The organism is Rhodoferax saidenbachensis (assembly GCF_031457975.1).
GTDB classification, from domain to species: domain Bacteria; phylum Pseudomonadota; class Gammaproteobacteria; order Burkholderiales; family Burkholderiaceae_C; genus Allorhodoferax; species Allorhodoferax saidenbachensis_A.
The window spans coordinates 224,563-280,007 of the sequence record NZ_JAVDXO010000003.1 but is presented as its reverse complement, the minus strand read 5'-3'; the positions used below and the strand labels follow the sequence as shown (position 1 = coordinate 280,007).

General features: G+C 61.5%; 59 protein-coding genes, 1 pseudogene and 1 riboswitch (2 of these 61 only partly in view). Of the genes and pseudogenes, 31 read left to right on the top strand and 29 right to left on the bottom strand.

What is annotated here, in order from left to right:
• The 3 genes from gcvP to J2X15_RS09335 form a co-directional block, all read left to right on the top strand.
• Positions 1–635: the 3' portion of an aminomethyl-transferring glycine dehydrogenase gene (gcvP, locus tag J2X15_RS09345; protein WP_310341853.1), read on the top strand. 2,257 nt of this gene lie to the left of the window's left edge; the window shows 635 of its 2,892 coding nt (coding positions 2,258–2,892); its start codon lies beyond the left edge, outside the window; the stop codon is at positions 633–635.
• A 58-nt stretch (positions 636–693) separates the two neighbouring features.
• Positions 694–787: riboswitch (glycine riboswitch) on the top strand.
• A gap of 170 nt (positions 788–957) precedes the next feature.
• Positions 958–2,238 (top strand): D-amino acid dehydrogenase, encoded by a 1,281-nt coding sequence (locus tag J2X15_RS09340; protein ID WP_310341850.1) that lies wholly within the window; start codon positions 958–960, stop codon positions 2,236–2,238.
• A complete protein-coding gene (locus tag J2X15_RS09335; protein WP_310341847.1) occupies positions 2,219–3,607 on the top strand; it encodes an L-serine ammonia-lyase in 1,389 nt (462 codons plus the stop codon). The genes J2X15_RS09340 and J2X15_RS09335 overlap by 20 nt, the downstream gene beginning before the upstream one ends.
• A gap of 14 nt (positions 3,608–3,621) precedes the next feature.
• Here the strand turns inward: J2X15_RS09335 and J2X15_RS09330 are convergent, their stop codons facing one another.
• Positions 3,622–5,472 carry a M48 family metallopeptidase gene (locus J2X15_RS09330; protein ID WP_310341844.1) on the bottom strand — a complete coding sequence of 617 codons (1,851 nt, stop codon included), beginning with the start codon at positions 5,470–5,472 and terminating at the stop codon, positions 3,622–3,624.
• Between the two features lie 154 nt (positions 5,473–5,626).
• On the opposite strand from J2X15_RS09330, the gene J2X15_RS09325 reads away from it, so the two are divergent.
• Positions 5,627–7,243: a diguanylate cyclase domain-containing protein gene (locus tag J2X15_RS09325; protein WP_310341841.1), complete on the top strand. Its 1,617-nt coding sequence runs from the start codon at positions 5,627–5,629 to the stop codon at positions 7,241–7,243.
• A 108-nt stretch (positions 7,244–7,351) separates the two neighbouring features.
• Here J2X15_RS09325 and J2X15_RS09320 read toward each other — a convergent pair whose 3' ends face one another.
• Entirely contained in the window at positions 7,352–8,485 is a 1,134-nt protein-coding gene (locus tag J2X15_RS09320) for a methyl-accepting chemotaxis protein (RefSeq protein ID WP_310341838.1), read from the bottom strand.
• Between the two features lie 203 nt (positions 8,486–8,688).
• Entirely contained in the window at positions 8,689–9,468 is a 780-nt protein-coding gene (locus tag J2X15_RS09315) for a DODA-type extradiol aromatic ring-opening family dioxygenase (protein WP_310341836.1), read from the bottom strand.
• Between the two features lie 141 nt (positions 9,469–9,609).
• Between J2X15_RS09315 and J2X15_RS09310 the strand changes: the two genes are divergently transcribed.
• Positions 9,610–10,695 carry a calcium:cation antiporter gene (locus tag J2X15_RS09310; RefSeq protein WP_310341834.1) on the top strand — a complete coding sequence of 362 codons (1,086 nt, stop codon included), beginning with the start codon at positions 9,610–9,612 and terminating at the stop codon, positions 10,693–10,695.
• Positions 10,696–10,708: 13 nt separating this feature from the next.
• Positions 10,709–11,608, top strand: a complete 900-nt coding sequence (locus J2X15_RS09305; protein WP_310341831.1) for a LysR family transcriptional regulator — start codon at positions 10,709–10,711, stop codon at positions 11,606–11,608.
• A 1-nt stretch (position 11,609) separates the two neighbouring features.
• On the opposite strand, the gene J2X15_RS09300 is transcribed toward J2X15_RS09305, so the two are convergent.
• Complete coding sequence (locus tag J2X15_RS09300) at positions 11,610–12,221, bottom strand: NUDIX domain-containing protein (protein WP_310341829.1); 612 nt, start codon at positions 12,219–12,221, stop codon at positions 11,610–11,612.
• A gap of 63 nt (positions 12,222–12,284) precedes the next feature.
• Between J2X15_RS09300 and J2X15_RS09295 the strand changes: the two genes are divergently transcribed.
• Entirely contained in the window at positions 12,285–13,043 is a 759-nt protein-coding gene (locus J2X15_RS09295; RefSeq protein ID WP_310341827.1) for a DeoR/GlpR family DNA-binding transcription regulator, read from the top strand.
• A 12-nt stretch (positions 13,044–13,055) separates the two neighbouring features.
• Here J2X15_RS09295 and aroQ read toward each other — a convergent pair whose 3' ends face one another.
• Genes aroQ through aroC form a run of 3 tightly spaced genes read right to left on the bottom strand, consistent with a single transcriptional unit; the run spans position 13,056 to position 15,854 of the window.
• Positions 13,056–13,508 carry a type II 3-dehydroquinate dehydratase gene (gene aroQ / locus J2X15_RS09290; RefSeq protein WP_310341826.1) on the bottom strand — a complete coding sequence of 151 codons (453 nt, stop codon included), beginning with the start codon at positions 13,506–13,508 and terminating at the stop codon, positions 13,056–13,058.
• A 28-nt stretch (positions 13,509–13,536) separates the two neighbouring features.
• A complete protein-coding gene (locus J2X15_RS09285) occupies positions 13,537–14,754 on the bottom strand; it encodes an MFS transporter (RefSeq protein WP_310341824.1) in 1,218 nt (405 codons plus the stop codon).
• 5 nt (positions 14,755–14,759) lie between these two features.
• Positions 14,760–15,854 (bottom strand): chorismate synthase, encoded by a 1,095-nt coding sequence (gene aroC / locus J2X15_RS09280; RefSeq protein ID WP_310341822.1) that lies wholly within the window; start codon positions 15,852–15,854, stop codon positions 14,760–14,762.
• A gap of 126 nt (positions 15,855–15,980) precedes the next feature.
• On the opposite strand from aroC, the gene J2X15_RS09275 reads away from it, so the two are divergent.
• Positions 15,981–16,403 carry a cupin domain-containing protein gene (locus tag J2X15_RS09275; protein ID WP_310341820.1) on the top strand — a complete coding sequence of 141 codons (423 nt, stop codon included), beginning with the start codon at positions 15,981–15,983 and terminating at the stop codon, positions 16,401–16,403.
• A 6-nt stretch (positions 16,404–16,409) separates the two neighbouring features.
• Here J2X15_RS09275 and J2X15_RS09270 read toward each other — a convergent pair whose 3' ends face one another.
• Positions 16,410–17,066 carry a glutathione S-transferase gene (locus tag J2X15_RS09270; protein ID WP_310341818.1) on the bottom strand — a complete coding sequence of 219 codons (657 nt, stop codon included), beginning with the start codon at positions 17,064–17,066 and terminating at the stop codon, positions 16,410–16,412.
• Between the two features lie 146 nt (positions 17,067–17,212).
• On the opposite strand from J2X15_RS09270, the gene J2X15_RS09265 reads away from it, so the two are divergent.
• On the top strand, positions 17,213–18,430 hold the full coding sequence (locus J2X15_RS09265; protein ID WP_310341815.1) for a polyhydroxyalkanoate depolymerase: 1,218 nt from the start codon (positions 17,213–17,215) through the stop codon (positions 18,428–18,430).
• 22 nt (positions 18,431–18,452) lie between these two features.
• On the opposite strand, the gene J2X15_RS09260 is transcribed toward J2X15_RS09265, so the two are convergent.
• Positions 18,453–18,917 carry a CBS domain-containing protein gene (locus J2X15_RS09260; RefSeq protein ID WP_310341813.1) on the bottom strand — a complete coding sequence of 155 codons (465 nt, stop codon included), beginning with the start codon at positions 18,915–18,917 and terminating at the stop codon, positions 18,453–18,455.
• 90 nt (positions 18,918–19,007) lie between these two features.
• Between J2X15_RS09260 and J2X15_RS09255 the strand changes: the two genes are divergently transcribed.
• The 3 genes and pseudogenes from J2X15_RS09255 to J2X15_RS09245 all read left to right on the top strand — a co-directional run.
• Positions 19,008–20,321, top strand: coding sequence for an O-acetylhomoserine aminocarboxypropyltransferase (locus tag J2X15_RS09255; protein ID WP_310341810.1), 1,314 nt, complete (start codon positions 19,008–19,010; stop codon positions 20,319–20,321).
• A 2-nt stretch (positions 20,322–20,323) separates the two neighbouring features.
• The gene (locus J2X15_RS09250) at positions 20,324–21,145 is read left to right on the top strand and encodes an alpha/beta fold hydrolase (RefSeq protein WP_310341807.1); all 822 of its coding nucleotides are present in this window, start codon (positions 20,324–20,326) and stop codon (positions 21,143–21,145) included.
• 3 nt (positions 21,146–21,148) lie between these two features.
• Positions 21,149–21,391: pseudogene (locus tag J2X15_RS09245) on the top strand (Mpo1-like protein); the annotation flags it as partial.
• Positions 21,392–21,416: 25 nt separating this feature from the next.
• On the opposite strand, the gene J2X15_RS09240 reads toward J2X15_RS09245, so the two are convergent.
• The 7 genes from J2X15_RS09240 to J2X15_RS09210 form a co-directional block, all read right to left on the bottom strand.
• The gene (locus tag J2X15_RS09240) at positions 21,417–21,818 is read right to left on the bottom strand and encodes a hypothetical protein (protein WP_310341806.1); all 402 of its coding nucleotides are present in this window, start codon (positions 21,816–21,818) and stop codon (positions 21,417–21,419) included.
• Between the two features lie 963 nt (positions 21,819–22,781).
• Positions 22,782–23,057, bottom strand: coding sequence for a hypothetical protein (locus J2X15_RS09235; protein ID WP_310341803.1), 276 nt, complete (start codon positions 23,055–23,057; stop codon positions 22,782–22,784).
• A 249-nt stretch (positions 23,058–23,306) separates the two neighbouring features.
• On the bottom strand, positions 23,307–23,771 hold the full coding sequence (locus tag J2X15_RS09230) for a hypothetical protein (protein ID WP_310341800.1): 465 nt from the start codon (positions 23,769–23,771) through the stop codon (positions 23,307–23,309).
• Positions 23,772–24,034: 263 nt separating this feature from the next.
• Positions 24,035–24,322, bottom strand: coding sequence for a barstar family protein (locus tag J2X15_RS09225; RefSeq protein ID WP_310341799.1), 288 nt, complete (start codon positions 24,320–24,322; stop codon positions 24,035–24,037).
• 268 nt (positions 24,323–24,590) lie between these two features.
• A complete protein-coding gene (locus tag J2X15_RS09220; RefSeq protein ID WP_310341798.1) occupies positions 24,591–25,004 on the bottom strand; it encodes a hypothetical protein in 414 nt (137 codons plus the stop codon).
• 98 nt (positions 25,005–25,102) lie between these two features.
• Positions 25,103–26,326 (bottom strand): YhjD/YihY/BrkB family envelope integrity protein, encoded by a 1,224-nt coding sequence (locus J2X15_RS09215; protein WP_310341797.1) that lies wholly within the window; start codon positions 26,324–26,326, stop codon positions 25,103–25,105.
• Between the two features lie 16 nt (positions 26,327–26,342).
• Positions 26,343–27,143, bottom strand: a complete 801-nt coding sequence (locus tag J2X15_RS09210) for a substrate-binding periplasmic protein (protein WP_310341794.1) — start codon at positions 27,141–27,143, stop codon at positions 26,343–26,345.
• Positions 27,144–27,255: 112 nt separating this feature from the next.
• Between J2X15_RS09210 and J2X15_RS09205 the strand changes: the two genes are divergently transcribed.
• From J2X15_RS09205 to J2X15_RS09180, 6 genes are read left to right on the top strand one after another with little or no spacing between them, the layout of a single operon-like run.
• Entirely contained in the window at positions 27,256–27,669 is a 414-nt protein-coding gene (locus J2X15_RS09205) for a DUF2069 domain-containing protein (RefSeq protein ID WP_310341792.1), read from the top strand.
• Positions 27,666–29,096, top strand: coding sequence for an FAD-binding oxidoreductase (locus tag J2X15_RS09200; RefSeq protein ID WP_310341791.1), 1,431 nt, complete (start codon positions 27,666–27,668; stop codon positions 29,094–29,096). Before J2X15_RS09205 ends, J2X15_RS09200 begins: the two co-directional genes overlap by 4 nt.
• A 20-nt stretch (positions 29,097–29,116) precedes the next feature.
• On the top strand, positions 29,117–30,277 hold the full coding sequence (locus J2X15_RS09195) for an MFS transporter (RefSeq protein WP_310341790.1): 1,161 nt from the start codon (positions 29,117–29,119) through the stop codon (positions 30,275–30,277).
• A 25-nt stretch (positions 30,278–30,302) separates the two neighbouring features.
• Positions 30,303–31,151 (top strand): thymidylate synthase, encoded by an 849-nt coding sequence (locus J2X15_RS09190; RefSeq protein WP_310341787.1) that lies wholly within the window; start codon positions 30,303–30,305, stop codon positions 31,149–31,151.
• A gap of 3 nt (positions 31,152–31,154) precedes the next feature.
• On the top strand, positions 31,155–31,664 hold the full coding sequence (locus J2X15_RS09185; RefSeq protein WP_310341786.1) for a dihydrofolate reductase: 510 nt from the start codon (positions 31,155–31,157) through the stop codon (positions 31,662–31,664).
• A gap of 11 nt (positions 31,665–31,675) precedes the next feature.
• Complete coding sequence (locus J2X15_RS09180; RefSeq protein ID WP_310341785.1) at positions 31,676–32,275, top strand: DUF4337 domain-containing protein; 600 nt, start codon at positions 31,676–31,678, stop codon at positions 32,273–32,275.
• A gap of 33 nt (positions 32,276–32,308) precedes the next feature.
• On the opposite strand, the gene J2X15_RS09175 is transcribed toward J2X15_RS09180, so the two are convergent.
• On the bottom strand, positions 32,309–32,521 hold the full coding sequence (locus J2X15_RS09175) for a glycine zipper 2TM domain-containing protein (RefSeq protein WP_310341782.1): 213 nt from the start codon (positions 32,519–32,521) through the stop codon (positions 32,309–32,311).
• A gap of 194 nt (positions 32,522–32,715) precedes the next feature.
• Here J2X15_RS09175 and J2X15_RS09170 point away from each other — a divergent pair, with 194 nt between their 5' ends.
• Complete coding sequence (locus tag J2X15_RS09170) at positions 32,716–33,126, top strand: response regulator transcription factor (RefSeq protein WP_310341779.1); 411 nt, start codon at positions 32,716–32,718, stop codon at positions 33,124–33,126.
• Positions 33,127–33,131: 5 nt separating this feature from the next.
• On the opposite strand, the gene J2X15_RS09165 is transcribed toward J2X15_RS09170, so the two are convergent.
• Positions 33,132–33,767 (bottom strand): response regulator, encoded by a 636-nt coding sequence (locus tag J2X15_RS09165; RefSeq protein WP_310341776.1) that lies wholly within the window; start codon positions 33,765–33,767, stop codon positions 33,132–33,134.
• 56 nt (positions 33,768–33,823) lie between these two features.
• Between J2X15_RS09165 and J2X15_RS09160 the strand changes: the two genes are divergently transcribed.
• From J2X15_RS09160 to J2X15_RS09130, 7 genes are all read left to right on the top strand, one after another.
• Entirely contained in the window at positions 33,824–35,185 is a 1,362-nt protein-coding gene (locus J2X15_RS09160; RefSeq protein ID WP_310341774.1) for a CHASE3 domain-containing protein, read from the top strand.
• Between the two features lie 187 nt (positions 35,186–35,372).
• Positions 35,373–35,537, top strand: a complete 165-nt coding sequence (locus J2X15_RS09155) for a DUF1328 domain-containing protein (protein WP_310342125.1) — start codon at positions 35,373–35,375, stop codon at positions 35,535–35,537.
• Between the two features lie 3 nt (positions 35,538–35,540).
• Positions 35,541–35,921: a hypothetical protein gene (locus tag J2X15_RS09150; protein WP_310341773.1), complete on the top strand. Its 381-nt coding sequence runs from the start codon at positions 35,541–35,543 to the stop codon at positions 35,919–35,921.
• Entirely contained in the window at positions 35,918–36,274 is a 357-nt protein-coding gene (locus J2X15_RS09145; protein ID WP_310341772.1) for a hypothetical protein, read from the top strand. The genes J2X15_RS09150 and J2X15_RS09145 overlap by 4 nt, the downstream gene beginning before the upstream one ends.
• Before the next feature lie 84 nt (positions 36,275–36,358).
• Entirely contained in the window at positions 36,359–36,673 is a 315-nt protein-coding gene (locus tag J2X15_RS09140) for a BON domain-containing protein (RefSeq protein WP_310341771.1), read from the top strand.
• A gap of 52 nt (positions 36,674–36,725) precedes the next feature.
• The gene (locus tag J2X15_RS09135; RefSeq protein WP_310341768.1) at positions 36,726–36,950 is read left to right on the top strand and encodes a CsbD family protein; all 225 of its coding nucleotides are present in this window, start codon (positions 36,726–36,728) and stop codon (positions 36,948–36,950) included.
• Positions 36,951–37,031: 81 nt separating this feature from the next.
• Positions 37,032–40,448 (top strand): EAL domain-containing protein, encoded by a 3,417-nt coding sequence (locus J2X15_RS09130; RefSeq protein WP_310341766.1) that lies wholly within the window; start codon positions 37,032–37,034, stop codon positions 40,446–40,448.
• A 25-nt stretch (positions 40,449–40,473) separates the two neighbouring features.
• Here J2X15_RS09130 and J2X15_RS09125 read toward each other — a convergent pair whose 3' ends face one another.
• Positions 40,474–41,433: a zf-TFIIB domain-containing protein gene (locus J2X15_RS09125; RefSeq protein ID WP_310341763.1), complete on the bottom strand. Its 960-nt coding sequence runs from the start codon at positions 41,431–41,433 to the stop codon at positions 40,474–40,476.
• A 127-nt stretch (positions 41,434–41,560) separates the two neighbouring features.
• On the opposite strand from J2X15_RS09125, the gene J2X15_RS09120 reads away from it, so the two are divergent.
• A complete protein-coding gene (locus J2X15_RS09120; protein ID WP_310341760.1) occupies positions 41,561–42,331 on the top strand; it encodes an exodeoxyribonuclease III in 771 nt (256 codons plus the stop codon).
• A gap of 96 nt (positions 42,332–42,427) precedes the next feature.
• Here J2X15_RS09120 and ntrC read toward each other — a convergent pair whose 3' ends face one another.
• The 7 genes from ntrC to J2X15_RS09085 all read right to left on the bottom strand — a co-directional run bounded on the left by ntrC (position 42,428) and on the right by J2X15_RS09085 (position 49,968).
• Positions 42,428–43,981 (bottom strand): nitrogen regulation protein NR(I), encoded by a 1,554-nt coding sequence (gene ntrC, locus J2X15_RS09115; protein ID WP_310341757.1) that lies wholly within the window; start codon positions 43,979–43,981, stop codon positions 42,428–42,430.
• A gap of 28 nt (positions 43,982–44,009) precedes the next feature.
• The gene (gene glnL, locus J2X15_RS09110; protein ID WP_310341755.1) at positions 44,010–45,086 is read right to left on the bottom strand and encodes a nitrogen regulation protein NR(II); all 1,077 of its coding nucleotides are present in this window, start codon (positions 45,084–45,086) and stop codon (positions 44,010–44,012) included.
• 51 nt (positions 45,087–45,137) lie between these two features.
• A complete protein-coding gene (locus J2X15_RS09105) occupies positions 45,138–45,635 on the bottom strand; it encodes a hypothetical protein (RefSeq protein ID WP_310341754.1) in 498 nt (165 codons plus the stop codon).
• A gap of 182 nt (positions 45,636–45,817) precedes the next feature.
• Positions 45,818–47,233, bottom strand: a complete 1,416-nt coding sequence (gene glnA, locus J2X15_RS09100) for a type I glutamate--ammonia ligase (RefSeq protein ID WP_310341753.1) — start codon at positions 47,231–47,233, stop codon at positions 45,818–45,820.
• 224 nt (positions 47,234–47,457) lie between these two features.
• Positions 47,458–48,342, bottom strand: a complete 885-nt coding sequence (locus J2X15_RS09095) for a competence/damage-inducible protein A (protein WP_310341752.1) — start codon at positions 48,340–48,342, stop codon at positions 47,458–47,460.
• Complete coding sequence (locus J2X15_RS09090) at positions 48,339–49,214, bottom strand: EI24 domain-containing protein (protein WP_310341750.1); 876 nt, start codon at positions 49,212–49,214, stop codon at positions 48,339–48,341. Before J2X15_RS09090 ends, J2X15_RS09095 begins: the two co-directional genes overlap by 4 nt.
• A 4-nt stretch (positions 49,215–49,218) precedes the next feature.
• Positions 49,219–49,968: a 16S rRNA pseudouridine(516) synthase gene (locus J2X15_RS09085; protein WP_310341748.1), complete on the bottom strand. Its 750-nt coding sequence runs from the start codon at positions 49,966–49,968 to the stop codon at positions 49,219–49,221.
• Between the two features lie 69 nt (positions 49,969–50,037).
• Here J2X15_RS09085 and J2X15_RS09080 point away from each other — a divergent pair, with 69 nt between their 5' ends.
• A complete protein-coding gene (locus tag J2X15_RS09080; RefSeq protein WP_310341746.1) occupies positions 50,038–51,567 on the top strand; it encodes a DUF3369 domain-containing protein in 1,530 nt (509 codons plus the stop codon).
• A 77-nt stretch (positions 51,568–51,644) separates the two neighbouring features.
• Complete coding sequence (locus J2X15_RS09075; protein ID WP_310341744.1) at positions 51,645–52,352, top strand: DUF2726 domain-containing protein; 708 nt, start codon at positions 51,645–51,647, stop codon at positions 52,350–52,352.
• Positions 52,353–52,370: 18 nt separating this feature from the next.
• Here J2X15_RS09075 and J2X15_RS09070 read toward each other — a convergent pair whose 3' ends face one another.
• Together J2X15_RS09070 and J2X15_RS09065 are read right to left on the bottom strand one after the other, a co-directional pair.
• A complete protein-coding gene (locus J2X15_RS09070; RefSeq protein WP_310341742.1) occupies positions 52,371–53,042 on the bottom strand; it encodes a transaldolase family protein in 672 nt (223 codons plus the stop codon).
• Positions 53,043–53,079: 37 nt separating this feature from the next.
• Positions 53,080–53,517 (bottom strand): RbsD/FucU family protein, encoded by a 438-nt coding sequence (locus tag J2X15_RS09065; RefSeq protein WP_310341740.1) that lies wholly within the window; start codon positions 53,515–53,517, stop codon positions 53,080–53,082.
• A gap of 311 nt (positions 53,518–53,828) precedes the next feature.
• Here J2X15_RS09065 and J2X15_RS09060 point away from each other — a divergent pair, with 311 nt between their 5' ends.
• Positions 53,829–54,749 (top strand): PfkB family carbohydrate kinase, encoded by a 921-nt coding sequence (locus J2X15_RS09060; RefSeq protein WP_310341739.1) that lies wholly within the window; start codon positions 53,829–53,831, stop codon positions 54,747–54,749.
• A 47-nt stretch (positions 54,750–54,796) separates the two neighbouring features.
• Positions 54,797–55,201: an alternative ribosome rescue aminoacyl-tRNA hydrolase ArfB gene (gene arfB, locus J2X15_RS09055; protein ID WP_310341737.1), complete on the top strand. Its 405-nt coding sequence runs from the start codon at positions 54,797–54,799 to the stop codon at positions 55,199–55,201.
• On the opposite strand, the gene J2X15_RS09050 is transcribed toward arfB, so the two are convergent.
• On the bottom strand, positions 55,198–55,445 hold the end of the coding sequence (locus tag J2X15_RS09050; protein ID WP_310341736.1) for an HAD family hydrolase. It continues 418 nt past the right edge of the window; only the last 248 of its 666 coding nucleotides appear in the window; its start codon lies beyond the right edge, outside the window; its stop codon occupies positions 55,198–55,200. The genes arfB and J2X15_RS09050 overlap by 4 nt on opposite strands.

Sequence of the window (55,445 nt, the reverse complement as noted above, 5' to 3'; positions counted from 1 at the left end):
TCAGCGCTGCGCCCCTGGGCAATGCTGCGGTTCTGCCCATTAGCTGGATGTACTGCCGCATGATGGGCCCGGACGGCCTGCAACACGCCACCGAAGCCGCCATCCTGGCCGCCAACTACATCAGCGCCCGCCTGGCCGACCACTACCCCACGCTTTACGCATCGGCCAACGGCCATGTGGCGCACGAGTGCATTCTGGATCTGCGTGGTTTCAAGGACACCTGCGGCGTAATGGCCGAAGACGTGGCCAAGCGGCTGATGGACTATGGCTTTCACGCGCCCACGCTGTCCTTCCCCGTGCCCAACACGCTGATGGTGGAACCCACCGAGAGCGAGACATTGGCCGAGCTGGACCGCTTTATTAACGCGATGATCGCCATCCGTGGCGAAATTGCACAAGTCGAAGCCGGAAGCTGGCCACAAGACAACAACCCTTTGAAGCATGCTCCTCACACCGCCGCCAGCTTGCTGGGTGCCGAATGGAACCGCCCCTACAGCCGCGAGGTGGGCGCCTTCCCCGTGGCCAGCCTGAAGGCGGTGAAGTACTGGCCCAGTGTGGGCCGGGTGGACAACGTGTATGGCGACCGCAACCTGTTCTGCAGCTGCGTGCCTTTGTCGGAGTACGCTGAAAGCTAAGTAGGAAATTTCAGGGCGGCACTGCATTGCGCGCAGCCTCCCTGGCCAGGCTGGACCTGGCATCGCAGCGGGAGAGCCTGGCGCCTAAAAACGTCAGCGCCGAAGGAGCAACCACCCCGGAAACTCTCAGGCAAAAGGACCGCTTCGATCATTAGCACTCTGAAGAGCTGCTGCGGACAGTCCCGCAGCACACCGCAGGAGCAAGCCGCAGGCCCACAAGGCCGCTGGCGAATCTCTCAGGTCTCAAACAGAGGGGGTCGTCACCTGCACATGGTGTGTGGGTAGGCGACTTCTTGGTTTGCGACTGTTTTGCGAGAGCTCTATGAAACACATTGCCATCATCGGCGGCGGCATCACCGGCGTTACCAGCGCCTACACCTTGGCCCAAGCGGGTTACCAGGTCACCCTGATTGAGAAAAACCGCTACGCAGGCATGGAAACCTCCTATGCCAACGGAGGACAACTGTCGGCATCGAATGCCGAGGTCTGGACCCATCCCAGCACCATTGTCAAAGGCCTGAAATGGATGTTCACCAAAGACGCCCCACTCTTGATGAACCCCATGCCCACCTGGCACAAACTGAGCTGGATGGCCGAGTTTATGGCGGCCATACCCAAGTACCGCGACAACACCGAAGCGACCACCCGCCTAGCCATTGCCGCGCGCGAGCACCTGTTTGGCTGGGCCGAGAAAGAGGGCATTGACTTCGACCACAAGCGCAAAGGCATCTTGCACATCTACCGCAACAAGGCCGGCTTTGACCACGCCGGCACCGTATCCACCATGCTGGCCGCTGGCGGCTTGCCACGCCGCGCGGTCACGCCGGATGAGATGCGCGCCATTGAACCCACGCTGCAGGGCCAGTATTACGGTGGGTATTACACCGAGAGCGATTCGACCGGCGACATCCACAAATACACCCACGGCCTGTCACAGGCCTGTGCACGCTTGGGCGTGAAGTTTCTCTATGGCCACCAGGTACTGAAGGCGTCGGCCGATGGCCACAGCGCGCAGCTCGCGCTGCAGCACGAGGACGGCACCGAAACGCAGGTGTTTGACGGTGTGGTGGTGTGTGCCGGTGTGCACGGCCGTGGCATTGCTGCGCAGCTAGGCGACCGGCTCAACATCTACCCGGTCAAGGGCTACTCCATCACCGTGCACCTGAACGATGAAACCAGCCAGCAGGCCGCACCGCAGGTGAGCCTGCTGGACGACGAAACCAAACTGGTGACCAGCCGCCTGGGCCAAGACCGCTTCCGCGTGGCGGGCACGGCCGAGTTCAATGGCTTCAACCATGACATCCGCGCCGACCGCATTCGCCCCCTGGTGAACTGGGTTAACCAGTGCTTCCCGGGCGTGAGCACACGCCGGGCCGAACCCTGGGCCGGCCTGCGGCCCATGCTGCCCAACATGCTGCCGCGCGTGGGCCGGGGCAAACGCGCCAACGTGTTCTACAACACCGGTCACGGCCACCTGGGCTGGACGCTATCGGCCATCACCGCCCACCAATTGGTGGGGCATGTGCACCAGCACTTTGCAACACAAGCCACTTCATCCACACTTCACCCACTAGGAGCACCACATGGCAGTATCCGTATTTGATCTCTTCAAGATCGGCATGGGGCCCAGCAGCTCGCACACCGTAGGCCCCATGCGCGCGGCGCGACAGTTTGTGGCGCGCCTGCAGCACAGCGGCGTGCTGGAGCAGACCACCACCGTGCGCTGCTGGCTGCACGGCTCGTTGGGCGCCACCGGCAAGGGCCACGCCAGCGATGTGGCCGTGCTGCTGGGCCTGTGCGGCCATGAACCCGACACAGTGGAGGTGGACCTGATCCCCGCACTGCTGGCCGAGGTACGCAGCAGCCAGCAGCTCACGCTGGCGAGCACGCACCGCATTGCCTTTCGCGAGAAGGATGACCTGCTCTTCATGCGCGCGCCCCTACCCTTCCACGCCAACGGTATGCGCTTTGTGGCACTGGATGCGGCAGGCAACGAGCTGGCCAACCGCGTGTATTACTCGGTGGGTGGAGGCTTTATCGTGAGCGACGAAGTCGCTGCGGATGGCAGCCGCCAAAAGGTGATTGCGCCGGATGCGACGGTGCTGCCCCTGCCCTTTACCAGCGGCGATGCGCTCTTGGTGCTGGCCCAAGAACATGGGCTCAGCATTGCCCAAATCATGCGCCGCAATGAGCAGCATTGGCGCAGCGATGCCGAGATTGACGCGGGTCTGCTGCGCATCTGGCAGGTCATGCAAGACTGTGTGAAGCGCGGCTGCGCGGCCGACGGTGTGCTGCCCGGCGGCTTCAAGGTCAAGCGCCGCGCCAAAGCCCTGCTGCAGGCACTGACCGCCAACCCCGAACACGCGCTGCGCGACCCGCTGCAGGTGATGGACTGGGTGAACCTCTACGCGCTGGCCGTCAACGAGGAAAACGCTGCCGGTGGCCGCGTGGTCACTGCGCCCACCAATGGCGCGGCCGGCATCATCCCCGCCGTGTTGCACTACTACACACGCTTTGTACAGGGGGCTACGGACGCTGGCGTGATCGACTTCCTGCTTACCGCTGCGGCCGTCGGCATTCTCTACAAAGAGAACGCCTCCATCAGCGGTGCCGAGGTCGGCTGCCAGGGCGAAGTGGGCGTGGCCTGCAGCATGGCCGCAGCCGCCCTGTGCGCCGTGATGGGCGGCACGCCTGAGCAAGTCGAAAACGCGGCAGAGATTGGCATGGAACACCATCTGGGCCTCACCTGCGACCCGGTGGGCGGGCTGGTGCAGATCCCCTGCATCGAACGCAACGCGATTGCCTCGGTCAAAGCCATCAACGCCGCCCGCATGGCGCTGCGCGGCGACGGCAGCCACTTCGTAAGCCTGGATAAGGTCATCAAGACCATGCGTGAAACCGGCGCTGACATGAAGACCAAGTACAAGGAAACCGCGCGCGGCGGGCTGGCGGTGAATATTGTGGAGTGCTGAGGCAGATCAAGGCGTCAGAGGACGCCAATTCTTAAGATATCTTGATTGACCGGGAGCTGGGGTTGAACGACGCAGACCCCTGGATGTTGATCCAAATTTCTCAACAAATGAGGATTCAGTGGCTCCGTCCAGAGAACCGACTTCACATGCACCAGTTCGTCCGGTTTACAAACTGCTTTGAGCAAGCTGGCGAGCTGCGCCCGCACATGTTCTTCACTCTTTCCAGGCTCGTGTATGCCAGCACTGTCAAGGCGAAAAACAATCAAATGAATTTTGAACTGATAACCTTTGAGTTCACTTGTTGAGAGACTCCCGACCCAACAACCGTCGATGCGGGAGTCCCTCCCTACGGCGTCCGCGAATAGCAACTTTGCCTCTTCAGGCAATGTGCCCAAGGGTTCAGAGCAAAACCGGCTCCAGAGGTTGTCTTCGTAAAAGCTCTCTACCCACCGATGCGCCGCAGCCAATCGATCCAGAGAACGGCTGATGTGGGTGATGGAGTCGCGCTGGGTGTGATGTTCACAAATCCTCCTCAAGCAGGCCACCGCCATTTTCTTGTTGAGCTTGATCGACTCCTGCAGATGATGGAGTCCGGTGTCATCCTCTGCATCCAATAGCCGACACCCCAACTCATAATGCAGATAGCTGTTACCCGGGGACTCCTGGACGACATTCCGAAGTACTTCCAGTGACTTGGAAGATCCGATAAAGGTGGCATCTGCTATGGCCCGCAGTTCACGCTCGTTTGGACGTAATTTGACTTGTTCCTCCAACCACCTGAGACGGAAATGCGCGAATCGCCAGGCATCCCTGTGTTTCGCGAACCAGCGTTTTTTATAAGCCCCGAACACTTCCTTCCAATCTGAATTCAACAAAGTTTCGCCCGCACAAGGACCTGTCCAATCAGGCATCTGGATGTCAACTGACAAAGCACCCGCACGTTCATGGAGTCTAGGATGTGTGTCATACAGCCGACGCGGACGCGACAGTGTGTAAGCGAGCATCGAATCGAAAGAGGTCTGCGCTTGGGATTCAATGGCCTGCGCCATTTGTTCGAGAACATTTTGCGAGGGCAACTCATCGCGCAGCTGCCACTGTACATACTCATATCGGATCTGGTTCTGCCAGAGATAGGCATGCATCTCCATCTTCGCTAGGGCGTTGATAAGACTTTGAGACAGCTCCATGCTTTGCGTACTCGCATCGGCTTCGTACTCGCATTGGTGTGACCAAGCGGATGACTGCCGCAAGAAAAATGGAACCAGCCGGTGCGACATCAGCTTTTGCACCGACTCCACGAAGTTATCGCTATCAGTGCGCGACATGAGTGAAAAAACACCCCACTTGTACTGGACGCGGTAAATCCACTGTCCCAATCGGTCGTGTCCTGCCGAAAAATGCCCCAGTTCATGCGCGATGACTGCCTTCACTTCATCGGCTTTGAGCAACTGCAGCAAGGGGGCGCCTAGTACCAACTTGCGGCGCACTACCCAGAAGTAAAAAGGACTCGACGAAGTGTGTGCCGCTGCATTGAAGCTGTCATCCAGAACGATTCGGTGAATCTTGGGAGCCTTCAGTTGCCTTGCCAAGGCATCCACCACCTTGTGCATGTCGGAATTGGAAGGCAACTCCATTTCGTGTCGGTCATCAACGGGGTCCGGTTGAATAAACCACGCTACACCTATAAACAACAGAACTCCGATCAGCAAGCCGAGCTTGGGACCATAAACCGCTGCACTCAGCAACGCGAGAAATGCAGCGGGAATAAAAGCAAAAACCAGGAAGAACACCTCCACGAACACAGCCAGTAGCGCAAGCTTGGTCTTTTGGTATCGAGAGAACTTCGGCAATAGATGTCGATTCATATTGCGGAGCTTAGCGAAAATTACGCAACGGAGAGATGAGTGCTGCCCCCTCCTACAACAAGGCCACGACGTCCTTGGGGCCGCGACCCAAAGTCATAAAAGAAACGGGCTGGCGGTGAATATTGTGGAGTGCTGAGGCATTTATCATGGCCGGATGACGTTTCACCGCTTCGCCAACAGCCTGGGTACCCGCATCATCTTTATTGGCATCTGCCTGCTGCTGGTGGGCAATGTATTGCGCTATATGACGCTGAGCAGCTACCTGCGCGAGGACATCAGTGCGGTGATGGCCGCGCAGCAATTGACGCTGGCCAACTACGTTGCCCGCGAGGTGGACCAGAAACTGCTGGAACGCCAGGCCCTGTTGACCCAGGCGGCGGCAAGCTTGCCGCTGGGCTTGCTGGAACGGCCCGCGGCCCTGCAAAGCTGGCTGGCGGTGCGGCAGCAATACCAACCCTTGTTTTCCCACGGCCTCATCGCCTACACGCCCGATGGCAAGGCAGTGGCAGGCTCTGCTGCCCCCACCACCAAACCCCTTCCCAGCTATGCGGACGCGGACCTGTTTCAGGCCGTGCAATCCGGCGCGTTGACCGTGGGGCGCCCCATACGGAACACCACCACCCAGGAGGCCGTGCTGCCCATGGCGATCCCTGTGAAAGATGCCTCGGGCAAGGTACGCGCGGTACTGATGGGCGTCACCGCGCTGGCGACCCCGGGTTTTCTGTCCTTCACCGACCAGGACCGCATTGGCAAGCAAGGCGGCTTTTTGCTGATCTCGCCGCGCGACAAGCTGTTCATCGCGTCCACCGTGCCCGGCATGGTACTGAAGCCCACGCCACCGCCGGGCGTCAACGCCTTGCATGACCGCGCCATGCAGGGCTACCGCGGCACCGGGACCACCGTCAACGCCTTTGGGGTGGAAGAGATTTCTGCCATGGCTTCAGTGCCCAGCACCGGCTGGTTTGTGGTGGCCCGCCTACCCACCACCGAGGCTCTGTCGGTGGTAGCGCGCACCAAGCGCTATATGACGCTGCACGGCAGCTGGGCGCTGTTTGCCTTCGTTGCAATTGCGTCCATCCTGCTGTACTACGCGCTGCGCCCGCTGCTGCAAGCTGCCCAGCAGGCCGACCGCATGACACGCGGCGAAGTGCCCTTGGAACCCCTGGTAGTGGCGCGCCAGGACGAGGTGGGGCATTTGACGGAGGCCTTCAACCGCCTGCTGGTCAAGCTGCAAGCCAGCCAGTCAGAAATGGTGCACATGGCCCACCACGATGTGCTGACCGGCCTGCCCAACCGCGCGCTGCTGGCCGACCGCCTGGCCCAGGCACTGGCCCGCGCGCACCGCCGTGGCAGCCACGTCGCCTTCCTGTGCATTGACTTGGACCACTTCAAGCCCATCAACGACCAGTTGGGCCATGCCGCGGGCGACCAGGCGCTGGTGGAAGTCGCGCGGCGACTGAACGCCGTGGTGCGTGAGTCCGACACCCTGGCCCGCATCGGTGGGGACGAGTTCGCCGTCTTGTTGGCCGATCTGGACGCCGACCCGGCCACTGCGGAGCAGGCAGCCACCGCCGTGGCTGCCAAATGCTTGGCTGCCATCGCGCCGCCCATTGCGCTGGACGCGCAGACGCGCATTCTGGGTGCCTCGATTGGCATTGCCATGGGCGACAGCACGGTGTCGCCGCATCCCCTGCAGCTGGCCGCAGACCGCGCCATGTACCGGGCCAAAAATGCCGGTGGCCAGCGCTATCTGGTGGCTACGTCGCTGTGATTTGCGTTCGGGTGCTTGCGCGTTCGACTCTGCAGGCGCTCACAATTCAGGAGCGTCTCGCGCATATTCCACGCGGACTAGAGGCCAAAATAAGGCTCAAGTGCCCTGTCAGACCTTGAACTGATCCACCGCGTTTTGCAGGCTACGCACGCGCTCGCTCATGGCCGTGGCGGCCGTGGCGGTGTGGCCCACCTGCTGGGTGTTGTGGCTGGTTTCGGCCTGCATCTGCACCATCGACTCGGTGGCCTGGCGCACGCTCTGGCTTTGCTGCATCGATGCAGCAGAAATCTCACTCAGGATGTCGGTCACCTGGTGCACGGCGGCCACGATGTCCTGCATGGTGAGGCCGGCCCGGCCCACTAGCTGCGAGCCACTCTCCACCTGCTGGGCCGAATGGCTGATGAGCTGGCGGATTTCCTTGGCGGCCTCGGCGCTGCGCCCGGCCAGGCTGCGCACCTCGCTAGCCACCACGGCAAAGCCACGGCCCTGCTCGCCGGCACGGGCCGCCTCCACCGCCGCGTTCAGCGCCAGGATATTGGTCTGGAACGAGATGCCTTCGATGACGGCAATGATGTCCACGACCTTGCGCGAGCTGTCGGCAATCGCGTGCATGGTCTGCACCACCTCGCCCACCACCTCACCACCGCGCTGGGCAATGCCGGATGCGTTCACCGCCAGTGCGTTGGCGCTTTGTGCGCGCTGTGCGTTTTCTTGCACGGTAGACGTCAGCTCTGACATGCTGGACGCCGTGGCGCTGAGTGCATCGGCCTGCAGGCGCGTGTGCTGCAGCAAGTCGGCGCTGGACTGCACGATGTCCTCAGAAGAAGCGGTGAGTGGTGCCGTGTTTTCCTTGATCTGGGTGACCAGGTCGGTCAGCGTGTCTTCCATGGTGCCCATGGCGTCCAGCAGGCGGCCGAACTCGCCACCGCGGGTGTTTTCAAAGTCGTGACTCAAATCGCCCGAGGCCACGGTCTCGGCAATATGGATCGCATCGGCCAGTGGCAGCGAGATGCTGCGCACCTGGTTGGAGGTGGAGACCACGCCCACCAGCACCGCCAGCCCAGCCAGCACCAGCATGGTGGTTTGCGCACTGTCCACCGCGGCGCGAAACTGTGCGGCCTGCGCCGCTACCGAAGACAACGTGCTGTAGCCGGTGTAGAGCACCGCAAGCAACAGGGAGAGAACGATGGTGGAGGTCAGCGACAGGCGGGTGCCGACCGAGAGGGACTTGAGGAACTGCATGCGCTTCCAATACGGTTGTGAAAGTTTGGCGCTAAAGCGGCGCAGTGTAGCCCAGCGCCCAGCGCACCCGACTGCCGATTACCCTAGCTCAAGCCATCTTCGCCCCTCAAAAATGCTACTAATTTGATAGCTTCTTGCGCAATAGCTACGGGGGCTAGAGGCCATTTTCTGTCAATTTCTTGACGACATGCTGCCCCAAACGCCTATTGCAGCGTGAACGCGTCCATCGCCAGCATGCTGTACATCACCTCGCGGCTCAGGTAGTTCGGCCGGGCGTCTGCCCCCGCAGCGCCCAGCGCGAAGAACAGTGGCAAGAAGTGGTCTTCACTCGGGTGGGCGCGGCTGGCGTGTGGCGCATGGACGCGGTAGGCCAGCAGCGCGTCCAGATTGCCGGTGCTGAGCTGCGTCTCGATCCAGCGGCTGAACTCGGTCACATAGGGCGCCACGGCGCGCTCGCCGCCAAAGAATTCGCCCAGGTTGTGCGTCATGGACCCCGAGCCCATGACCAGCACACCCTGCGCGCGCAGGTCGGCCAGGGCAGCGCCCATGGCATACACCTCGCGCGAGCCGTAGCCTATGGGCAGGGCCACCTGCACCACGGGCACGTTCGCCTGCGGCAGCATGTGCATCAGCGGCACCCAAGTGCCGTGGTCCAGCGGGCGGGTGTCATCGGGCTGGGCGGTAATGCCGGCGGCTTTGAGCGCGGCAATCACCTCGTAGCCCAGCGCCGGACTGCCTGGCGCGGGGTAATTCAGTTCATACAGTGCGGGCGGGAAGCCGCCAAAGTCGTGCCAGGTGCTGGGCTGAGGCGTGGTCATCACGGCGGGGCTGCGTGCCATCCAGTGCGGCGACATGATGACGATACCGCGCAAGTCAGCTGGCAAGGTAGCGCCCCAGGCCTGCAGCGCGGGGCCGGTGGTGCCGGCGTCCACCGCAAACAGCGGGGCACCGTGGGAGACAAACAAGCTGGGCAGTGCGGTCATGGTGGGTTCCTTGTGCATGTTCAAAAGCGATACCTGCACTGTAAAAGCCTATAAAACAAAGATAAATAGCCGTCCCATTGATTCAATGTCTCTGTTTTGTTGACAATAGAGGAACTCCACCGTTCAAAGAAAGCCCGCACCATGCAACAGCACGCCCCTTTGCCTCTTTGGTCCGTCGCCTGGCCGGCTGCAGGCTGGGTGCTGTTGGGCGGCAGCCTGTTGGGTCTGGCCGGTGGCTGGTGGGTGGCTCTACTGGCCGTTGGACTGGTGGGCACCGTGCTCTCGGCCGTGCACCATGCCGAAGTGGTGGCACACAAGGTCGGCGAGCCCTATGGCACGCTGGTGCTGGCGCTGGCCATCACCGTGATCGAGGTGGCGCTGATCGTCTCGATGATGCTAGCCGGTGGCCCCGAGACCACGGCGCTGGCGCGTGACACCGTGTTTGCTGCGGTGATGCTGATCCTGAACGGCATTGTGGGTCTGTGCCTGCTGGCCGGTGGCAGCCGCTACCGTGAACAAACCTTTGGCCAGCTGGGCGTGAGTGCTTCGCTAACCACACTGGCCGCCATCGCCGTACTCACCCTGGTGCTGCCCAACTACACCACCAGCGTCATCGGCCCCGTGTACAGCCCCAGCCAACTGGCCTTTGTGGCCATCGTCTCGTTGGTGCTCTACGGCACCTTTGTGCTGGTGCAGGCGGTACGCCACCGCGATTACTTCTTGCCCCCTGATGCCAAGGCTGACGAAGAAGCCCACGCCCACCCGCCCAGCGGCAAGCTGGCCGCCACCAGTGCAAGTCTGCTGTTGCTGGCCTTGGTCGCCGTGGTCTTGCTGGCGAAGGCGCTGGCGCCCACGATCGAAGCCGCGGTGGCCCACGCGGGTGCGCCCAAGGCCGTAGTCGGCATCATCATCGCCATGGTGGTGCTCTTGCCCGAGAGCCTGGCGGCCTACCGCGCCGCGCGCGCCAACCGCCTGCAAACCAGTCTGAACCTGGCGCTGGGCTCGGCCCTGGCCAGCATCGGCCTCACCATTCCCGCCGTGGCCATCGTGTCGCTGGCTACGGGTTGGACGCTGACGCTGGGTCTGGACATCAAGTCCAGCGTGTTGCTGCTGCTCTCGCTGTTTGTCTCCAGCCTGTCGCTCAGCACCGGGCGCACCACGGTGCTGCAAGGTGTCGTGCACCTGGTGCTGCTGGCCACCTACCTGTTCACCACCATCGTGCCCTGAGGCCTGCGCCGCCATGGACCAGTTTCGCCAGATGCAGGCCTTTGTGGCCGTGGTGCAGGCCGGCAGCTTTGTGCAGGCGGCGCAGCGGCTGGACACCTCCAAGGCCGTCGTATCGCGCCTGGTGCTGGAGCTGGAAGCTGCGCTCAACACGCGCCTGCTGAACCGCACCACGCGCCGCCTCTCGCTCACCGATGCGGGCAGCGACTACCTGGAGCGCTGCCGCCAGATTCTGGAAGATGTTGACGACGCGAACGCCGCCGTCAGCGAAGGTGCGGGAGCGGTCACCGGTCGGCTGAAGATCAACGCCCCGCTGACCTTTGGCAACCTGCATCTGGCGCCGTTGTGGGGAGAGTTTCTGAAGCTGCACCCGCGCGTAGAGTTGGACATTGTGCTAACCGACCGCGTGGTGGACCTGGTGGACGAAGGCTTTGACATGGCGGTGCGCATTGCGCTGCTGGCCAGCTCCACCCTGGTGTCCCGCACGCTGGCACATGACCAGGTGCTGCTGTGTGCCTCCCCCGCCTACCTGCGCCAGGCATCGCCCATCACCACGCTGGAAGACATTGCCCAGCACAGCGTGATGGCGTACTCGTGGTGGTCGGGCGGCGATGTGTGGACGCTGACCGACGCCCAGGGCAAGGCCCACCGCGTGACCACCCACCCGCGCCTGCGCGCCAACAGTGGCGACACCTGCCGCGCCGCTGCACTGGCCGACCAGGGCCTGATCTACCAGCCTGGTTTTTTGGTGGGGGAGGATGTGCGGGCGGGCCGTCTGGTGCGCGTGTTGCCCGCACTGCAGGGCCCCACGCTGGGCATCCACGCCATGTACCCCACGCGCAAACATTTGCCGGGCAAGGTGCGCGCCATGGTGGACTTTCTGGCCCACGCCTTCCAGACGCCCGCCTGGACTTGAACTAAAGCAACTGTGCCAACCCGGTCAAGGCCGCGTGCTGCAACAGCATGATGGTCTTGCCATCCTGAATGGCACCGCTGTGCACCATGGCCAAAGCCTCGGCCAGCGACAGCTCCAGCACTTCAATGTCTTCTCCCTCGTGTGCCATGCCGCCGCCCTCGCCCGTCTGCTGGTGGGCCTGGTACTCGGCCACAAAAAAGTGCAGCTTCTCCGTCACCGAGCCCGGGCTCATATAGGCCTCAAACAGCTTGCGCGGCGACTGGATCTGGAAACCGGTTTCCTCCTGTACCTCGCGGCGTATGCAGGCCTCGGGGTCGTCGCCATCCAACAAGCCCGCGCAGGCCTCGATCAGCATGCCGTCGGCGCTGCCATTCACAAACGCGGGAAAGCGGAACTGCCGCGTCAGGATCACGGTGCCACGGTCGGCATTGAAAAGAAGCAGCACCGCGCCGTTGCCGCGGTCGTAGGTCTCGCGGCTCAGGCGCTGCCAGCTGCCATCGCGGCGCTGGTACTCAAAGGTGGTTTTCTTCAGCGTGTACCAGTCGTCGGACAGCACTTCGCTCTGGAGCACGCGCACGGCGGGCGCTGCGGCGTGGGAAAGGGGGGTATTCATCGTTTCTCCTGATATATGCAGTATCATGCATTATTGCGCAATTTCGTGCAAACACAACAGACCATGCTGACCACCCAACGTAAACAACTGATCCTGACCCGCCTGGCGACCGACGGGCAAATCCTGGCCAAAACCCTGGCCGCCGAGCTGGGCACGTCCGAAGACACCATTCGCCGTGACCTGCGAGAGCTGGCCCAAGAGGGGAAGTTGCAGCGCGTGCATGGGGGCGCCCTCCCCTCCTCCGCTGCGGTGGCCAATCTGGCAGTGCGTGCCGAGGTATCGCCGGAAGACAAGGTGGCACTGGGCCGTGCCGGCGCGGCCATGGTCCAACCCGGGCAACTGGTGATGCTGGACGGCGGCACCACGGCGCTGCAGGTAGCGCGCCACCTGGCGCCCGATCTGCGTGCCACCGTGGTGACCCACAGCCCCACCGTGGCTGTGGCGCTGGCGCAGCATCTCCACCTGGACATCATCGTGCTGGGAGGGCGGCTGTACCGCCATTCGATGGTGAACGTGGGGACCGCAGTGATTGAGGCCGCCGCCCGCTACCGCGCCGACCTGTTTTTCATGGGTGTAACGGGCGTGCACCCGCAGGCGGGGTTGAGCACTGGGGACAGCGAAGAAGCTGACGTAAAACGCGCACTGAGCGCGCGTGCAGCCGAGACCGTGGTGTTGGCCTCCAGCGAAAAGCTCATGGCCGCATCGGCCTTTGTGATTGCACCCACCAGCACCCTGGCGACCTTGGTGGTGCCCGGTGACACGCCCACGGCCACGTTGCGCAGCTTTCGCAAGGCGGGCGTCACCGTGGTGATAGCCCCCTGATGGGCGAGAAAATTACGCGGCTTGCATGCCAGCCAGCCCCGCCACGGCCAGCGCGTAACCGTTGACACCAAACCCGGCCATCACGGCCTTGGCCGCGGGCGAAATATAGGAATGGTGGCGAAAAGCCTCGCGCGCATGCACGTTGCTGATGTGCAGTTCGATCAGCGTGATGCCCGTGCCCTTGATGGCGTCGTGCAGTGCCACGCTGGTGTGGGTGTAGGCCCCAGCGTTCAGGATCACACCGGCCAGCTTGCCCTTGGCATGCAACTGTCCGGCCTCATGCAGCCAGTCCACCAACGTGCCTTCGTGGTTGCTTTGGCGGAAGTCCAGCTTGAAGCCATTGGCCAGGCAGGCGCGTTCGCATAGCGCCTCCACATCGGCCAGCGTTTGCGAGCCATAGACCTGGGGCTCGCGCGTGCCCAACAGGTTGAGGTTGGGGCCGTTGAGGATGAGTGCTGTTTTCATGAGAACGTCCTAGAAAAATTCAAACCAATCAAGCCGCTGCAGCGGGCGCCGCACCACCTGCCGGGTGGCGCATGCGCCACACCTTGTACGCGCAACCACAGGCCACCGCCGCCATGGCCGTGGTGCCCCAGAACACGCTGGCCAGACCGAAATGCTGGCTGAGCTGCCCACCCACCAAGCCGCCAATGACGCCGGGAATACCGTAGCCGATGACAATGTACAGCGCCTGGCCACGACCGCGCAGCTTGCCCGGAAAGTGGTGCGACATCAGCGCGATGCAGGCACTGTGATGGGCCGCAAACGTCAGCGCGTGCAGCGCCTGGGCAATCACCAGCACCCACAGCACCGATGCCATAGACGCTGTCGCCGCCATGCGAAACACCATGACCGCCGCACAGAGCACCAACCAGCCGGTCAGGCTCACGCGCGGCATCCATCGGCTTTGGGTGAAGAACCAGCCAATTTCCACCGTAACCGACACCGCCCACAGCAGGCCAATCATGGTCTTGCTGTAGCCCAGCGAATCGATGTAGAGCGAGAAGAAACTGTAGATCCCCATGTGTGACAGCACATGGAAAAACACCGAGGCAAACAGCCAGCGCACCGCGGGCTGCGCCAGCACGGGACCAATCGGCTGTGACACCGCGTCGGCACTCGCATGGTGCTCTTCTTTCACATCAGGCATGCGGTAGGCAAACACCAACAGCGCCACCAGGCTAAGGCTCACGATGAGCGGAAAGCTGCGCATACCCACGTGCTCAAACCAGGCCCCGGCACCCAGCACGGCCAGCATGAAACCCAGCGACCCCCACAGCCGCACGCGGCCATAGAGCTTGGTATCAAACGCGCCGCCCTGGCTCACTACATGGGCCACGGCGGCCTCGGTCATGGGCATCATGCCGCTGGTCTGGGTAAACATCACCAGCAACACTGCGCCCAGCCACCACGTATTACCCCCCGGAAACCACAGACCGGCGGACGCTACCAGCGCAATCAGAGCCCCATAGCGCAGCAGCTTCGCGCGTTCACCGGTGCGGTCGCTCAATGCGCCCCAAGCGTAAGGGGCGAACATGCGGGTTGCCGCCTGGACGGAGGTCAACACACTGATAACCACGAGGCTCAGACCCAGGCTTTTGAGCCACAACGGCAAGAAGGGATTGAAAAACCCTGCGTGGGTGCAGTAGCTGGCAGTAAGCGCCGCAAACGGAAGAATTTGCTGACGCGACGCCGCAGGAGCCTCAGCCACGGCGCTTAGATGCTTGCCGCGATCGGTGTGAGCGCAGGCACCACATCTCCACACTGCGCACGGTGGCGCAGCACATGGTCCATCACCACCAGGGCCAGCATGGCCTCGGCAATCGGCGTGGCACGTATGCCCACGCAGGGGTCGTGCCGGCCTTTGGTAATCACTTCGGTGGCGTTGCCCTGCACATCGATCGAGTCACGCGGCGTGATGATGGAGCTGGTGGGTTTGATGGCGATGCTCACCTCCAGATCTTGCCCGGTGGTGATGCCGCCCAGCACACCGCCAGCGTTGTTGCTGGCAAAGCCGTTGGGCGTGAGGCTGTCGCCATGCGTGGTGCCACGCTGGATCACACTGCCAAAGCCGGCACCAATTTCCACGCCCTTCACGGCGTTGATGCCCATCATGGCGTAGGCGATGTCAGAGTCCATCTTGTCGAACAGAGGCTCGCCCAGGCCCACCGGCACGTTGGAGGCACTCACGCGGATGCGTGCACCGCACGAATCGCCGGCCTTGCGCAGCGCGTCCATGTAGTCCTCCAGCGCCTGCACATCGGCCACCGGGGCGAAGAATGGGTTGTGGGGCACATGGTCCCAGCTCTCGAACGCAATGGGCAACTCGCCAATCTGCGTCATGCAGCCGCGAAACTCGGTGCCGAATTTTTCCTTCAGCCATTTCTTGGCCACCGCACCGGCCGCCACCATGGGTGCGGTCAGGCGCGCGCTCGAGCGGCCACCGCCGCGCGGGTCGCGGATGCCGTATTTCTGGAAATAGGTGTAGTCGGCGTGTCCTGGGCGAAAGGTCTCCAGGATGTTGCCGTAGTCCTTGCTGCGCTGGTCGGTGTTCTGGATCAACAGCGCGATCGGCGTGCCCGTGGTCTTGCCCTGGTAGACGCCGCTGAGGATCTGCACCGCATCGGGCTCATTGCGCTGTGTCACGTGGCGGCTGGTGCCGGGGCGGCGGCGGTCCAGGTCGCCCTGGATGTCGGCCTCGCTGAGTTCCATGCCGGGGGGGCAGCCGTCAATCACGCAGCCAATGGCTGGGCCGTGGGATTCACCAAAGTTGGTGACGGTGAAGAGGTGTCCGAAGGTGTTGCCGCTCATAGTGCTGGGATTATCCCAGACACCGCCACCTCGGCCGCTCACACGGGCATGGGCTGGAACACTTTATGCATGATGCTGCAGCGCACCATTTCAGTGTTTTTCTGCCGTCTGAACCAGGAGTGAGCCATGCTAGACCGCGCCATCACGCAGTTTTCTCACGTCAAACCCGAAGACACACAATTTGTATCGGGCGGTTTGCGCGATTTCTTCTTGTACCGCGACCTGGGCATTGCCGAGGCGACGCACGGCAAGGTGATCGCGCACCTGGTGAAGGCCAATATGGCACCAGAGACAGGCACGGGATGGCACCGACATGAGGCAGATTTTCAGATCATCATCATGACCAAGGGCTGGGCCAAGTTCATGTACGAAGACAAGGAAACGCTGGTGCAGGCGGGCGACGTGGTGCACCAGCGCCCGGGTATTCGCCATTTCCTGTTCGACTACTCGCCTGATATGGAGTACCTGGAGATCGTGTCGCCGGCAGATTTCAAGTCGATTGACGTGGACCCGGTGTGCGCAGTGCCCGCGCCCACCCCTTGGGTCTGAAAAGGCCTAGAACTCGGCGTCCAGCTCGTCGATTTCTTCGGGCTCGGCCTTGGCGGCCGCCACCCATTCCTGCATGGCGGGCAGCGCCATGATGCGTTTGCAATACGCGGCTGCTTCCTTGTTCAGGGCCACGTCGTAGGTCAGAAACCGCGTGACCACCGGGGCGTACATAGCATCGGCCAGGCAAGGCTGCTTGCCAAACAAATACGGGCCACCGTAATTTTGCAGGCAGTCTTTCCAGATGGCCAGCACGCGGTCGATATCGGCCTGCGCGCGGGACCAGATCTTGAACTTGGGAAAATGCGCCTTGAGGTTCATAGGCAGCGAACCGCGCATGGAGGCAAAGCCCGAGTGCATTTCCCCACATACCGCACGGCAGTGCGCACGGGCGCGCACATCACCAGGTAACAGGTGGGCCTTGGGTTTGATCTCATGCAGATACTCGCCAATGGCCATGGTGTCCCACACGGTCACGCCGTCGTGCTGGAGAAACGGCACCAGCATGCTGCTGGAGAGCAACAGCATCTCGGCCTTCATCGCCGGGTCGTCCGGGGAAATAACCTTCTCTGTGAATTCCAGCCCCGACAGCTTGACCATGAGCCAGCCACGCAGCGCCCAGGCACCATAGTTTTTGCTGCTGATCGTGAGAACCGCTTTGGCCATGGAAAATCTTTCAACGGAGATCGGTGGTTGGGCACGTGCAAGGGTTGTGCCAATACGGGCCATCATGGCATGCCCAGCGCGGGTTGGCGCGCAAATTGCCTGCAATGGGTCCATATGGGCTATGCCCTCACACGGACAGGACCACCATGCTCTACCAAGCCTACCAAAGTCAGTCTGATTTCACCTCGCCACTGCGCCTGCTGGCCCAGGGCTTGGGCGCGTCCCTCTGGATGAACCAGACCGAGGGCAGCGCGCTGCGCAAGATGGCGGCCGGTATGGAGGTACTCTCCCGCCTGCGACTGACCCACTCGCGCCCGGCGTATGGCATTGACAGCGTGAAAGTGGGCGAACGCGACATTCCTGTGACCGAAGAGGCTGTACTGACCATGCCCTTTGGCACCCTGCTGCACTTTCAAAAGCAGGAGGCTATGGCCGAACCCCAGCCCAAGGTGCTGCTGGTGGCGCCCATGTCCGGCCACTTCGCCACGCTGCTGCGCGAGACCGCACGCACCCTGCTGCAAGACCACGACGTCTACATCACAGACTGGCACAACGCCCGCGACGTCTCGCTAAGCCATGGGGCCTTCGGGTTGGACGACTATATCGACCACATGATTCGCTTCGCCCAGACCATTGGGCCCGGCACCCATGTGATTGCGGTGTGCCAACCCTGCGTGGCGGCCCTGGCCGCTACCGCCCTGATGGCCGAAGACGACGACCCAGCCCAACCACGCAGCCTGACGCTGATGGCGGGCCCCGTGGACTGCCGCGTGAACCCCACCGAAGTCAACAAACTGGCGGTCAGCAAACCGATCGACTGGTTCGAGAAAAACCTGGTCAGCCATGTGCCCCTGCCACACAAGGGCTATATGCGTCGCGTCTACCCGGGGTTTGTGCAACTCAGCGCATTTTTGAGCATGAACCTGGACCGCCACAAGCAGTCCTTCAAAGACCTGTACCAGCACCTCGTGAATGGGGATGTGGAGAAGGCCAACATCATCCGCGTGTTCTACGACGAGTACCTGGCGGTGAACGACCTGCCAGCAGAGTTTTACCTGGAGACAGTGGAAAAAGTCTTCCAGACCTACGACCTGCCCCTGGGTAAGCTCACCTACAAGGACCGCATCGTCAACCCGGCGGCCATCCGCCGCACAGCGTTAATGACGGTGGAGGGAGAACGCGATGACATCTGCGCAGTGGGCCAGACGGTGGCTGCGCAAGACCTGTGCACCAGCCTTCGCCCTCATAAGAAAACACACCATGTGCAAACCGGTGTGGGGCACTATGGTGTGTTCAGCGGCCGCAAGTGGAACCAGCAGATTTACCCGCGGGTGCGGGACATGATCCACGCCAGCGAGGGCTGACCCCCGCCAACGCAACCCGGGTTCAGGTGTTTTCCTGTTCGGGCTTTTCGTCACCCTCGGGCCAATCGCGGATGTAGGCCTTGAGCATCTTGTTTTCAAAGTTCTGGCTGTCCACCACGGCCTTGGCCACGTCGTAGAAGCTGACCACACCCATGAGCATGCGGTTGTCGATGACCGGCATGTAGCGCGCATGGCGCTCCAGCATCATGCGGCGCACCTCGTCCATCTCGGTTTCCATGGTGCAGGTCAGCGGGCCGGGGTCCATGGCGCGGTAGACGGTGGTGGTGCCGAAGCTGCCACCGTTTTTCACGACAGCCTGGATCACTTCGCGGAAGGTCAGCATGCCCACCACCAGGCCATGCGCAATCACCACCAGCGAACCAATGTCTTTCTCGGCCATCAGTTGGGCTGCATCGGACAGCGTGTCTTCTGGCGTGGTGGTGTAAAGCGTGCCGCCTTTGACGCGCAGAATATCGCTGACTTTCATGGTGCTTCCTCGTGACACTTCGGTTGGGGCAATGGCCCAAATATAGCCCACAATCTCGGCGATTCATCCCCTTCTGTGACGGAGAAACCTATGGCTGGCTACGCCGACCCTGGCTTTGACACCCTGGCCCTGCACGCAGGTGCATCGCCCGACCCCACCACCGGCGCGCGCGCCGTGCCCATCCACCTGACCACCTCGTTTGTGTTCGAGTCCAGCGAGCACGCACAGTCGCTGTTCAACCTGGAGCGGGCGGGCCACGTCTACAGCCGCATCAGCAACCCCACCAATGCCGTGTTTGAGCAGCGCATGGCTGCATTGGAAGGCGGCATTGGCGCCATTGCGACCTCAAGCGGCCAGGCCGCGCTGCACTTGGCGGTAGCCACCCTGATGGGCGCAGGTGGGCACATTGTGGCCAGCACCGCGCTCTATGGCGGCTCGCAAAACCTGTTGCACTACACACTGCGCCGCTTTGGCATCGACACCACCTTTGTGAAGCCCGGCGATGTAGACGGCTGGCGCGCCGCCGTGCGGCCCAACACGCGCCTGTTTTTTGGCGAAACCGTGGGTAACCCCGGGCTGGACGTGCTGGACACGCCCACCATTGCCCAGATCGCGCACGAGGCGGGTGTTCCGCTGCTGGTGGACTCCACCCTCACCTCGCCCTGGCTGGTGCAGCCGTTCACGCAGGGAGCCGATCTGGTCTACCACTCGGCCACCAAGTTCCTCAGCGGCCACGGCACGGTGATTGGTGGCGTGGTGGTGGACGGTGGCAGCTTTGACTGGGCCCGCGCCCATGCGGCCAGCGGCAAATTCTCTGAACTGGCCGCGCCCTACGAGGGCTTTCACAACATGAACTTTAGCGAGGAAAGCACCGTGGGCGCCTTCCTGCTGCGCGCGCGCCGCGAAGGCCTGCGCGACTTTGGCGCCTGCATGAGCCCGCATACCGCTTGGCTGATCCTGCAGGGCATCGAAACCCTGAGCCTGCGCATGGCGCGCCACATCAGCAACACAGAGAAGGTGGTGCAGTTCCTGGCCAGCCAGCCCTTTGTCGGCCGCGTGGGCCACCCTCTACTGGAAAGCCACCCCAGCCACGTGCTGGCGCAAAAGCTCCTACCCAAAGGCGCAGGCTCGGTGTTCAGTTTTGACCTGAAGGGCAACCGCGAGCAGGGCAAGAAGTTCATCGAGGCGCTCAAGGTCTTCAGCCACCTGGCCAATGTGGGCGACTGCCGCAGCCTGGTGATCCACCCGGCCAGCACCACCCACTTCCGCATGAGTGACGAAGCGCTGGCCGGAGCCGGCATCGCCCAGGGCACGATCCGCCTGTCGATCGGGCTAGAAGACCCAGATGACTTGATTGACGACCTGAAGCGCGCCCTCAAAGCGGCAGAGAAAGCGGGAGCCTGACCATGGAACTGCTCGTCAACGGCGCCACCACCTACTGCTACACCGGCGGCAAGCCCTTCGATGCCACCAAGCCCACCGTGGTCTTCATCCACGGCGTGCTCAACGACCACAGCGTCTGGATTTTGCAAAGCCGCTACCTGGCCCACCATGGCTACAACGTGCTGGCCGTGGACCTGCCGGGCCATTGCCGCAGTGGTGGCGAGGCACCGTCGTCCGTGGAAGAAGCCGCAGATTTCATCGTCGCGCTGCTGGACGCCGCCGGTATTGAGAAAACCGCGCTGGTGGGCCACAGCTGGGGCTCGCTGATTGCCCTGGAAGCCGCGAGCCGCCTGGGCACCCGCGCCACCCACCTGGTGCTGGTGGGCACGGCCTACCCCATGAAGGTATCGCCCGCGCTGTTGGAGACTTCGCTGAACGAACCCGACAAGGCGTTGACCATGATCAACGTGTTCTCGCGCAGCACGCTGGCCGCCCCTCCGTCGGCACTAGGGCCGGGCACCTGGGTCTATGGCAGCAGCATGGCACTGGGCCGGCGCGTACTGGCCAGCAATGCGGCGGTGAACGTGTTCCACCGCGGCTTCTCTGCCTGCAACAACTACGCGCATGGCGAAGAAGCGATGGCACAGGTGCAGTGCCCCGTGCTGTTTGTTCTGGGCGCACAGGACCAGATGACCACGCCCAAGGCCGCGCAGCCCCTGCTGGCCGCTGCACGCCAGCGCGCTGCCCGCACCGAGCTGGCCACCCTGCCCGTGGGCCACCACCAGATGACCGAGGCGCCAGAGCAAACCCTATCCGCCATGCGACAGTTTTTGGCCAGTACCTAGGGCAACCGCACTTGCCGCCTGCACTTTGTGGGCTCCACGCTCATGCTGGTGTGCCTGACCATGCTGCTGGCCACCGACAAGCCGCAGTACTTGCTGTACGGCCTGCTGTGCGGCTACGGCTTTGCCTGGGTCAGCCACTTTGGTTTTGAGAAAAACAAGCCCGCCAGCTTCAAGCGCCCGCTCTACAGCTTTATGGGCGACTGGTGCATGTACCGGGATATTTGGACCGGGAAAATCAGGTTTTGAGCCGGACACTCGGGCACACCAGAGGCTACCTAAAGTAGGTAACTCCATGCACCTTATAAAAAACCACTTCGTTCGCACAATACCCTGCACTGATTGTTTGCCCGACAGTTCGATCCAACATTTGGGCGTGTTCAGTCATGACGCAATTGCTGCTAGGCTTTCCGCTACAAGCCGGAGCAATAAAGTGCCAAGATTGTTCTTGAATATAGAACGATGACCCGGCGCGTCGAAGTGTGCCCACAAGTGTTTTGGTGGCAGCCTGTTGGCTCTGGCATTGAATGCTTGGATTGCTTTGTGGGGCTGAGGTAATGGTGAAAAGCCACAAGGGAATAGTCAAACCAATTACGACCACCACGCCAAAGCCAGCAAGACCTAGAACAGTCCCAATATTCGCTTTTCTCAATTTTTCAAGCACGTGGGAACCCATATTTGGCGAATACTTTAAGTGAAGAGCACTTGGTGATTATTTTTATCCACGCTGCGAAGTTAAAAAGTCGGTGTTTTGAAAGCCTGCTTTCGCTGTCTAGCGGGGACGCAAAAAGACTGGCTGCAGACATTCAAGTTGTTCAAAAACAGTCGTTAACGTAAACGCACCTGGCAACCGCTGCGAGACGCGACCGTAGGAAGCGGATGCTCGAGGGCGTCCGTGTTGACGGACATGTTAAGGCGCATCTTTGCTCCTACAAATCGTGGGCGCAACCTTTTCCGGAAAGCCTAGACATTTCCAGCTAACCGCACTGCCGGAAATTGTGGGCGAAAGCATAAAGACAACGGCAGGGTCCTCGCCTACGACAACTATTACCCCGTCGTTGGTCACCAAGCCAGCACGAGCACGTCCCGAGGGCGAAAATTCCAGCCCTCGCCCAGAACCTTCAAGGGCCCCGAGTTTGGCCGCTCTTGCTTCGACTTCACTACGCAAGCCGGAGCCAGCCAAAAGGACCTCGCTGGCACGAGCTCGGTCGGTGTAGCACTGATACGCGGGGACAAATACTGCGATGGGAAAGGACGCAAAAAGCACTAGGCCCACAAGCGCAATCAGGTCGTATAGCGACCGCCCTACGATTGCTGCTGCTCTCCGAACGGACTGCACGGGGGCATTGACGACGTGATTGGACCAAAGAACCAAGCAGACAGACACGGCAGTGGTGATGTACTCAACGTAGTACGGACCGCGATTGCAGGGCTGGTAGAAGAGAAGAACCAACCCGATAAGAGTGAGCGTGGCGGTTAGTGACCAGTGTGCGCCTGCCAGGGGCCTCGCCTTCTTCAGCGCTTGTTGAAAACTAGTCATGCGATTTAACGTTTGTCGTGAGTGGACCACAACGGCACACTCTGATGTGAAGAGTTGCAGGAGCGCGTCCTGCCGTTGTGGGTCCAATTGACGAACCTTTTACACATTGCTTTTCGCTAGGACGGCGACGCCCAATATCGCCAAAGCCAAACCGAGCACACCCAGCAAGCCGCCGCCAACATACCCACCGGCATGCTCCCCAAAAATCCCAAAAAGAAGGTCAAAAATGTCAAGCTGAGGCGGCATAAAGAACGGCCATTTTGCATAGGTCAATCCGTAGTACGAGCCAGCCAGAAAATATGCGCCAAATGCAATCAAGCCAAATGCAGCGCCTATCGGTGAACCACCGTTATTCGAGTCAACTTGTTCAGGCATTCGTTAGGTGTTCCACGAATAATGGGTAGAAGATTAATCGGAATCGTTTCAAAATTAAGTCTTGTCGCGGGATGTCCGCATCCGCTGCGAAGCTGGGGCGCTTCCAGACTGACAGCAGACTATCGCGGCGCTCCGAAGCGGTCGTTAACGTAGAGCTAACCGGCGCTGCGCGGCTTCATCGCGCAGCGTCCAGAGAGCGAAGCGAACGGGGTTGAGCGCCGGGTTAGGCTGAGCTGTGTACATTTGCCGTTAGCGTGGCCAGTAGCTAGACGGTAAGACCATCGTTGCTGGAGTACTGGGATGGGTTAACAATGGCATCAAGCTTCGCTCAAGGCGATTGTTTGGAAGGTGTTTCCGAATAAGCATCATCGTACTGGCTGTAACTTCATAACCATCGGTCAACTCTTGTGGAACGACCCAGCTCATGGCTCGCTCCATCTCATTCGTAATCATCGATGCAAAACGTGCATGCTCTGGGCTTTCAGGGGCATTTCCTTTTAGCCCGAATAGCGTTTTAGCAATGTCCAAAAGCTGATCAGGATTCGCATCAAAGTGCGGATCTAGAGAATACACAATTAGCACAGGATGATCTTCTGTTCCTGCATTGAACAACAGTTTGTTGGCCTGTACGATAGCCCCCCAAACAACAGAGCCCGAATTCAGTAGCGCTTTTTGATCTACATAAATAAGTCGAAGCTCATCGTTTGAAGTCATCCATCTTGGCGGTGCACTTTTATGCCGAACGTATTGGACCAATTTGGCTAGCTTTGATCTGTTGTAGAAGTTGTTTCTTGATGAGTTTATGAATGAGTACATCTTGAGTCCTACGGCGAGTGGCCTAACGTTCGACGTAAGGGGCGGCCCGCTTGCGGGACGTCCCCTTGACGGAGGGGTTAGGCGGCTGGCCGATGGAGAAGGCGATCTCACAGGCGGCCTGAAGCCCAAGAGGCTGTGCGCTGCCGAAGCTTGAGAAGTGGCTACTCATAGATGACGCTTGAAGCAGACTGGGGATACCGGTTGGTCATTTCAACAAGGCAGGACCGCATGAGTTCTGCATCGCGCGGCAACCTTTGCTGAAATTCAAACCAGCCAAGAAGTCGAAGGGTTTCAGGCATCTCCACCAACCCGGTGATTGAATCCCAAAAGGCATCCCAATTGCAGCCATACCAACCAGGAAACCCCAAGGCATCGCGAAGCGTCTCATGAAGCCCGACTGAATTCTCCACTTCGCGGAGATCAACCTCGACTGATTTCACCCGGGACATAGCAGTTGCCGCTTAACGTAATTTATACCGCAAAGCACTGCGGTATAACGTGGGAGTGTGGTCTATAAAAAATGGCATTTTTTCATATCCAGTCTGCGTGAGCTGCTCTCATAAAAATAGCGACAAACACCGCAGTCTTCACCCTCGATTTTGACCACTCAGCTGGACTCTGAATATCCCCCGGGTGATTTCTTGGATGTCGGCTTCCGCCGCATATCGGCTGTCCATCCTACCTGCTTGGTGTGCCAGTCCAGAATGTCCGCTACCCTTAAAGCTTGACGTTAGTGCGAAGCAACGCTGTTCTCAATTCGCGGCTAGCTGGTTTTGAAACATCCACGCCCTGAACCGCGAGGTCGAACGGTGAGCCTGGCCTGATGCTGGTTGGGAGTATTTTTTTAACAGGATTCGCAGTGGGGTACTTGCCATCAGCGGGACACATGCGAACGGAAAACCCGAATTCGTCGAGTACACCTTTCGCATACAACTCTGCCAATTGCTGAAACGACACGAATGTTGAACGTTTCACTTCTTTAACCCCTAGCTCGCGGATGCCACGAACGATCTCGAATTTGCCAAGTGAGTCTCGTTGGGTATTCGTAAAGGGATGCAGCAATAACGCCACACGAAGTCCCCCCTTTGGGGACGCCAGCGTGTGCTCGACGCCGATATCAGTTAACAGCATGTTGTTTTCCTTGTGATTCAATACGCCACAGCTGGTCCAACCACATCGGACTCCATCACACCCCGAAGACGCAAGAGACCAACGCAAATCAATCGCTACTATTTTTGTAGCGCCTCGCGCAGTGTTGTCGAGGGCCAGCGGCCGATTTTCCATAAATTCTCGGTCACCGCGTCGGGCGACAGCAGCAGTGCCCGCATCACCGGCTCCAGCACCGCCGTGTCTGGGTCGGCCAGCAGCACATAGCGCGACAAGGCATCAGGGCCTGCCGCCTCGTTGAGCTGGCCCACCCAATCCAGTTCCACCAGCTGGCGCAGTACAGGTTCCAGCCGCAGCGGGTCCACCTGCAGCGCCGTGCGCAGCTGGGTCACGGTCAGGCCCTTGTCGCCAGCCTGGCGCGCCAGTTCCAGCTGTTGCAGGGTTTCCAGTGCCAGCTGAAACTGCCAGCCGTGTGCCAGCTTGCGGCGCGGCACACCGGCCAGCAGGCTGGGCACATAGGCCGTCAGCGCCGCGCCCAGCAGCACAATGACCCAGGCCACATAGATCCAGACCAGCAGAATGGGCACCGTGGCAAAGGCACCGTACACCACCGAATACGTGGGTACCTTGCTCAAGTACAAGGCCAGCCCCTTGCGCGCCAGCTCGATACCCGCCGCCACAAACAGCCCGCCCATCCAGGCATGGCCCCAGCGCACCTGGGTGTTGGGCACGTAATGGAACATTGCCGCCGTGCCTGCCGCCACCAGCACAAACTGCAGGCTGTCAAACAGCACACTCACACCACCGGGCAGCCCACCCACCACACCCTTGGAGGCCGATACGGCGTACGACGTCATGGTCAGGCTGGCGCCCAGCAGCAGCGGCCCCAGCGTGATGGCGGCCCAGTAGATGAGCACCCGCTGCGCAAACGGGCGCGGCTTGCGCACACGCCAGATGCTGTTGAGCGTGCGATCAATCGTGAAGATCAGCGCTAGCGCCGTGCCCAGCAGCACCGCCAGGCCCGCCACGCCCAGGCGGCTGGCCTTGCCGGCAAACTGGTTCAGGTAGCCCAGCACCTGGCGGGCAATGCTGTCAGGCACCAGGCTTTCGATCAGCCACTTCTGCAGCACGTCCTGGAACTTGGCGAACATGGGAAAGGCCGTGAAGATGGCCAGCGCCACGGTGATGAACGGCACCAGCGCAATGGTGGTGGTGAAGGTCAGGCTGCTGGCGGTCAGGCCCAGGCGGTCTTCGCGGAAGCGCTCACGCAGCGTGATGGCGGCGTCGCGCCAGGGGATGCTGGCCACGTCGTGCAGCCAGGGTTTGAGGCGTTCTATCAGTTGCATCCCGCCATCATGCCACCTACTTCTCGACCATCTGAGGTTGGGATTTCCACTTCTGAAAACTCTTGCGAATCAGCTCGTCCAGCACGCCGCTTTTCTTCAGCAGGGCCAGGCGCGCGTCGATTTGCTCCAGCTTGTCCGCGCACTTGCCATTGCGCGTGAGCACCATGAAGTTGGGGGTGTCCACCAGAAACGGCTCCTTGACCACGAAGCGCTCTTCGTCCCCACGCTTGAGCAGCAGCGCCATGCCGGTGTAATAGCCTGTGATGAAGTAGTCGATACGGCCCAGTGCCAGCTTCTCGAAATTGCTCTCCGGGCTGTTGGACTCCTGGACATTGAGCTTCTCCTTGAGATACTCGTCCACCCCGCCGCCAAACACATTGCCACGGGTGATGCCACCGCGCAGCCCCACCAGATCGGCCCGGTCCTTGAATTCAAACGGACGCTCGCGCGCGCCAAACACCGCCACGGGGTTGGAAAGGGCTGGCGTCTTGGGGTACAACAAAAAGGCTTCTCGCTCTGGCGTTTTCTTCAGAGTGGCAACCATGTCCACCTCGCCACGCTCGGCCAACGACATGATCCGCGGAAACGGCCCCAGGTAACGCACCTCGTAGGGGATCTTCAGCTCGGTCAGCACCCGCTTGGCAATTTCAATGCTGGCGCCTTGCAGGGTTTCGCCGTCATACCAGTGCATGGGCGGGTAGGCCGGGTCTGCGGTGAGGACCAGGCGGGTGCACTCCGCCTGCGCGCCCAGCGCCAGCCATGCAAAAGCACCACCCGCTGCCCACTGTTGCCAGTGCCTAGACCGTTGGAATGCCATGTCAGTGCTCCACGCCCAAGGGGACAGAGTCAGCCTAGCGTGAACGCCATGCCCCCGCAAGAGGGGAAAGCCGGGCAGCTTCGGCCATTTGTCTTAAGCTATGCGGTTGACTATGACAGCAACACCCCTTCCCCTCTCCGTCCTCCCCGCGCGTTCCGTTCAACTGAGCCGCTGGCTCGCCGTGGCCACCACCCTGGGGCTCATCGCCCTGGGCCTGGCCTGGGAGCTGGCGCTCGCCCCCGTTCGCCCCGGGGGCTCCTGGCTGGCACTCAAGGTGCTGCCCCTGTGCATCCCGCTGGCGGGGCTGCTGAAAAACCGCATGTACACCTACCGCTGGGTCAGCCTGGTGGTGTGGCTGTACTTCACCGAAGGCGTGGTGCGCGCCTGGGGCGACCGCGCCCCCGGCAACTGGCTGGCGGGCCTGGAGGTGCTGCTGTGCCTGGTGCTGTTTGTGGCCTGTACCGTCTACATTCGCCTGCGCCTCAAAGCGGGCAAGGTTTTGGCAGCGGAGGCAACCACCCCATGAATACCCACACCACGCTTTTGGTCACCCTGCGCGGCATCGTGGGTGACGCCCATGTGCTGACCGAGGGTGACCTCACCGCCTACGAGCAAGATTGGCGCAAACGCGAGCGCGGCAAAGCCCTGGCCGTGGTGCGCCCCAGCACCACCGCCGAAGTAGCCGCCGTGGTGAAAGCCTGCGCCGCCACGGGCGTGAGCATCGTGCCCCAAGGCGGCAACACCGGCATGGTGGTGGGCTCCATCCCCGATGCATCGGGCCAGCAAGTGGTGTTGAGCCTGCAGCGCTTGGCACAGATCCGACAGCTGGACGCGGCCAACCTGACCGTCACCGTCGAATCTGGCTGCATCTTGCAAACGCTACAAGAGGCCTGTGAGAAAGAAGGCTTTCTGTTCCCCCTAAGCCTGGCCGCCGAGGGCAGCTGCACCATAGGCGGCAACCTGTCCACCAACGCGGGCGGTACCCAGGTAGTGCGCTACGGCAACACGCGCGAACTCTGCCTGGGCCTGGAAGTGGTGACCGCGCAAGGCGAGATCTGGAACGGCCTGACCGGCCTGCGCAAAGACAACACCGGCTACGACCTTCGCCACCTGTTCATCGGTGCCGAGGGCACGCTGGGCATCATCACCGCGGCCACCCTGCGCATCTACCCGCTGCCCGCCACCCAGCTCACGGCATTTGCCGCCGTGCCATCGCTGGAAGCCGCAGTGGCGCTGCTGGGCTTGGCCCACAAGCACCTGAACGCGGGCCTCACCGGCTTTGAGGTCATGGGCGCATTTGCGCTGGGCCTAGTGCGCAAACATTTCCCCCAGCAAAACGTACCGTTTCAGACGGGGCCTGACGTCCCCCCCTACTGCGTGGTGCTCGAGAACTCGGACCATGAATCGGAGAGCCATGCACGGGGCCAGTTTGAACGCCTGCTGGAGGCCGCTCTGGAGCAAGGCTGTGTGCTGGACGCCGTGGTGGCAGAGAACCTGGCCCAGGCCCGGGCCCTGTGGCACATCCGCGAGAGCATTCCGCTGGCACAGGCGCAAGAGGGGCTGAACATCAAGCACGACATCTCGATTGCGGTGTCGCGCATTCCGGCCTTTGTGCAAGAAACCGATGCGCTGCTGGAACAGCACTTTCGCGGCGCGCGCCTGGTCAACTACGGCCACCTGGGCGATGGCAACCTGCACTACAACGTGCAAGCGCCCGTCGGCACCGATGCCGAGGCCTTTTTGCGTGACCAGGAAGGCCCCATCAACGCCCTGGTGTACGACGTGGTGGACCGCTACAACGGCTCCATATCGGCCGAGCACGGCATTGGCAGCTTGAAGCGCGACAAGCTGGAACACCACAAATCCCCCGTGGCCCTGAACGCCATGCGCGCCATCAAACTGGCGCTGGACCCTCACAACCTGCTCAACCCCGGCCGGGTGTTGAAGCTCTGATTTTTTGTTGAGGACCTGCGTTGGCCCATCTCGTACTGCTCGGCATCGTCTACATCTCCTTCATCAGCCTGGGCCTGCCCGACGGTATTTTGGGTGTGGCCTGGCCCGCCATCCGGGCCGACATGGGTCAACCTCTGGCGGCGGTGGGCATGATCACCATCACCATGACGGTGTGCTCGGCCACCTCCAGCTTCTTCGCCGGGGCTATCGTCAAACGCATAGGTACGGGCGCCGTGGTGGCCACCAGTTGCCTGATGACGGCACTGGCGCTGGTGGGGTTTTCGTATGCACCCTCATTCCTGTGGCTGGTGGCACTGGGTGTGCCCTTGGGCCTGGGCGCCGGCGCGGTAGACGCCAGCCTGAACCACTTTGTGGCAGCGCACTATTCTTCGCGCCACATGAACTGGCTGCATGGCTTCTGGGGCGTGGGAGCCACTACCGGGCCGCTGATCATGGGCCTGGCGCTGGCCAGCCGTGGGGGCTGGGAAAGCGGCGCCCGCGCCATTGGTTTTGTCCAGCTCACACTCGCTGTGGTGCTGTGGCTCACGCTGTCGCTGTGGTCCCAAGAGCACTCCAAGCCGCCGGCGGAAGAAGGTGAACACGGCAAGCCCACCACGTTCAAGCCACTGCGTACCCGCGCGCTGTGGCTGGCCCCGCTGTGCTTTCTGTTGTATGTGGCCGCCGAGATGGGCACCGGCCTGTGGGCAGCCAGTATTCTGGTGGGCAGCCGCGGCATGTCCCCCGTGAACGCCGGGCTGTGGGTGTCGGTGTACTTTGGCTCGATCACCGCGGGCCGATTTGGCGTAGGCTTGGTGGCCAACCGCCTAGGCAACCGCCGGCTGATCCGCCTGGGCATTGCCGTGGCCACGGTGGGTGCCCTAGTGTTTGCGTCGCATAGCCTGCTGGGCACCGCATCGCTGGCCGGGCTGGTGCTCATGGGCCTGGGCTGTGCGCCCGTGTTCCCGTCCATGATGCACGAGACCGTGCGCCGCTTTCCCGATGACGTCGCCCGCACCGTGATCGGCCGCCAGATGACCTTCGCCTACATCGGAGGTTCCGTCGTGCCAGCTGCCTTTGGGCTGCTGGCCACTTGGGCCGGCTTGGCTGCGGTGATGCCGGTGGTCGTGGTGGTGTTGATTACCATGCTGGCACTCACGGCCACCCTCGACCGCCTTACTTGAGCCCCCTCCCCCTAAAATCCGCACCATGACCAGCACCACGCCCCAGCGCCCTGTGCGCAGCCAGTACGAAGATTTCATGCGCCACGTGTTCACCACGGGCGTGCACAAGGCCGACCGCACCGGCACCGGCACGAAAAGCGTGTTTGGCTACCAGATGCGCTTTGACCTGAACGAAGGCTTTCCGTTGGTCACCACCAAGAAGGTGCACCTGCGCTCCATCATCCAGGAGCTGCTGTGGTTCCTGACCGGGTCAAGTAATAACAACTGGCTCAAAGAACGCGGCGTGAGCATCTGGGACGAGTGGGCGAATCCCGAGACCGGCGACCTGGGCCCGGTGTACGGCGTGCAGTGGCGCAGCTGGCCCACGCCAGATGGCGGCCATATCGACCAAATTGCCGATGTCATCAAAACGCTGAAGACCAACCCCGACAGCCGCCGCATTATCGTCAGCGCGTGGAACGTGGCCGAGCTCAACAAGATGGCGCTGATGCCTTGCCATGCGTTCTTCCAGTTCTATGTGGCGCCAGCAGAGACCGAGGGTGGCAAGGGCAAGCTGAGTTGCCAGCTGTACCAGCGCAGCGCCGACATCTTTCTCGGCGTGCCCTTCAACATCGCCAGCTACGCGCTGCTGACGCACATGGTGGCGCAGCAGTGTGATCTGGACGTGGGCGACTTCATCTGGACCGGCGGCGACTGCCACATCTACAGCAACCACCACGAGCAGGTGGAGCTGCAGCTAAGCCGCGCGCCCATGGCCTATCCCACCCTGAACATCAAGCGCAAGCCGGACAGCATCTTCGATTACGAGTATGAGGACTTCGAGGTGCTGGGCTATGAGAGCCACCCCGCCATCAAAGCGCCGGTAGCGGTCTGAGCCATGACAACCACCAGCCCCACAGGCCCGCGCCTGCACCTGATCTACGCCCGTGCGGCCAATGGCGTCATTGGCGTGAACGGCACCCTGCCCTGGCATTTGCCCGAAGACCTGGCGCACTTCAAGCGCACCACGCTGGGCTGCCCCGTCATCATGGGGCGCAAGACCTGGGACTCGCTGCCTCCCAAGTTTCGCCCGCTGCCCGGCCGCAGCAACATCGTCGTCACGCGCCAGGCAAATTGGCGCGAAAACGGCGCCCAGCCCGTGCAGGATATGCGTGAGGCGCTACAACTTTGTGAGCAATCTCCAGATGTCTGGATCATTGGTGGCGCACAGCTCTATGCACTGACGGAGCCGCTAGCGACCACGGCGGTGGTAACCGAGATTGAAAAAGACTTTGAAGGCGACGCCTTCGCCCCCACGCTGGGTACCGCGTGGCGAGAAACCGCGCGCGAGCGCCATGTGGCGGCCAGCGGCCTGCCGTTCAGCTTTGTAACTTACACACGCATTTAGGAGATTGATCAATGTCAGGTGATGGTTTTCACGTCCACGGCCCCCACGACCACGAGCTGGAGCACGCCACCCAGGGCGGCCACGGGGCGCATGACAGCGGCAAGTCCGGCGGCATGATCAACCAGATCGCCATGTTCACGGCCATCATTGCCACCGTGGGCGCCATCTTTTCTTACATGGGTGGTGCCACGCAGGCCAATGCAGGCCTCTACAAGAACAACGCTGCACTGAAGAAGACCGAGGCCTCGAACCAATGGAATTTCTTCCAGGCCAAGAGCACCAAGCAGTCATTGGCCGAACTGGCCATGAACCTATCGCCCGAGGCTGGCAAAGCCGCCTACCAGGCCAAGGTGGAGCGCTACGAAAAAGAAAAAGGGGAGATCAAGCTGGTGGCCGAAAAGCTGGAAGCCGAAGCCACCGAGTGGGACCACCAAAGCGATGAGCAGATGCACCTGCACCACCGCTGGGCGCAGGCCACCACGGTGCTACAGGTGGCCATTGCGTTGGCGGCAATTGCCCTGTTGACCAAAAAGAAATGGCTGGAGTACGCCATGTTTGGTGTGGGCTCCTTGGGCGTGCTGGTGGGCGCGCTGGCGGCACTGCACATCTGAGTGCAGCGGCGCCTTGCGCGCCGTGCAAATTTACTACTTGCCCATTTCGTGGCCGATCACGCCACCGGCTGCGGCGCCGGCTGCGGTGCCCAAAGCACCACCGCCGACGACAGCACCGGCTACGCCACCAATGACGGCGCCGGTAGCGGTGCTCTTCTCACGGCTGGTCATTCCCGCGCAGCCCGTGAGGCCCAGCAGGGTGACAGCAAGGATGGTGCTCGACAGGGTTGCGGATACGTTTTTCATGGTGTGAACCTCTTTGAATCGACATCGGCGATGTCTGATGCCTAAAGTATCGAAAATGCGGCCGACTGCCGCTAGCAGACGGAGCCGCCAATCTTTGTAGGACTGGTCCGACACCAAATAGAGCGCCTCGCCCATGGAAAATGCGCACAGATAAGTGCACACTATCTACTAATCGCTGAGACCCTCATTCCGCCATGCTCGCACTCAAGACTTTTCTCGTCGAAGACAGCCCCGTTATCCAGCAAAGCCTTGTCGCTACACTGGAAGAACTCACCCCTGTCAAAGTCATTGGCATGGCTGAAGACGAGTGGCATGCCACGCAGTGGCTTGCAGAGCCGGCGAACGATGTGCACCTGGTCATCGTGGATATTTTTCTCAAGCGCGGATCGGGTCTGGGTGTGCTGAAGGCCGCGCAACAACTGGGCCCAAAGTGCGCGATGGTGGTTTTGAGCAACTACGCCACCAAGGACATACGCGCCAAATGCCTGGCGCTGGGCGCCAAGCGGGTGTTTGACAAGTCAACAGAAATCGATGCCTTGATCCAGTACTGCAGCGAACTGGCCGAGGGCACCAACGCCACCGGCCCCGCTGCCCTGGGTGTATGAACCCGCTACTGGATCAGCCCGTTCTTCAAGCCGTAGTAGGTCAGGTCGCTGTTGGACTCCAGCCCCATCTTCTCCATCACGCGGGTGCGGTAGGTACTCACGGTCTTCATGCTCAGCGACATGCTGGTGGCAATGTGGCTCACCGTTTCGCCACGAGCCAGGCGCAGAAAGACCTGCATTTCGCGCTCCGACAATTGCTCATGCACCGGCTTGTCGCCGCCATCGCCGCCCAGCCCCTCGGCCAGCAACTCGGCCACACCGGGGGTGATGTATTTGCGCCCACGGTGCACCGTGCGGATAGCTTTGATGATGTCGGCGGGGTCGCAGTCCTTGTTCAGGTAGCCACTGGCGCCGTGGCGCAGCATGGTGGTGGCGTAATGCATCTCAGCAAAGCCGCTCAGGATCAGCACCGGCAGGTCCGGTGCGCGCGCCTTGATCGCCGCCAGCGCATCAATACCGCTGTGGTCGGGCATAGAGATGTCCATCACCATCACATCCACTTCGCCCCGGCGCACCACGTCCAGCGCCTCGCGCCCATTGACCGCCTCGGCGACCACGCAGAAGTCCTCCTCGTCCGAGAAGAACTGCCGCAGCCCGGCACGGACCATGGCATGGTCATCCACAATGGCAATTCGGATCATGGAGTGCAACAGAATTTCATGCTACATGATCCCATACTTTGCGGAACACCCCGCATATGAAGGTGCTCACCGTCATCCAACGCCACCCCGTGGTGCTTGCCTTGGCCTGTGTTACCGCGGCGGCCATGATCTTTGTGAGCGAGGGGTCGTACTCCCAGTCCACGGCGACGCTGGACAGCCTGACCGCCATGGGTGCGGCACGCACCCAGATCCAAATGCTGGAGCGCAGCATGCTGGATGCCGAAACCGGCCAGCGCGGCTTCCTGCTGACGCACCGTAAGGAATACCTGCAACCCTACGAAAAAGCCCTGCTGCGCATCGACGAGGCCTACCGCCACCTGGACGCCTATTACGGCGAAGACACCGAATCGCGCGACCTGCTCAAGCGCTTGCACGAACTGACTGAGACCAAACTGTCCGAGCTAGCGCTGACCCTGCAGCTCGATGAAAAAGGCAATGGCCAGGCAGGCACGGAAATTCTGCTAACCGACATTGGTCGTGAAAAAATGGACGCGGTGCGCGCCGTTTGCGCCGAGCTGCTGGCCTACCAGACCCAGAATGTGACGGCGCGCAGGGTCGAGCTGTTTCGCAGCCTGATGCTCGGGCGTATCGGGGTGGCGTTTCTCAGCCTTATCAGCCTGATGGCGCTGTTCTTTTACCTGCGCCAGTCGTTAGCGCTGAAGCTACAACAGCAAGAGCTGCAACGCGTGGTGCAACTGGAACGTGACCGCCTGGAGGTGGAAGTCATCCAGCGCACGACTGAACTCACCCAATTGGCACAGCATCTGCAAACCGCGCGCGAAGACGAACGCCAGCGCCTGGCGCGCGACCTGCACGACGATCTGGGTTCGCTGCTCACCTCGGCCAAGCTGGATGCGGCGCGCATCCGCTCGCGGCTGTCGTCACAGGGGCAGTCAGAAACCATGGAGCTGCTGGCCCATCTGGTGGGTACGCTGAACAGCGGCATCGCGCTGGGGCGGCGCATCATCGAAGACTTGCGGCCCTCTTCACTGAGCAACCTGGGCCTGGTAGCCGCGCTGGACATTCTGGTGCGTGAGTATGCCGACCATTCGGGCGTGGAGGTGCATTGCGATCTGGAGCCCGTGAACCTGCGCATCTCAGCCGAGCTGATGGTGTACCGCCTGGTGCAAGAGGCCATTACCAATATCACCAAGTACGCCCGCGCCAGCCACGTCTGGGTCAGACTAGTCACCCACGACGGCATGGTGGAAATCACCGTGCGCGACGACGGCGTTGGCTTTGACGCCAGCAGCAAGCCCACATCCGCTCACGGGCTGGTTGGCATGCGGTTTCGGGTAGAGGCCGAAGGCGGCACGCTGCGCCTGGTCTCCGCACCGGGCCAAGGCACCCGCATCCAGGCCCGCATTCCCGAGGCTGGCCCTACGACGTCGGCATAGCGCATCCCCAAGGGCTGTCAGCACAGTCCTACACGTTGTCACGACGTTTTCCCACACGCAGACGGCAAGCTGCCCTATCGCCTTCGCGCCCTTGGCAAGCCACACTGGACCCATCGCAATCCCACCCGTTTGCGCCACTGTGTTAACCGGACGAGCCTCCATGCTCGCCCTTCCCCAGGAGCCGAAAATGCTGCACTACGCCGTTGTCTTTTTTGTTATTGCCTTGATTGCCGCCGTGTTTGGTTTTGGTGGCATTGCCGCGAGCGCCGTGGGCATTGCCAAGATTCTGTTCATCGTCTTCCTGATTCTGGCGGTGGCCAGTTTCCTGTTCGGCCTGATCAAGGGAATTTGAGTGTTGCACCCCCTGCTTCTGTTGCTGTCCAGCCGGACCCAGTTGCTGGTGGAGCACGCCGAAGGCTATGCGGCGCTGGTCGCCGCCGAAGCGGGTGCAGCCTCCACCATCTGGAAGCGCAGCGCACTGCTCAATGCCGTGGCTTTGTGCACCTTCGGTACGGCAGCCGTGTTGGCCGGCGTGGCATTGATGCTCTGGGCTACAGTGCCACCCCAAAACATCCAGGCACCCTGGGCACTGTGGGTGGCCCCGCTGTTTCCCGCGGTCGTGGCGCTGGCGTGCACCTTGTGCGCACGGGTGCCATCCCATCCTGGGACCTTTAGCCAGCTGCGCCAACAGCTGAAGGCCGACATGGCCCTGTTGGCCGAGGTGAGCCAATCATGAGCACCAACGCCATTACCGCCGCAGCGGTTCGGTTGACTCTGTCACGCACCCGCTTGCGCCAGGCGCTGCACACGCATACCGACACGGCACCAACTGCTTGGCTATGGGGCCAGCACGCGGCGCCTGTCTGGATGGCGCGTTTGAAGGAATCACCCGAAGTACAAGCCCTGTGGGAGAAGGCCAAAACCCAGTTTCACACCCACCCGCTAGGTTGGTCGCTGGGCGTCGTGCTTGCCGCAGGGGTATTGGCCTGGAGTCGCCCCTGGCGCTGGATATTTCAGCCCGCTGTGGTCGCCAGCCTGCTGCCCTATCTGGTCAACAACTTGAGCGCGCGCGCACCGCCGCCGCCCTAGCCCTCCGTTCCGCCCACAGGCAGTGGGGCCCGTCACTGCTCTCGTTTCACACCATTTTTTTCTTTTTTTAACTGGAGATTCACCATGAACGTACGTACCACCCTCGCAATTGTTTTTACCTCTCTCGCGCTGCTGTTCACCGCAGGCTGCGCCGTCACCCGTGGACAAGAAACAGTGGGCGCCTATGTGGATGACACCGCAATCACCACGGCCGTTAAAAGCCGCTTTGTGGAGAACAAGACCGTGGACGCCGCAGCCATCAGCGTAGAGACGCTGAACGGCACCGTGATGCTGTCGGGCTTTGCCAAGAACACCAGCGAGAAGTTGACCGCCGAAACCATTGCCCGTGGCGTCAAGGGTGTCAAGGCCGTGAAGAACGAAATAGCCATCCGTCCCTGAGCGTTGGCACAGCCAACTCTCACCTCAGCAACCAATCTCCAAGGAGTCACTTATGAATTGGGATCGCATACAAGGTAACTGGAAACAGGCCACTGGCAAAGCCAAGGAACAGTGGGGCAAGCTGACCGACGATGACCTGGATGTCATCGCAGGCCGACGCGACCAGCTGGCCGGCAAAATCCAGGAACGCTACGGCGTCGCCAAGGACGAAGCCGAGAAGCAACTCGCCGCCTGGGAGCGCAAGGCCACTGACGCCTGGTTTTCCGACAAACCCTAAGTAGGGAAAGCCCTGCCCAAGCCCCGCACTCTGCCCTGAGTACGGGGCTTTCGCTCTTATGCCAACACGAGGCAACTGCGTATGGATCATTCATACCAACTGGGGCAGAATGGCCTGGTCACATATCAGGAATGGTGGGACTATTTGCATACACGCTCCAGCTTCGAGGCCAAGGTGCTCGCAGCCTTCATGGCGGCCGTGGTCGTGGTGTGCGTGCTGTGGGTCAGCACCTGGAAGCTGGCGGGCGACACGACTAACGCGCTGCGCCTGGTAGGCCATACCCACGAGGTCATCAGCACCCTGGCCCATATCCGTGGCGATACGCTGCAAGTGGAGCTCAGCACGCAGAACTTTCGCGTGACCGGCGACCCCGCCTTCCTGACCGAGCGCGACGCAACCATGGCACTGCGCGAAGCGGCACTGGCGCGGCTGCAGCGGCTCACCCTCGACAACGCCAGCCAACAAGAGCGTTGGGGCCAGCTGCGCGAGGTACTGGACCAGCGCATGGCCATTTCCAAACGCGTGGAATGGCTACGCAAGACCCAGGGCCAGGAGGCCGCCAACGCTTTTATCGCCATCTCTCCGCTAAAGGAAACCCGCGAACGCACCTACCGTTTGATCAGCCGCATGGAGGATACAGAAAACCTACTGCTGCAAGATCGTAGCGCGGCGCAGCTGCGCACGCAGCAGTTCATGCTGGCCGCGGGCGTCGCAGTGTCCCTGCTGCTGTTAACCGTGTTGGCGGGCAGCTATGTCTTGATCAAGCGCCAGCTGCGCGACACCGAGGCCAGCCACCGTACACTGAGCGCCAGCGAAGAAAGCCTGTCCATCACGCTGCACTCCATCGGTGACGCGGTGCTGGCCACCGACACCCGCGGGCGCATCACGCGGATGAACCCGGTGGCCGAACGCCTGACCGGTTGGACGCGGACCGAAGCACTGGGTCGACCGGTGGACGAAGTGTTCCAGATCGTCAACGAGATGACCCGTCTGCCAGCGCAAATTCCCGTGACCAAGGTGATTACGAGCGGCGAAGTGCAGGTGCTGGCCAACCACACGGCACTGATTTCCCGCGATGGCCGAGAGTGCCCGATTACCGACAGCGCAGCCCCCATCCGCGACAGCGATGGCCAGCTGGTAGGGGTGGTGCTGGTGTTCCGCGATGAAACCGTGGCCCGGCTGGCCCAGCACGCGGTGCGTGAACACAGTGCGCTGCTGGAGCAGCGCGTACAAGAGCGCACCGCGCAACTGCGCGAGAGCGAAGACCACCTGCGCAGCGTGATCAACAACGTGCCCGCGCTGATCGCCTTTGTGGACGCCCAGCAGCGCTACGTCTATGCCAACCAGCAGTACCAGCAGCGCTTTGCCCCTGAGCGTGCGGACCTCAGTGGTGACACAGTGCGTGAAATCCTGGGCGAGACGCGCTACGCCATCGCCGCCCCGTTGATTACCAAGGTGCTGCAGGGCGAGCCGCAGAACTACGACTGGCAGCCCTTCCCCGGTGTCTGGCAGCTGATCAGCTACATGCCCAAACGCGATGCGCAAGACCGAGTAACCGGCTACTACGTGCTGGGCTCCGACATTACCGAACGCAAATTGTCGGAAGAGAAGATCCAGGGCCTGTACACCGAGGTCGAGCAACGTGTGCGCGAACTTGAAACAGCCAGCCGCGCCCTACGCACCCTGAGCGCAGGCAACCGAACCATGCTGCGCGCCACAGACGAACAGGGTCTGCTGGACGGCATGTGCAACGCCATTGTGGAAGCCGGTGGCTATCCCATGGCGGTGGTTTGGTACGCAGACCCGAAGGATGCCGGGGCGCCACTGCAAGCCATGGCACAAAGCGGCTACCCGGCCGGCCTGGAAGGGCTGCGCCTGCACAAGGGCGCCCGCATCGACCACGGCCAGGACCGAGGTGTCGTGGTCACGGCCCTGCGCACAGGCCACACGCATGTAGACGAGGATCTGCGCAGTGAAGCGGGCTCCGTACCTTGGCAGGCTGGCCTGCACGGCCATGCACATGCGGTGGCTTGTCCGCTGCGTGTGGCAGATGTGGTGATGGGGGTCTTGGTGATCTACGGAGCCGAACCACCTCCCTTTGGCCAGGACGAAGTTACCCTGCTGACCGAATCGGCCGACGATCTGGCCTTTGGCATTGCCAACCTACGCGCCCGCGCCGAGCAGCAAAGGGTGAAGGATGCGATGCAGCGCCTGACCCACCATGATGCACTGACGGGACTGCCCAACGAGACCCAATTCACTGCCCTATTGATAGCGGCCATCGAAACTGCGACCCGGAGGCGTCAGCCCTTTGCCATGCTGCAAGCCAACATCGAACGACTCAGCGAAATCAACGACGCGCTGGGCTTTAGCCGGGGTGACCAGATGCTGCAGGAGTTTGGCGCCCGCATCAGGTCCGTCGCATCCCCATCCGCCAAGGTGGCCCGTCTGCGTGGTGACGAGTTTGCCATCCTATTGCCAGGTTGTGACGTAGGCGCCGCCCTGGCGATGGTGCGACGTCTGGAAGACGCGCTGGCGCGACCTTTTGCCATCGCCGACATTGGGCTGCATGTGTCCGCGCGCATTGGCGTCAGCCTGTTTCCCGCACACGGCACTACTCCCCACGACCTGTACCGGCATATGGACATTGCGGTCCACCAAGCCAAGAAAAAGGGAGTCCGCCATGTCGTATACGACCCCAGCCTGAACCACAACCAGTCGCACCACCTGAATATGGCCGGCGAGCTGCAGCGGGCGATTGAGGCGGGCGACCTGATGCTCTACGTGCAACCCAAAGTAGAGATTGCCACCCGACGCGTATGCGGCGTGGAAGGGTTGGTGCGCTGGCGCCATACCGAGCGCGGGATCATTCCCCCCGGCGAATTCATCGGTTTGGCCGAGCACACTGGCTTGATCAAACCACTGACCGAATGGGTGATCGAAAGCGGCGTGCGCCTGATCCAGTCCTGGCAGAAACAAGGCCATACCCTGCCCATCGCCGTCAACCTGTCCGCCCGCAACCTGCGCGACGAAAGCCTGCTGGACAAGATTCGCCAGTGGCAAACCCAGTGGGGCACGGCGGCCGGGTTGCTGGAAATGGAGATCACCGAGAGCGCGGTGATGGAAGACGCAGAGTTGGCTCTGCGCGTACTGCACGGGCTGCGCCTGGAGAGCATCACACTGTACCTGGACGACTTTGGCACCGGGTATTCATCACTCAGCTACCTGCAAAAGCTGCCCGTGTCCTACATCAAGATTGACCAGTCGTTTGTGGGCGACATGTCGCTGAACAACGACTCGGCCGTGATCGTGCGCTCCACCATCGACCTGGCCCACGACTTGGGTCACAAGACCGTAGCTGAAGGCGTGGAAACCCAGGCGCAATGGGACCAACTGGCCGGCTTTGGTTGCGACATAGCCCAGGGCTACTTCATCGCCCGCCCCATGCCAGCAGAAGACTTCCCGGCCTGGCTGGCGAACTACCAGGCGCAGGGTTGAATCCGTATCAGCGATGGGGGTATCGTTACCCGCGGCATGTCGCCATGGTGAACAGCACCACCAAGACCAGAACCAACAGCTGCCACACAGTACTCCAACCTAGATCCGGTGGCGCCTCCTCTGGATGGAGTGACGCATTTTCTTGCGCGGGCGATACCAGGTTCGCATGCTTCAGAAAACGGTAGAACTGGGTTTCCCTGGGGTCGCCCTGCCGCTCACGCAGGCGCGTGCCCCAGGGGCGCGCCTCGCGTGGCTGCTGCGCCAGCAGCAAGGGTTCAACCGCGTCCAGCAACGGCCGCACACTGGCCAGGTCCGACCACGCCACCCCGTGGTCACAGTTGGGGCACTGCGTTTGTGCCGTGGGGTTGAGCGACTGGCCACAACCGCGGCAGGAGAGCGCCAAGGGATTCGCGTCGGGCTCCAACTGCAGCACATCACCATGGCGTACCAACAAGGCTGACGCCAGGCGCGGCACATCCACCATGAGCAAGGGGCTTTCGCAGTAGACGCATTCTTTGGCCTGCGGCGCGTGGTCTGCAGCGCCGCACTGGAGGCATTGGAACACCCTCCCCTCTGCAGCCAAGCTGCTCCGGTCTACCGGCAAGACGGCACGCAGCAAACCGCGTTCTGCCAGCAAGAGCGTGAAGGTTTGTAGCTGCCCATGGCCCTGGCGACATTCCATCGCCGCGCTGTGCCCAAAACGGGTTTGGTTGTGCACACCGACCAAGGCCGAGTGGCAGCGCACGCACGCCATTTTGGGAGGCAACACGGCCTGCGATACAGGCTGCTGCAGCATGGCGCGCAACAGCTGCACCCAGCCCAGGCCCGAGAGGCGTACCGACTCAAAGGCATCAAACCAGACCAGATGACAAGCCGCGCAAAGTTCCACTTGCACGGCTTTGGCATAGTGTCCCTCCAGCACCACGTGGCGCAAGGGCTGCTGGCAACCGGGGCATGCTGCTGGCGCAGGAACGTTAACGTACATGGGTGTGATTCAATCGCAGGTCCGCAAGGTGCGAAAATGCGCCGCTGAAGAAAGTGCGCCCATTGTGTCACCCGCTGGGGGCCACGCCAGCCAATCCATGTCTCCATCATCCAGCCTACCCACCACCATGAAACTTGCCACCTGGAATGTGAACTCTTTGGGCGTACGCCTGCCCCAGGTACTGGACTGGCTGGCCGCCAATCCGGTGGATGTGCTGGCCCTGCAGGAACTCAAGCTGAGTGACGACAAGTTCCCGGTCGAGGCCTTTGCCGCAGCGGGTTATCACGCGCAGTGGTTTGGTCAAAAAACCTACAACGGCGTGGCCCTGCTCACGCGAACGGCGGTCACCGATGTGGTCAAGAACATCCCGGGCTTTGAGGACGACATGTCGCGCGTCATTACTGGCACCGTGAACGGCGTGCGGGTGATTGGCGGGTATTTCCCCAATGGCCAGGAGCCCGGCAGCGATAAGTTTGAGTACAAGATGGAGTGGCTTACAGCACTGCGCCGCTGGGTCAAGGAAGAAATGGCGCAGCACCCGCAACTGGTGATCATGGGGGACTACAACATCACCTTTGACGATGATGATGTGTGGGACCCGGTGGGCTTGGAGGGCACCATCCACTGCACCGAGGAAGAGCGCTACCACCTGCGCGCGATGATTGCATTAGGCCTGACCGACAGCCACCGCCTGTTTGCACAACCGCCCAAAAGCTTCAGCTGGTGGGACTACCGCGACGCGGGCTTTCGCCGCAACCGCGGGCTGCGCATCGACCACATCCTGGTGAGCAATGCGCTCAAGCCCCTGGTGCGGTCCTGTGAAATCGACAAGGTACCGCGCAAGAATGAGCGCCCCAGCGACCACGCCCCGGTGGTGATAGATCTCGCACTGGATTGACATGCAAAAGGCCCGCAAGTAGCGGGCCTTTTACTATCATTTCAGGAGCTACTTGCGCATATTCCACGCGGGCTAGCAGCCTAAAATATTCACAAACTACTCGAGGCCCAGTTCCTGGATCTTGCGGGTAATCGTGTTGCGGCCAATGCCCAGCTTCTGCGCGGCTTCAATCCGACGGCCCTTGGTGTTGGCCAGGGCAGCCAAAATCAGGCGGGACTCAAAGCGGCGCGTCAGCGTGTCCCATACATCGGCCTGGCCTGCACCGAGCAAGGCCACCGCCTCGGTCTCCAGCTCGGCCTCCCAGCCTTGCAAGGGTCCATGCGCGGCGGCCGCACGGGCTAGCACATGGGACAGGTCCTGCTCGGGCTCCGTTACCGACGCGGCACCCGCAGGCGCATGCAGCACCAGCGGCTCTTTGCCCAGCAGCTCGGAAGACGACGTCAGCACCGGTGCTGCAACTGCGGCTAGCATGCCAAAGCCTTCACGGCCCATGCTGACCTCTGGTGGCAGGTCCTTGCGCTCGATCACTTGGGCGGGCGCCATGACGGTCAGCCAATGGCAGATGTTTTCGAGCTGGCGCACATTGCCAGGGAAGCCAAAGCCTTCCAACCAGGCCAACGCAGGGTCCGAGATGCGCTTGGGCTCCACACCCAACTGCTTGGCGCTTTGCTGCAGGAAGTGGCGCGTCAACATGGACACGTCCTCCTTGCGCTCACGCAGCGCGGGCAGGCGCAGGCGGATCACGTTAAGGCGGTGGAACAAATCCTCGCGGAACGCACCGTCCTTGACACGTTGCTCCAGGTCCTGGTGGGTCGCAGCAATCACGCGCACATTCGATTTGACAGCGCTGTGGCCGCCCACACGGTAGAAATGTCCATCGCTGAGCACACGCAGCAAGCGGGTTTGCAGCTCAAACGGCATGTCGCCGATTTCATCAAGGAACAGCGTACCACCATCGGCCTGCTCAAAGCGACCGCGGCGCATGGTTTGCGCGCCCGTGAAGGCGCCCCGCTCATGACCAAAGAGTTCGCTCTCCAGCAGGTCTTTGGGAATGGCGGCGGTGTTGATGGCCACAAACGGACCATCGGCGCGCGGCGAGTGCTTGTGCAGCGCGCGCGCCACCAGCTCTTTGCCGGAACCCGATTCGCCGGTGATCATCACCGTCACATTGCTTTGGCTCAGGCGGCCAATGGCACGGAATACGTCTTGCATGGCGGGCGCTTGGCCCAGCATTTCGGGGGACTCGGCCATGCGCTCTTCAGCCACTTCTTCGCGCTGGCTTTCTTCCACCGCGCGGCGGATCAGTTCCACGGCCTTGGGCAAATCAAATGGCTTGGGCAGGTATTCAAACGCCCCGCCTTGGAAGGCGCTGACCGCGCTGTCCAGGTCGGAAAACGCCGTCATGATGATGACGGGCAAACCGGGGTGCTTGGCCTTGACCTTGTCGAGCAGGTCCAGCCCCGAGCCGCCTGGCATGCGAATGTCGCTCACCAGAATTTGCGGTCCTTCATCGTCCGCGGCCGTGGCCAGGGCACTCAGTACATCGCGTGGATTGGAAAAGCTGCGTGTGGGCAAATGCTCGCGCAGCAGCGCCTTCTCCAGCACGAAGCGGATGGACTGGTCATCATCTACGATCCAAATCGGCTTCATGTTGTGGCGCACCCTTGTGTTCTTGTGTTTACGGTAACGGAATCAGAATTTTGAAATCCGTTCGGCCCGGCACGCTATCGACTTCAATCAGACCGTGGTGTTGTTGAACAAAGGTTTGCGCCAATGTCAGCCCCAGCCCCGAACCACCCTCTCTACCCGACACCAGCGGGTAGAAAATGCGATCCCTGATCGAATCTGGCACGCCAGGTCCGTTGTCGATCACATGCAATTCCAATGCCAACCGATAACGCTGCTTACCGAACGTTACTTGCCGGGTCACACGGGTGCGAAATGTGAGGTTGGCATCGCCTGCGGCAATGCGCTCTGCGAGTGCCTGACAGGCGTTGTGTGCGATGTTCAACACGGTCTGAATCAACTGCTCGCGGTCACCACGGAACTCGGGGATAGAGGTGTCGTAGTCGCGCACTACCCGCAGCCCACGCGGGAACTCGGCCATGATGAGGGAACGCACACGCTCGCACACTTCATGGATGTTCACGTCGCCCACCAAGTGCGGTCTGCGGTGCGGTGCCAGCAAGCGATCCACCAGGCTTTGCAGACGGTCTGCCTCATGGATGATGACCTGGGTGTACTCGGTGAGCTCGGGGGACTCCATCTCCATCTCAAGCAATTGCGCCGCGCCGCGAATGCCACCCAGCGGGTTCTTGATCTCATGGGCCAGGTTGCGGATCAGTTCTTTGTTGGTCTGCGCTTGTTCGGCCAAGCGCTCTTCGCGGTCCTGGCGGGTCTGCTGCTCCAGCGGCACCATCTCGACAATGATTTCTTCAGAAAACTCGGTACGTGTCACGATCACGTGAACCGGCATGGGGTCCAGCGCCGCGCGCTTGAGCCACGCGTCGTAGCGCAGGGCCGCAAATGCGTTTTCGGCTGCCCCCTCCAGCGCGCTCTGCAGCGCAGCAGGTTCTGTGAAGATGTCGGCGAAGCTGGAACCCACAATGGTTCTGCGCGAGGTGCCCAGTGCATCTTCCAGCGCTGCATTGGAAAACTGCACAGAGGCATCGGCATACACCACAGCCACCAGGGTGGCCAGCAGGTCAAACGACTGAAAACGCTCAGGGATAGGGTCGGTGCGGGTCACAGGCATGGAGGTAGTCAAATACGGCGCAGCCAGTTGGGCCGCACAACTGCGGCGCCGCTATCTGGCGAGCGGAGCCGATTGGGCCGTTGCCCCAGGCACACGACCCAGCTCACGGCGGATGCCTGCAATGTCACTCTCATTGCGGGCGATGGCAGCCTTGAGTTCGGCCACGCGGTCCAGGTACTTTTGGTGGTTGCGGGTCTCGGGGCCCAACTTTTCGGGTTCACCGTTGTTGTACTCCTTGACCAGCTCGATCTGCTTGGCCTCGGCCTTCTTGAGTTCGGCTTCCAGGATCAGCCGCGCATCGGAATCCTTGGCGCGCTGGTCGGGTGAGTCCACGCGCGGCCCGCTTTGGCTAGCGGATGCGACTTTGGTACCAGGCTTTTGTGCCTGGACCACGGTGACATTGCCACCAGAAATCAGCTTGCAGTTTTTCGCCTGGGCCTCTGACACGGTGTTGGTGTACTCGTTGCCGCAACGGTAGATGCGCTCCTGTGCGAACGCGCCGGAGAGCGAGCCAAGGGCTATCAAAGAAATCAAAAAATGGGTGTTCATGCTGTGTCCGCGCTAACAGAGTGCCTGGCGGTGGATTCAGTATGCGCCAAAAAGTGCCTAAAAACAAAAACGCCACAGTATCCCTGCCAATTGGACACGAATCTGTGCAGAAGTGTTTGCAAAAAAAAGGACGGCGTAAGCCGTCCTTTTTCAGGAAACCACTGCCACAGGGGCAGCGGAAATCACAGGGAGTAGTACATGTCGAATTCGACAGGGTGTACCGACATGCGGTAACGGGTCACTTCCTGCATCTTCAACTCGATGTAGGCATCGAGCATGGAGTCGGTGAACACGCCACCCTTGGTCAGGAAGCCCCGGTCCTTGTCCAAACATTCCAGCGCTTGGTCCAGGCTGTGGCACACGGTTGGCACCTTCGCATCTTCCTCGGGAGGCAGATGGTACAGATCCTTGGTGGCAGCTTCGCCGGGGTGGATCTTGTTTTCCACGCCGTCCAGACCCGCCATCAACAAGGCGGAGAAGCCCAGGTAAGGGTTCATCAATGGATCGGGGAAGCGGGCTTCCACGCGACGGCCCTTGGGGTTCGCCACAAACGGGATGCGAATGGAAGCGGAACGGTTCTTGGCAGAGTAAGCCAACTTGACCGGTGCTTCGAAGTGAGGAACCAGGCGCTTGTAGCTGTTGGTGCCAGGGTTGGTGATGGCGTTCAGGGCACGTGCGTGCTTGATGATGCCGCCGATGTAGTACAGGGCGAAGTCAGACAGACCTGCATAGCCGTCGCCAGCAAACAGGTTCTTGCCGTCTTTCCACACCGACTGGTGCACGTGCATACCGGAACCGTTGTCACCGTGGTAAGGCTTGGGCATGAAAGTGGCGGTCTTGCCATAGGCATTGGCCACGTTGTGCACCACGTACTTTTGCAGCATGGTCCAGTCCGCGCGCTCCACCAGGGTGGAGAACTTGGTGCCGATTTCGTTTTGGCCAGCGCCCGCCACTTCGTGGTGGAACACTTCGACGGGGATGCCCAGGGATTCAAGAATCAGGGACATCTCGGCGCGCATGTCTTGCGTGCTGTCGACAGGGGGTACGGGGAAGTAACCGCCCTTGACCGTGGGACGGTGGCCGCGGTTGCCGCCTTCGAGTTTGGTGCCGGTGTTCCAGGGAGCTTCGTACTCGTCGATTTCGTAGAAGGTGTTGTTGGAGTCGGTGCTCCAGCGAACGCCATCAAAGATGAAGAATTCTGGCTCTGGACCGAAGTAGGCTGCGTCACCAATGCCGGAGGCCTTCAGGTAGGCTTCAGCGCGCTTGGCGATGGAACGTGGGTCACGGTCGTAAGACTTGCCGTCGGCAGGCTCCACCACATCACAGTTCATGATGATGGTGGTTTCTTCAAAGAAGGGGTCGATGTTGGCCGTGTTGGGATCGGGCATCAACAACATGTCGGAAGCTTCGATGCCCTTCCAGCCGGCGATGGAAGAACCGTCGAATGCGTGGCCGGAGGTGAACTTGTCTTCGTCGAAATGCGAGACAGGCACGGTGGTGTGCTGCTGCTTACCGCGGGTATCGGTGAAACGGAAGTCAACAAATTTGACTTCGTTCTCTTTCACCATCTTCATCACGTCTGCGACGGTCTTGGCCATCAAATACTCCTGTTGCACGGTTGTAAAAAAGAATTGCCCCGTCTTCAATGCAGCTTTTGTGCCAAAAACCGCTGGCCGGACAATTTAGAGAAACCGCCGTATTCTGCCTCGAGAAACCGGAGTTTTAGAGGGGCGCACCGCAAAGATGCGCCCATGTAACTTCTATTGGCAGCACATTTGCACCAATTTAGTGCAAATCATTTGCGCACCGGTATTGTGCAAATTCAGCTTCGCACCAATTCCGGGCCTAGCACCATATGCAATGCTTTCAGGCCTTCCAGCAAGCCCACATACGCAAGCCCCACAGCGTCAGGTTCCCCCTTGACGCCCAGCTCGATATGGCGCCCCCACTCCGGGTGGTCCACACTGGGCAGGCTAAACACCTTGACTGCATGGCGCTGTTCCAGCGCCTCCATCAGCGGCGTCAAAGTCGACTCCATGGCACCAAAAACGACCACGGAACGCTCTAGCCAACCGTGCCGGTGGTGCAAATGGGCGTACTGCTGGTCCAGCACCCAAGCGAGCATAGGCCAAGCCATAACCGGAAAGCCGGGCACGAAATAGATCCCCCCACGCTCCCCCACTACGTGTGGGTCGCTGCCCCCCGAGGGGGCGCTCGCGCCTTGGGACGGCCCGGCGGCGCTCAGCCCGCCACCTCCTCGGCAAAAGAAGCCGGGGATTTTGTTGTACGGGTTGGGAATAATGGCTGCGCCCCGCGGAAACATGCCCATGTTCAGGCGGTGCACGTTGTCAGCCCGGTCGGGTTCATAGGGCAGGCCCTGTTCCATGGCTACGTCCTGCATACGCTCGCGGATCAGCTGCTCGGCCTCCGGGTGCAGCTCCAGCGGCACGCCCAAGGCCCGCGCCGCGCACTGGCGCGTGTGGTCGTCCGGCGTGGCACCAATACCGCCGAACGAAAACACCATGTCGCCCGAAGCAAACGCGCGTTGCAGCGTCTGGGTGATGCGCTCGGGGTCATCACCCACATAGTCTGCATAGGCCAGTTGCAGGCCCCGTTCGCCCAACAGCTCGATGGCTTTGGACAGGTGTTTGTCGGCGCGCTTGCCCGACAGGATTTCGTCTCCAATGATGACCAAACCAACGTTCATGCTAGCTCCAGAGGATTCACAGGCAATTCAAGTGCAGGGGATTGGGGTGGCGCAGGCGGCACGGGCGGTAACTGGGCGCGCTCCCAGCGCAGCTGATGCAGCGCAGCCAGGCAGTAGTGAGCAAACCACAGCGAGGCAAAGGCGAACACCAACGTGTACAGCCAGATGGAAATAGGGATCAGGAACGGCGCCATGGCCACGGCCACAAAGCCCACCGACCAGATCAGGCTGGGCGCCGCGCCCAGGTAACCCGCAAACACCCCCATGCCAAGCAACCACCAGCGGTGGCGCTGGAACAGGGTGTGGCGCTCTTCCTCCGTTGCGTGGTCAGCCAGTGCGTCAAATGCCATCACGCGGTAGGTCAACCAACCCCAAATCAGCGGCGGCAGGATCAGCACCAGCGGTGGCACGAACCACAGCGGCGCGGACAGCACCATGGCCGACAAGGCCAAGACTGTGGAGCCCAACGCCCAGACGATGCTGAAGGCGTACGAAGCACCACCGGTACGCTCCAGCAGCGGAAAGCGGCGCCGGGTGACCAGACGCACCATCAGCGGCGTCATCAGCATGGCGACCAGCAGCAGGCAGGCCATCACGATCAAGGGCGTGGCCACAGCGATCACGATCAGCGGCACCAGCACGGTCTTGAGCTTGCCCGCGCCCGCCGACTCCAGCCAGGCCCACAAGCTGTTGAGCAGGTCCGAAGACTCCAGCATGTTCTGCACGGCGGCCAGTGCTGCGTCCATGAAAAAGTAGCCCAACCCCGCAATCAGCCCGACCATCAGCACCAGCGGCAGCAGCGACAGGCCAATCACCCGCGGGTGCAGGCAGTAGGCCACCGACCGCCAAAACGCATCGAGCATGGCGTTCATGGCCCTAGCCCGCCGCCTGCACAGCAATCAATTCCTCGGAACTCAGCCAGCGCCACTGGCCGGGCGCCAGGTCCGGCGGCAAGGCCATGCCGCCGATCTTGGAGCGGTGCAGTCCCTCCACCCGGTTGCTGACCGCGGCGACCATGCGCTTGACCTGGTGGTACTTGCCCTCGGTCAACGTCAGCCGCAGGTGGAACTCGCCCACCGCCTCGCAGGCCGCGGCACGTACGGGCGCTGGATCATCGTCCAGCACGACACCGGCCAGCAGCTTGTTGACCTGCTTGTCGTCCAGTGGGTGCTTCACGGTCACGTCGTACACCTTGGGCACGTGGTGGCGCGGCGAACTCATTTTGTGGATGAACTTGCCGTCATCGGTGAGCAGCAGCATACCGGTGGTGTCCTGGTCCAGCCGCCCCACGGCTTGCACGCCCTGCACCGCAGCTTTTTGTGGGCGCGTGCGCAATGGGGACGGCAGCAGCGTGTAGATGCTGGGGTAGGTGGAGGGCTTTTGTGAACACTCGGTGCCCGTGGGCTTGTGGAGCACGATGTAGGCCTTCTCGAAGTACTGCCACTCCACGCCTTGCACCCGGAAGCGCAGCCCTTCTGCTACGAATTCAGTAGCTGCTTGCGCAATGATGACGGGGGTTAGAGGCTCATTTGGCATATAAACCTGCACCAGACCCTGTTGGATCAAACCGGCGCACACCCGGCGCGTGCCAAAGCCCTGCGAATAGAGTATTTCCTGAAGCTGCATGGACCGTAGTATCGCAGCGACAATCCGATTTAAACTTTGCCCACCCACCTCTTAGCGAGCAACCGACACATGTCTGATGATCTGGTGTTTAGTGACGAGCAAGCAGAACCCATCGCCCGCAAGGGGTTGCCGGCATGGCAGGTTCTGGTGGTGGACGACGAACCCGCGGTGCACGAAGTCACCAAGCTGGTGATGTCAGACTTTGAGATGGACGGCCGCCGACTGGAGTTCACCCACTGCTACAGCGCCACCGAAGCCCGCACCGTGCTTGCCACGCGCAGCGACATCGCGCTGATCCTGCTGGACGTGGTGATGGAATCCGAGCACGCCGGGCTGGAGTTGGCGCGCTACATCCGCGAAGAGCTGGGCAACCTGAATGTGCGCATCATCCTGCGCACCGGCCAACCCGGCCAGGCGCCCGAAGAGCAGGTGATCCGCGACTACGACATCAACGACTACAAGGAAAAAACCGACCTGACCCGGCGCAAGCTGATTACCGTGTTTTACGCCGGCCTGCGTGCCTACCGCGACCTGATGCGCATCGAACACGCCCGCCTGGGATTGCGCCGCTCCATCGAAGCCATCAGCCAAGTCTGTGATTCGCGCAACCTGCGTGGCTTTGCTTCGGCAGTGCTGGAGCAGGTCAATTTTCTGTTGGACCTCAATGGCGAAGGCCTGTGTGCCAGCCGCGTATCGGCCTACACCGCCAACTCCACCGAAGGCCAACTCAAGGTGCTGGCGGCCACCGAGGCCTATTCGCAACTGATGGTGGACGAAGAAGTGGGCAACCTGCCGCGCAGCGTGCAAGACGCCATCGCTCGGGCGCTGCTCGAAAAGACCAGTCACCACGGCGAGCGGCACTACGCGGGCTACTTCAAAACCAAGGCTGGCAGCGAGAGCCTGATCTACATGGAGTTCGACGAGCCCATCAACGACCAGGCACGCGAGCTGCTGGAACTGTTTTCACGCAATGTCGCCATTACCTACGACGGGCTGTTGCTGCGCGAGGACAACCAAGCCGTGCAACGCTCCACCATCACCCTGCTCAGCGGCGCCATCGAGCGGCGCTGCAATGAATCGTCGTTGCACCCCCAACGCGTTGGCGATTTGGCGGCCCTGCTGGCTGGCAAGCTGGGCGCCAGCGATCACGAGGTAGAGCTGATGCGCGTGGCCGCAACGCTGCACGACGTGGGCAAGGTCTGCATTCCCGACCACATCCTCACCAAACCTGGTCCGCTGGATGCGCAGGAATGGGAAACCATGAAAACCCATGCCAGCGAGGGCCATGCCCTGCTCTCGCGTTCACGCTCCCGCGTGCATGTGCTGGCGGCGCAAATCGCCCATGAGCACCACGAACACTGGGATGGCACGGGCTACCCGCAGGGCCTCAAGGCCGACGCCATCAGTCTGCCGGGGCGCATCGCCGCGGTGGCAGATGTGCTGGATTCGCTGGCCAGCGCCAGTTGCTACAAAAAGGCCTGGCCCCTGGCCGAGGCGCTGGACTACCTGAATACCGAGTCCGGCCGGCACTTTGACCCTAGCTTGGTGGCGTTAGTAAACGCGCACCGCGCCGATGTCGAGAATATTTACAAAAACTGACCAAATCGCAAAAGCACTGTAAACTTTTACCCAAACACAGAGCCACAAAGATGGCTTAACTTTCAGGGTGGAACGTGATGCTGCTTTCTCTTGTGGTGGGTATAGGACTCGGGGCCGCCCTGCATTGGGCATGGGACCGCTACCAGCAGCGCCAACGCCGGCGGATTCCCTCCGTCTGGCCCCTCAAAACACGCCCTCTGGTCAATTCCCAAGAACGTCGTGTGTGGATCTGGCTCACCAAGGTCATGTTCGACCAGCACATCCTGATCAAGCTGCCCGTCACGCGCTTCACCGCCCCCGCCAAGCAAACCGAAGCCACCCATTGGTACAAGATCCTGAATGGCGTGTACTGCACCTTCACCATCTGCGGGCTGGACGGCAAGGTCGTGGGTTGCATCGATGTGATTGGCCCCCACGGCCTGTCGATGGGCAACCAAACCCTGAAACACAGCCTGCTGGACCAGTGCAATATCCGCTATTGGGTGGTCGACCCGGCCAACCTGCCGCACCTGAGCCAGATTCGGGCTGCCTTTTTGGGAGAACAGGCGGCACACGTCACCGGCAGTCAGCCACTGGAGTCTCGCTTCCAGGATGTGCGCGACCACTTGCACGCCGTGGTCACGCGGCGCAGGCAGAGCAAGGATGCCGAAGGTACGCCCTCAGGACTCATGCCTTTGCTGTCAGAGTCGGGGCCTGAATTCCCCGAAAGCCGTCTGGCCTCGGGCTGGGAAATCAATTCTTTTGTCAGCCCGCTGGACAGCCGCGTGGACGACCACGCGCCGTAGGCCTTTTTAGCCCTTGCCTCAGCGATCGCTGGCCAGGCTCGCCGCAATATCCTGGTCAAACTGCGCCATTGCCGCCTGAGTCAGGGTGTCGGTGGACCAAGCCACCAAACTGGCGGGGGGCAGCGTCACCGCTGCGGCACCGATGCCAATCAGCTGGGCCAACACTTCGGGGGACTTGATGCTGGCGGCCAGCAACTGCGGCCCTTGCGACTGCAGCGCCACGCAAGCTTGCATCAGCGCCCATACATTGCGCCCATCATTCGCCAAACGGCCCACATACGGCGCCACATACTGGGCATGCATGTCACGTGCCCACAACAATTGCACGGGGTTGGACAGCCCGGTCAGCAAAATCGCCTGGCCAACCTGTTGAACTTGGCGGATGCAGGGCTCCCATTCCGCAGCACAAGGCAGCTTGATCGTCAGTTGCACGCGAGCGCCGTCGGCCGCTGTGCGCAAAGTATCCACCCACCGTATGGCTGCGCCAAGGTCCGCGCTAGGCAGCTGTAGCATCAGCTCGGCAAAGCCATGGTCCGCGGCGGCCTGCACTAACCCCAAATACGACGCCAAGGTGACCGGCAACCCGGCCTGAAACACCAGGCTGGGATTGGTCGTCACGCCCTGAACTGCGGGACAACCGGCTGGCAACGTCCATGTCGGCACCTGGGCCGAATCAAGGTAGATTTTCACACCCACATTCCTTTGTTCAACCCTGCCACGCAAGGGCTCAGAGAATCACGCCCTTGCAATACATGGCATTGCCATAGGCCGTGGCTTCGCCACTCTGCACAATCAGACTGGCGCCTTTGATCTTGTCATAAAAGGCAAAGCGCTCCACCGGCTCCACCCGATTTTCGGGCAAGCCTTCCTGCTGCAACAGGGCCACCACGGCCTGCTGCGCGGCGGTGCGGTGCTCCAGCGGTTGGTGGCTGACACGCATGTACGCGGCTGGGCAAGCCACGTCTTCGGCCAGCGGAATCACCGACAGTACCGCCTTGCTCACGCGCTCCAGCGTGTGGCCGGGCAAGCGCACCAAGGGCTTGCCCGCGCTCAAAAAATCGGCCGTGAAATTGGCATCCACCACCGCCACCCATTCGCCATGGCCCATGGCCGAGAGGTGCATTAGCAACTCCGGGGTGAGCAAAGGATCAATCCCTTTCAACATATGCAATATTCCTTAAGTTGGAGGCCAAGCCATGCAAGGTGTGGACCGCCCCTTCTCCAAGAGACGCCCTGCCCGCACCGGCACTGATAGCCTGTTTACACATTGGACTGGAGCATGCCAGACCCTGATACGAAATCATATTAGTAAAACTACTTGATTTAATTAAATGAAACTGCGTTATTCTCCGTGCCACTGCAAAACCGGTATCACTTTTTGCCCAATCCGGCGTGGCCGCAGGCATGGCGTCGGTTTAAGCTGCACGACGCGCTCGCATTGACAGCATAGGGCGCATCAACCAATCTGAGAGAACAATGACTGCATCGATATGGGTATTGGGCGAAGCCTTGATGGATTGTGTGGCCCAAGCCGACGGTACTCTGCGCCCCTTCATGGGCGGCAGCCCTTTTAACCTGGCACGCGCTGCTGCACTGCGCGGTGCCACCGTCGGCTACGTAAATCCGTTGTCAGCCGACCAGTTTGGCGGGCAAATGCGCGAGCAATTACAGCGCGATGGCGTGCAAGTGCTGTCGGCTCCCAGCCCCCTCCCTACCTCCCTGGCTGTAGTGCAGATTAACAACGGCCAACCCAGCTATGGTTTTTACCGCGAAGGCATTGCCGACCGTGACTACACCGTGGAATCGGTGCTGCAGCGCCTGCAAGGCAAGCCTCCCGGCGTTCTGCACACCGGCTCTTTGCTGCTGGTACCACCGGAACACCACAAGGTGCTGGCCATTCTGCGGGGTGCCAAAGCGCTGGGCTGGACCATCAGCGTGGACGTGAACCTGCGCCCCAAACTGGCCACGAATTTGGCGGACTACGTCCAAGCCGTGCAGGCCATTGCCGCGCTGGCAGACTGGCTGAAGGCCAGTGACGAAGACCTGGAATTGCTGGGCTTTCATGCACCCACGCGTGCGGACGGAGCACGCATTGCCGCGCATTTCATAGCGCAAGGCACGAGCCGCATTGCCCTCACGTTTGGTGGCAACGGCGCCTGGTTGGGTGTGGACGGGGCTTGGGCTGAGGCTGACGTACCTGCTACCCAGGTGGTGGACACGGTGGGCGCCGGCGACACCTTCTGGGGCAACTGCCTGGGAGACTGGGCCCTGAACCAGAACGGAGCCCCACAGCGCGTGACCAGCACCTTGAAAGAAGCCATGCAGGCCGCAGCCATTAACTGCAGCCGCGCTGGTTGCCAACCTCCACGTTACGGCGAAGTATTGGCAGCGGTGTAGGCCACAGGCGGTGGTAAGGTTGGTTCCACAGAACTTTCCGAACACCCATGGCCGAGCGCATCACCATCCAGGAAGCCGAAGTAGAAACCTCGGCGATCCGCGCACAAGGCGCGGGAGGACAAAACGTCAACAAGGTCAGCAGCGCCATCCATCTGCGTTTTAATATTCCAGCCTCGTCGCTTCCCGATGACGTCAAGGAACGGCTGCTGCAATTGCCGGACAGTCGCATCACACGCGATGGCGTACTGGTGATCAAGGCGCAGCAGTTTCGCACCCAGGAATTGAACCGGTTTGACGCCTTTGAGCGCCTGCATGTGCTGGTCAACAGCGTGGCCGTGCCGCCCAAGGCCCGCAAAGCCACCAAGCCCACTTACGCCGCAAAGCAGCGCCGGCTGCAGTCCAAGGCGCAGCGATCCGCCATCAAGGCCCAGCGCGGCCGGGGCGAGGACTAAAGCAGCTCCAGCAGCGCCTCTGGGCTGGCGATGGAGGCGTCCGCACCCCAAGCCAGGGTGTCACTCTGCGCACCCAAATAACCATAAGTGGCAGCCACGGTGTACATGCCGGCCGCGCGCCCCGCCACGATGTCGCGCTCATCATCGCCCACGTACACGCAGTGGGTCGGGTCCACTCCCAGACGCCGCGCCGCCTCCAGCAGTGGTTCGGGATGGGGCTTGGCATGCGGCGTGGTGTCGCCAC

Coding starts and splice junctions, on each gene's coding strand:
- J2X15_RS09190 (WP_310341787.1), top strand. CDS start 30,303: ATGACCAGCACCACGCCCCAGCGCCCTGTGCGCAGCCAGTACGAAGAT.
- aroQ (WP_310341826.1), bottom strand. CDS start 13,508: ATGAAAACAGCACTCATCCTCAACGGCCCCAACCTCAACCTGTTGGGC.
- glnA (WP_310341753.1), bottom strand. CDS start 47,233: ATGGCCAAGACCGTCGCAGACGTGATGAAGATGGTGAAAGAGAACGAA.
- J2X15_RS09130 (WP_310341766.1), top strand. CDS start 37,032: ATGGATCATTCATACCAACTGGGGCAGAATGGCCTGGTCACATATCAG.
- J2X15_RS09170 (WP_310341779.1), top strand. CDS start 32,716: ATGCTCGCACTCAAGACTTTTCTCGTCGAAGACAGCCCCGTTATCCAG.
- J2X15_RS09240 (WP_310341806.1), bottom strand. CDS start 21,818: ATGGGTTCCCACGTGCTTGAAAAATTGAGAAAAGCGAATATTGGGACT.
- J2X15_RS09080 (WP_310341746.1), top strand. CDS start 50,038: ATGTCTGATGATCTGGTGTTTAGTGACGAGCAAGCAGAACCCATCGCC.
- J2X15_RS09175 (WP_310341782.1), bottom strand. CDS start 32,521: ATGAAAAACGTATCCGCAACCCTGTCGAGCACCATCCTTGCTGTCACC.
- J2X15_RS09075 (WP_310341744.1), top strand. CDS start 51,645: ATGCTGCTTTCTCTTGTGGTGGGTATAGGACTCGGGGCCGCCCTGCAT.
- J2X15_RS09270 (WP_310341818.1), bottom strand. CDS start 17,066: ATGGCCAAAGCGGTTCTCACGATCAGCAGCAAAAACTATGGTGCCTGG.
- J2X15_RS09095 (WP_310341752.1), bottom strand. CDS start 48,342: ATGAACGTTGGTTTGGTCATCATTGGAGACGAAATCCTGTCGGGCAAG.
- J2X15_RS09265 (WP_310341815.1), top strand. CDS start 17,213: ATGCTCTACCAAGCCTACCAAAGTCAGTCTGATTTCACCTCGCCACTG.
- glnL (WP_310341755.1), bottom strand. CDS start 45,086: ATGCCTGTGACCCGCACCGACCCTATCCCTGAGCGTTTTCAGTCGTTT.
- J2X15_RS09275 (WP_310341820.1), top strand. CDS start 15,981: ATGCTAGACCGCGCCATCACGCAGTTTTCTCACGTCAAACCCGAAGAC.
- J2X15_RS09235 (WP_310341803.1), bottom strand. CDS start 23,057: ATGCCTGAACAAGTTGACTCGAATAACGGTGGTTCACCGATAGGCGCT.
- J2X15_RS09215 (WP_310341797.1), bottom strand. CDS start 26,326: ATGCAACTGATAGAACGCCTCAAACCCTGGCTGCACGACGTGGCCAGC.
- J2X15_RS09090 (WP_310341750.1), bottom strand. CDS start 49,214: ATGAACGCCATGCTCGATGCGTTTTGGCGGTCGGTGGCCTACTGCCTG.
- J2X15_RS09165 (WP_310341776.1), bottom strand. CDS start 33,767: ATGATCCGAATTGCCATTGTGGATGACCATGCCATGGTCCGTGCCGGG.
- arfB (WP_310341737.1), top strand. CDS start 54,797: ATGGCCGAGCGCATCACCATCCAGGAAGCCGAAGTAGAAACCTCGGCG.
- J2X15_RS09325 (WP_310341841.1), top strand. CDS start 5,627: ATGACGTTTCACCGCTTCGCCAACAGCCTGGGTACCCGCATCATCTTT.
- J2X15_RS09340 (WP_310341850.1), top strand. CDS start 958: ATGAAACACATTGCCATCATCGGCGGCGGCATCACCGGCGTTACCAGC.
- ntrC (WP_310341757.1), bottom strand. CDS start 43,981: ATGAAGCCGATTTGGATCGTAGATGATGACCAGTCCATCCGCTTCGTG.
- J2X15_RS09140 (WP_310341771.1), top strand. CDS start 36,359: ATGAACGTACGTACCACCCTCGCAATTGTTTTTACCTCTCTCGCGCTG.
- J2X15_RS09225 (WP_310341799.1), bottom strand. CDS start 24,322: ATGTCCCGGGTGAAATCAGTCGAGGTTGATCTCCGCGAAGTGGAGAAT.
- J2X15_RS09220 (WP_310341798.1), bottom strand. CDS start 25,004: ATGCTGTTAACTGATATCGGCGTCGAGCACACGCTGGCGTCCCCAAAG.
- J2X15_RS09305 (WP_310341831.1), top strand. CDS start 10,709: ATGGACCAGTTTCGCCAGATGCAGGCCTTTGTGGCCGTGGTGCAGGCC.
- J2X15_RS09120 (WP_310341760.1), top strand. CDS start 41,561: ATGAAACTTGCCACCTGGAATGTGAACTCTTTGGGCGTACGCCTGCCC.
- J2X15_RS09255 (WP_310341810.1), top strand. CDS start 19,008: ATGGCTGGCTACGCCGACCCTGGCTTTGACACCCTGGCCCTGCACGCA.
- J2X15_RS09135 (WP_310341768.1), top strand. CDS start 36,726: ATGAATTGGGATCGCATACAAGGTAACTGGAAACAGGCCACTGGCAAA.
- J2X15_RS09145 (WP_310341772.1), top strand. CDS start 35,918: ATGAGCACCAACGCCATTACCGCCGCAGCGGTTCGGTTGACTCTGTCA.
- J2X15_RS09300 (WP_310341829.1), bottom strand. CDS start 12,221: ATGAATACCCCCCTTTCCCACGCCGCAGCGCCCGCCGTGCGCGTGCTC.
- J2X15_RS09335 (WP_310341847.1), top strand. CDS start 2,219: ATGGCAGTATCCGTATTTGATCTCTTCAAGATCGGCATGGGGCCCAGC.
- J2X15_RS09200 (WP_310341791.1), top strand. CDS start 27,666: ATGAATACCCACACCACGCTTTTGGTCACCCTGCGCGGCATCGTGGGT.
- J2X15_RS09125 (WP_310341763.1), bottom strand. CDS start 41,433: ATGTACGTTAACGTTCCTGCGCCAGCAGCATGCCCCGGTTGCCAGCAG.
- J2X15_RS09105 (WP_310341754.1), bottom strand. CDS start 45,635: ATGAACACCCATTTTTTGATTTCTTTGATAGCCCTTGGCTCGCTCTCC.
- J2X15_RS09260 (WP_310341813.1), bottom strand. CDS start 18,917: ATGAAAGTCAGCGATATTCTGCGCGTCAAAGGCGGCACGCTTTACACC.
- J2X15_RS09060 (WP_310341739.1), top strand. CDS start 53,829: ATGACTGCATCGATATGGGTATTGGGCGAAGCCTTGATGGATTGTGTG.
- J2X15_RS09330 (WP_310341844.1), bottom strand. CDS start 5,472: ATGAATCGACATCTATTGCCGAAGTTCTCTCGATACCAAAAGACCAAG.
- J2X15_RS09315 (WP_310341836.1), bottom strand. CDS start 9,468: ATGACCGCACTGCCCAGCTTGTTTGTCTCCCACGGTGCCCCGCTGTTT.
- J2X15_RS09205 (WP_310341792.1), top strand. CDS start 27,256: ATGACAGCAACACCCCTTCCCCTCTCCGTCCTCCCCGCGCGTTCCGTT.
- aroC (WP_310341822.1), bottom strand. CDS start 15,854: ATGAGCGGCAACACCTTCGGACACCTCTTCACCGTCACCAACTTTGGT.
- J2X15_RS09250 (WP_310341807.1), top strand. CDS start 20,324: ATGGAACTGCTCGTCAACGGCGCCACCACCTACTGCTACACCGGCGGC.
- J2X15_RS09180 (WP_310341785.1), top strand. CDS start 31,676: ATGTCAGGTGATGGTTTTCACGTCCACGGCCCCCACGACCACGAGCTG.
- J2X15_RS09065 (WP_310341740.1), bottom strand. CDS start 53,517: ATGTTGAAAGGGATTGATCCTTTGCTCACCCCGGAGTTGCTAATGCAC.
- J2X15_RS09310 (WP_310341834.1), top strand. CDS start 9,610: ATGCAACAGCACGCCCCTTTGCCTCTTTGGTCCGTCGCCTGGCCGGCT.
- J2X15_RS09185 (WP_310341786.1), top strand. CDS start 31,155: ATGACAACCACCAGCCCCACAGGCCCGCGCCTGCACCTGATCTACGCC.
- J2X15_RS09155 (WP_310342125.1), top strand. CDS start 35,373: ATGCTGCACTACGCCGTTGTCTTTTTTGTTATTGCCTTGATTGCCGCC.
- J2X15_RS09295 (WP_310341827.1), top strand. CDS start 12,285: ATGCTGACCACCCAACGTAAACAACTGATCCTGACCCGCCTGGCGACC.
- J2X15_RS09210 (WP_310341794.1), bottom strand. CDS start 27,143: ATGGCATTCCAACGGTCTAGGCACTGGCAACAGTGGGCAGCGGGTGGT.
- J2X15_RS09230 (WP_310341800.1), bottom strand. CDS start 23,771: ATGACTTCAAACGATGAGCTTCGACTTATTTATGTAGATCAAAAAGCG.
- J2X15_RS09160 (WP_310341774.1), top strand. CDS start 33,824: ATGAAGGTGCTCACCGTCATCCAACGCCACCCCGTGGTGCTTGCCTTG.
- J2X15_RS09085 (WP_310341748.1), bottom strand. CDS start 49,968: ATGCAGCTTCAGGAAATACTCTATTCGCAGGGCTTTGGCACGCGCCGG.
- J2X15_RS09320 (WP_310341838.1), bottom strand. CDS start 8,485: ATGCAGTTCCTCAAGTCCCTCTCGGTCGGCACCCGCCTGTCGCTGACC.